Genomic DNA, 57671 nt, shown 5'->3' with positions numbered 1-57671 from the left:
TTATTCTAACAATCATTACACCTATGTTGAAGATGGAGATGAGGACCTTTCTACCTTTAGCGTTTTTCAAGACAAAAGAGGATTTACAGGAGATGAAAACAACCAAGTTAGCGGTATAGAACTCGTAGAACCAAATTATGATATTATACCTATGATTTTAGAAGCAAATAGTATTCCTGGTGCTAGTTTTAATATTATAGCTTCGCCTTGGAGTCCACCTTCTTGGATGAAAACAGGCGAAACTTCTAAAATGACTAACGGTACTTTACAACCTAAATATTATGGGCTTTGGGCAAAATACATATCTAAGTATGTAAGTGCTTATGCAGAGCAAGGCATTAACTTGTGGGGCATTACACCGCAAAATGAGCCTTTGCATGCACATGATGCACGCTGGGACAGCAATGGATTTACTGCCGAACAAGGGCGTGATTTTTTAAGAGATCATCTTGGACCACAACTGGTTAAAGATGGCCATTTAAATCTTAATGATTTAGAGGCCGGATTACGTGTACTTATTTACGACCATAATAAGTCGACCATGAACGATTATGTAGACGTTACATACCAAGACCAAGAGGCCGCTAAATATGCATGGGGAACTGCTTTCCATTGGTACACAAACTCAGAGCTTAAAGACAACAATTGGTATGCTAAAGAGTTAGCAAAATTGCAAAAAAATTGGCCAAATAAAGGGTTAATTCATTCTGAATCAAGTATAGATATTGATGCTAAAGATCCTATTGGACAATATTGGAGAGAAAGTACCGATTACGCTGGTAATTTTGTACCCTTTGATACATATGCATACGATATTATTACAGATTTAAATCATGGTACACAAGGCTATGTAGAATGGTGTATGATACTTAGCGATAAAGGACAACCAAACCCATACGATAACTTTAATAGTGCACCAGTACTTATTAACTCAGTTACAGACAATGTTATTTACACACCCTTATATTATTTATTAAGTCATTTTAGTAAGTTTATAAGACCTAATGCACATAGAATAGGGGTAGAAGGTAACCAAATTGAAGGAGTTACTTATACCGCAGCAAAAAACACAGATGGAACCATGGCTTTAATTGTGTATAACAGCAATGAAAAACCACTTAATATTGCCTTAGAGTTAGAAGGCCAAACATATAATACGCAAATAGCACCTAGAGCTATGCAAACCATTCATTTTAAAAGCAAGTAATAACTAATACTGTAATTTAAGTTATTTAAAATAAAGGTTATTAACATTAACTTGTTAATGTGTTTGTAGGGTTTTACTTGAATTTGTAAAAAAAATCAGCGACCTTCGTTTAACGTCGGATATAAAACATCAAAACGTTTCATATCCGCCTTATTTTTAGCACATTAACAGAAACCTATGGGATTAGCAACCGAAATTGTTAAATTTTTCAGCCCTCACAATCTTCCGAAAAAAAATGAGAGAAACTTGCCAACTTCAATTGGAGATTTTAACAATGCTGTCAAAGGATTGAACATTATGAAGGTTGTTCAATATTGCAAAATATTAGAACGAGAGAAAATACTATTAAAAATTGGAACAAAGGACCAATCTTTAGTTGGACCTTGTTACGTTTCTATTGTAGAATCCCCGAAAAATGAACTGAACGAAAGTTATGACCTTCTTTGCGAGGGATTTTTAGCAATTCGCAATAATTTTGAGAATTCCGTTTTTCCAGTAATTGCACACATTAGTGAATTAGATTTGGATATTGGAACTGCATTTTATTTGAGAACAGTTACAGGTTTTTACATTATTACAGCGTTTCATTGTGTAGATAAAATGATTAATATTCAAATTCCGGTTTCCGAAAATGACTTCATAAAACCAAAACGAGCTTTTAAATCTTCAAATAAGAAAATAGATATTGCTGTATTGGAAATTGACTCTTTGGAAAAAAATCACAAACCATTATTTACAGATGAATGTAAAATACTCGATGAAATTCTTACAATAGGTTATCCGCCAATTCCTGGTTTTGATGCTTTTCAAATTGCAGAACTATCGACTATTAATTCAACAATCAGAGCTTCTAGAGGTAATGTACTTGGCAACAATAATTCATATTTAGACGGACTAGACTATTTATTAATAAATGCAAGAGTTAAGGGAGGAAATAGTGGAAGTCCTATTATTAGTAAATTAGGTTACGCTTGTGGAGTACTTGTAAATATTCCGAGTGACCCAAACGATAAAACAAAACTAGACGATTTAGGTTATGGCCTAGGATTATCGTCAAAAGAGATAGAAGCAATAATTAATGGAATTGGAACAGAGAAAACAACAGAATTGAATATTGATTTAACCGAAAATGGATTTAAAATAAAATAAATAACGTGCTACAACAATGGCTATAAGTAATTGCTAGTTCTTGTCTACTTCTGAAAATCCTCACGGATTTTCAGTTTGGGGTGTACTTGTAAAGTTATTTGCTAATCCACGCAACTAGTCATAGCCGAGGCCGTTAAACGCACATCATTAAAAGCTTAACAACCAATTTCAACAAAAACTATCAAATAAAAGTGTTTTTTAATTTAACGATATGTTTTAAGTACTCCAACTTTAAGAGTTATTACCTAGTGAAATAATTATATTCACTATTTTAAGATAGAAATCTACAAGCAAAGTCTGATCCTTTTTAGTAAACACTCAAATATTTAATTTTATTTAGATTTTAGTTTCTGTTTATTGTAATTTTGCGACAGTAAATCGTCTTATCGCGCTCTAAGTTAATTGGAGGGAGGAAAGTCCGGACACCGTAGTGCAATATAGTGGCTAATAACCACCGGCCGTGAGGTTAGGAAAAGTGCAACAGAAAGTATGTACGGGTAATGCCGTAGTGAAACCAGGTAAACTCTATGTGGTGCAATGTCATGTAAACCAACGTTTGAGGGCGGCACGCTCGATTGTTGGAGGGTAGGCAGCTAAAGTATATTGGTAACAATATACTAAGATAAATGATAAGGGCACATGCTTTTTAAGTGTGTGTACAGAATCCGGCTTATAGATTTACTCAAGCATAAAAAACCCTTCTTTATTAATTTAAAGAAGGGTTTCTGGTTAAAAAAGGGTAGTTACTAGGTAATGGTAGATTACTTTTTTTATTCTTTTGGCATATAGTAAAGATCTGGTCGCATTTCGCCACTAAATTCTTCTGTTTTACTGGTATAGTCCATAACTTTACTAAAAACGGCCCAACGTTCATCAAAAGAACCTAAAACATCTTGATTTGCTTTTGCTTTAGTTGCCGAGTCTACTTCGTCTTTAGCAGAAATTGAAACCAAATAATAGTTTTTCATTTGCCCAAAACCGTTTTTATAAACGCGATAATACTCTTTAGAGTTTTTCTCTTTAAAATATGCTTTAACAGCTTGCATACCTGCTTTTATTTTTTCGGCATTTTTGGGAGAATAATACATGTAGAACCATTTACGATAGTTTTCATCTTCTGGCGCTGTAGTTTTTCCTTCTGGCATGTATGATAGTTCGTTGTCTTGAACAATAATATAGTCTCCATGAGAACTATAACATTGGTCAAAACGATCAAACATACCGCCAAAATCATCACCCATTGCTTTAGCCATATCTGCAAACGGACGCTTGTCCAATTCTGCCATATTTTCAATAGGTGTTAAATAATAATATTGAAATCCGTTAGTCATAGCGACATACCATGTGGCTTGTACATTGTGTTTTTTACTAGCTTCGTTAAACTCTTTAGCAATTTTTTCGTATTCCATAACCTTTGATGGTTTTACATTGTCTTGATGCACTAGATACGCTTGCTGGGCTTGTGTTAAACTAATTGAAAAGCATAGAAATAATACAAATAATAGGGTTGTTTTAATTGTTTTCATAATTAAAGTTATTTGGTTTGTTAATTAAATTTAATCTGTTACTGTTTGTAAACTTTTTTTAGCGGCAATGTCTTGCAAATTAGATATGATTTCTGATGGATCCCAGTAACCATAATCTTCTACAATTTTGCCATCAATAAATCTGCTTGTAGAATGTATATGTACTACTACATTTTCGTTATTGCCTTTTAGTGTGGCTTTCCAATCGCCCCAGAAGTTAACCCAAGTTTTACCGTCGTTATCAGTTACCATCTCATAAACTTGACCTTGGTCTACAAAGCCTCTTTTTGAATAATTGACATCGTTTTGCTGGTGATATTTAATAATATCTTTAGAATCCATTAAATGACTATTGAATCTTGTTTTAGAGGTATCGGCATATTTACTTAAAATAGTTGGCCAATCTTTGTTATTGTATGCTGTTATTATAGATTTTACAGCATCAATTTCTTTAGAATTTTGAGTGTAACGTTGTTCTTGTTTACAGTTACATACAAGAAAAGCAATAAGAGAAAATACTAAGAGTTTTTTCATTTTGGTTATGGTTTAATAAGGTTAATATTAAATTTAAGCCATAAACAAATTCAATAAAAAGCATTGCTTTTTTTGGCGAGAGAGAAGTATGTATAGAGTACGGGACTCTTAGAGAGATACCTAATGTACTGAAAAAAAATGAGTTATAAAAATAAAAAGAGTTTAACTCTTTTCAAAAAAACTAAAAACATTACCGCCATAATTTTTTGAATAGGCGTAGTTTTCGATATTAGAAAGGTTGGTATGTTTTGAATGTTCGACTATTAAAATGCCGCCATCAAGTAACAAATCATTTTGAAAAACAAGTTCTGGTATTTTTGAAAATTGATTGTCATCAAAATTGTAAGGAGGATCTGCAAAAATAATGTTTGCCTTTATTGTGGTTTTTTCTAAAAACTTAAAAACATCACTTTTTATAGTTTGTATTGGCATTTCAAACTTTTCTGCAGTTTGGTTTATAAATTTAACACAACCAAAATTTTGATCTACACAGGTAATTTGCTCTGTACCTCTTGATGCAAATTCATAGCTTATGTTTCCAGTACCTGCAAATAAATCTAAAACAGAAATTTCATCAAAATAGTACAAATTATTAATGATGTTGAATAAAGATTCCTTAGCCATATCTGTAGTAGGGCGGACAGGTAAATTTTTGGGAGCTATAATTTTTCTGCTTTTATATAAACCGGATATAATTCTCATTAAAAGCTTTTTAGTAATGTAAAGTTAGAATATGGCGACTTTGGGCTGTTGGTGTATTTAAATGTATCATGTCTGTCTCCAAAGTTTATATTTCTAATATATTTATAGGCAATATTGTATAATTCATCATTTTTAGAAATTGCTCCTAAAAATATTAAATGCATAGTTTCTGGGTCTAAATTTAATTGCTCTGCAGTAAAAAGAATATAGTAAATAAAGTCTTCTTTTGAATGGTATTCAAATGTATTATAAAGTATTAAATCCTTTTTTTTAAATGCAATAATTTCAAAATGATTCTTACTAACATTAACATACATATTGTTAGTTTCAGTTTCTTTTTGGCTCTGTAATAAAGATTCTATTAAAACTGTAGAGACATGCTTAAAAATAAAGGTTCCATATTTATCATAAATAAAGTTATTTATGTTTGTATAGGGTACATAAACATTTACACTATCATTCTCTAAAATAGTATCGTAGGCTATAAAATCTGTTTTTAAAATCTTAGAATTAAATTTTAAATAATCTGCTAACTGGTTTTCATTAAATAATGCTTTAGGAACTAATGTAGCTAATTCATTATCATGAATAATATTAATATTAGCAAATTTTTTTTTTAAAGCTTCTTCTTTTAAAAATAGCAGTTTTAACTCATCTAAAACTTCAAAAGGGTTTAATTTTTTTTCAAAGTAAATCTCTTTTAAAAACTCAATAGAATTTGAGTTTCTATTTAATATAGAAAAAGAAAGTCCACTCAAACTTATTTGAATGGACAATTCTAGATTAGTTAGTTTATTTAAAGTATTATTCGTTATCGCCATAAGTTTTTGGCCAGTTTCCACCAGTTTTAACTTCGTCCATAGAACCTACTTTTAAAGCTGGTCCATTAACACCATCAACAGATATAACTTGGTTTTCTTGTATTAAAAGATCTTTATTTTGATCATATAAGATAACATTCTTTTTTACTAAAGCTTCAAAAACAGGAATCTTAATGTTGTTTTGTTCTAAAAACCCAGATTTCATTTCAAATTTAGCACCTGGTTCACCTACTGGTACATTCATCATTGTTTTATAACGACTAGAAGTTTTAAACAATGAATCTTTTACAGAAACAGTACCTAAAGTATCAATAATAACAATATCCTTAGTAGTGTCAACACCATATCTTCTTGTTAATTCTACATCAATAATACTTGAATCTCTACGTTGTGTTAAAGTATACTCTGCAGTATCAATAAATTTAATTAAGTTATCAAAGTTTTCAGCAAATTTTCCAGTAACTTGTCTATGAGCTAATTGAGAATCCCTAATATCTTTTAAACTGTTAATAACAGTTGCATAACGCTTGTTTTTTTCTTTATTAAATTGTAACGGTTCATAAATAGAATTGTAGGTTTGGTAACCTAAATACCCAATTAATAACCAAAGTGCTATATTTAATACTGGTTTAAACTTAGAAGGTATAAATTTGTCAACCAGCTTTACCAAGCCAATTGTAGCTAAAATCACTGCTAATGCAATTAGGAAAAATGTCATAGTGTATATTTATTAATAATTTGTTATTGGTATTTAGCAAATCTACAATTTTTTTTTAATCGTTAAAACGAAAGCGCATAAAAATCATTTCTATATTTGAATAATTTTTAATAAGTATCAATTTTAAATGACATCATCGGAATTTTATTCATTAATAAAACAACATTTCCCGTTTCAACCAACGCTAAAACAAGATATTGTTTTACAGCAATTGGCGCAATTTATTTTTGATAAAAATCCAAGTGCTTTATATCTGTTAAAAGGCTATGCAGGTACAGGAAAAACAACTATTGTGGGTACTATAGTTTCAAATTTATGGAAAGCAAAAAAAAGCGCTGTATTAATGGCTCCAACAGGGCGAGCAGCTAAGGTTATATCAAATTATTCAAAAAAAGAAGCATTTACAATTCATAAAAAAATATACTTTCCTAAAAAGGAAAAAAATGGCGGTGTAAAATTTGTTTTGCAACCTAATAAACATAAAAACACTTTATTTATTGTAGATGAGGCTTCTATGATTCCTGATACACCAGGAGACTCTAAACTATTTGAAAACGGTTCTTTACTTGATGATTTAATGCAATATGTTTATTCCGGGCATAAATGTAAATTACTTTTAATTGGAGATACAGCACAGTTACCACCGGTTAAATTAGATTTAAGTCCTGCGCTTGATGAGCGAACTTTGGCATTAAACTACAACAAAGAAGTAACTAAAATGGAACTAGACGAAGTGGTTAGGCAAGAACAAGACTCTGGAATTTTGGCTAATGCAACCGTTTTAAGAGAAGCCTTATCAAATGCCTTTTACGATGCTTTTAAATTTGATTTATCGGGCTATAAAGATATTATTAGACTTGTTGATGGTTATGAAATTATGGACGCTATAAATGATGCTTACAGCGACTTAGGAAAAGAAGAAACCGCCATAATTGTTAGAAGTAATAAGCGCGCAAACTTATATAATCAACAAATTAGAAATAGAATTTTATTTAATGAACATGAGCTAACTGCTGGTGACCTCTTAATGGTTGTAAAGAATAACTATTTTTGGGTAAAACCAACAAGCGATGCTGGGTTTATTGCAAATGGTGATATTATTGAAATTTTAGAAATATTTAGTATACAAGAATTATATGGTTTTAGGTTTGCTGAAGTAAAAATAAGAATGATAGATTATCCTAAAATGCAACCTTTTGAAACCGTTTTACTTTTAGATACTATTGATGCAGAAACACCATCTTTACCTTATGAAGATTCAAATAGGTTGTACCAAGAAGTCATGAAAGATTTTGAAGATGAAACCAGTAAGTATAAAAAATTTTTAAAGGTAAAAAGTAATAAACATTTTAATGCGCTACAAGTAAAATTTTCATATGCTATAACATGTCATAAATCGCAAGGTGGACAATGGCCAACAGTTTTTGTAGAACAACCCTATTTACCAAATGGCATAGATAAAGACTATTTACGTTGGTTATATACAGCTATAACAAGGGCTAAAGAAAAATTGTATCTTATAGGCTTTAAAGACGATTTTTTTGAGGAATAGTTTTTGATATATTTAAAAATATGACATTTGAAACCATAATTAGTATTTGCCTCGGAGTTGGTTTATCTGCATCTGTAGGATTTAGAGTTTTTTTACCTTTATTCGCTTTAAGTTTAGCATCTTATTTTGATGTTTGGCAACTTAATGAATCTTGGCAATGGATAGGTAGTACAGCAGCACTAATAACATTAGGAGCAGCTACTGTAGTAGAAGTTTTTGCGTATTTTATACCCTATATTGATAATTTATTAGATAGTATAGCTGTACCATTAGCTGCGCTAGCAGGAACAGCCATAATGTTATCTACTGTTGCCGATTTAAGTCCTGTAATTACCTGGGCATTAGCTATAATAGCAGGAGGAGGGACTGCAGCTGCTGTAGCCGGAACTTCAAGTACAACCCGATTGGCATCAACAGTAACAACAGGAGGTGTAGCCAATCCTGTAGTTTCTACTTTAGAAACTGGCACTTCCATAATTATGTCTATTACATCCATTTTTCTCCCAATTTTAGCAGTAATTTTAGTTATTATTATATTTTTTATAATATTCAAAATATATAAAAAGTTTAAAACATCAAATACCTAAAACCTATAATTTTTATAGTATTTTTGATTTGATTTATAGCGCCCAAATAAATTTAGAAAGACCATAAATCTACACAATAACTTGTAAATTAAATAGATGAAAATAATTTCAATGATTCCAGCTAGATATGCTGCATCACGTTTTCCTGGAAAACTAATGCAAGATCTTGGTGGTAAAACAGTCATTTTAAGAACCTATGAAGCTACTGTTGCAACAAATCTTTTTGATGATGTTTTTGTAGTTACAGATAGTGATATTATTTACAACGAAATTGTAAATAATGGAGGTAAAGCTATAATGAGTAAAAAAGAGCATGATTGTGGTAGTGATAGAATTGCAGAAGCTGTTGAATCTTTAGATATTGATATTGTTATAAATGTACAAGGAGATGAGCCTTTTACTGACAAAGAATCTTTAATAAAACTTATAGAAGTTTTTAAAAATGATAAAGATAATCAAGTCGATTTGGCATCTTTAATGGTTCATATTACTAATGAAGAAGAAATTAAAAACCCCAATACAGTAAAAGTTATTATAGATCAATTTGATTTTGCTCTATATTTTTCTCGTAGTGTAATACCTTATCCAAGAGACAAAAATGTGAATGTAAAATATTACAAACACAAAGGTGTTTATGCATTTAGAAAACAAGCCATTCTAGATTTTTACAAGTTACCAATGCAAGTTTTAGAAGCATCAGAAAAGCTAGAACAATTAAGATATTTAGAGTATGGCAAACGTATAAAAATGGTTGAAACTGATGTTCAAGGCGTAGAAATTGATACTCCTGAAGATTTAGAACGTGCAATAAAATTATGGAAATAAACTATCAGGACATAAAAGTAATTGGCTTTGATGCAGATGATACATTATGGGTTAATGAAACGTACTTTAGAGAAGCTGAAGCAGAATTTTGCAGGTTATTATCAAAATACGAAACACCAAATAAGATTGACCAAGAGCTTTTTAAAATAGAAATTGATAATCTTCCTCTTTATGGATATGGTGTAAAAGCGTTTACTCTATCTATGGTAGAATCTGCTTTGCAATTATCAAATTATAATATTTCAACAAAAACCATTGATGCTATATTGAACATAGGTAAAAATATGTTAGAAAAGCCTGTTGAATTATTAGATAGTGTTGAAAATGTTTTAAAATCATTATCAAAAAAATACAAATTAATATTAGCTACCAAAGGAGATTTATTAGATCAAGAACGAAAATTAGAAAAATCGGGGTTAACTAATTATTTTCATCATATTGAAGTTTTAAGTGATAAAAAAGAAGCAAATTATTCAAATCTGTTAAATCATTTAGATATTAACCCTTCACAGTTTTTAATGATAGGAAATTCTCTAAAATCTGATGTTTTACCATTAGTAAATATAAAAGCACATGCTATACATGTACCTTTTCACACTACTTGGGCGCATGAAGAAGTTAGTGAAGATGAAAAAAATGGCAAAGCATATAAAACTATAAATAGTTTAATTGATTTATTAAAAATTCTAGAATAATTTGAAACATATAGATTTAAATACTTGGAATAGAACACCGCTTTATGAGCATTTTAAAACGTTTAAAGATCCTTATTTTGCAGTTACTACCCCTTTAAATGTTACCAGAGCATATAAATATTCACAAGAAAATAATATAAGTTTTTTTGCTAAATACTTACATGCATGTATGAAAGCAATTAATAGTGTTGAAAATTTAAAATATAGAATTGTTGATGATGCTGTAGTTGAATTTGATATAATTCACGCATCTTCAACCATAATGAGAGATAACAAAACTTTCGGTTTTTCATTCATAGATTTTAATGAAAATATTGAAGTTTTTATTCAAAATATAGAAGCGGAAAAAAAACGTATTAAAAACTCTACTAATTTATTTCCACCTAAAAATGACTTAAATTGCATTCATTGTTCTGCAATGCCATGGTTAAATTTCACAGGTCATAAAGAACCTGTTTCTGGAAATTTAGAGTCGGTTCCTAAAATTGCTTTTAGTAAAGCAACACAGGTCAATAATGATTTAGTAATGAATGTGTCCATAAATGTTAATCATGGATTAGTCGATGGATACCATGTTGGGTTGTTTATAGAAAATTTTCAACACAATTTAAACGAATAAAATTTAAATAAATGGTATTTTTACCAATTGTAAAAGAAAACATGTTAAATGAGTTATAAGAACTTTCCAATGGTGCCAAGAGTTATTTTTGGCAGAGGTAGTTTTAATCAATTAAATGAGGTTTTGGCTTTAAAACGCCTAAGCATTAATGCGCCTTTTATCTTTTTAATTGATGATGTTTTTAAAGGTAATCCCTGGATAACATCAAGGATATCTTTATCATACGATGATAGAATTATTTTTGTTTCTGCAAAAGAAGAACCAAAAACATCTCAAGTAGATTCACTTGTTGAAGATATTATACTAAAATCTAAAGAGCGCCCTTCAGGAATTATAGGAATAGGAGGTGGAACTCTGTTAGATTTAGCCAAAGCTGTTTCTATTTTAATAACTAATGATGGTGAAGCCGCAGATTATCAAGGTTGGGATTTAGTGAAAAACCCAGCTATTTATCATGTTGGTATCCCTACAATATCGGGAACTGGTGCAGAAGTATCTAGAACTACGGTATTAACAGGTCCTGAAAAAAAATTAGGAATAAATTCTGATTTCACTCCTTTTGATCAAGTAATTTTAGATTCGGAACTTACAAAAGATGTACCTAAAGAACAATGGTTTTATACTGGTATGGATTGTTACATACATTGTATAGAATCTTTAACAGGAACTTACCTTAATACATTTAGTGAAACCTATGGCGATATGGCTTTAGATCTATGTAAAGAGATTTTTCTAGAAAACAATCTAAAAGACATTGAAGCTCAAGAAAAATTAATGATGGCATCTTGGCATGGAGGGATGAGTATTGTTTATTCTCAAGTTGGTGTTGCACACGCTATGAGTTATGGTTTATCATACTTATTAGGCACTAAACATGGCATAGGTAACTGTATAGTTTTTGATCATTTAGAAGAGTTTTATCCTGAAGGTGTTAAACTTTTTAAACAGATGAAAGCTAAACATAATATAAACTTACCTCAAGGTATCTGTGCAAATCTTACTGATACAGAATTTAATATTATGATTGATGTTGCTTTAGGTTTAGAGCCACTTTGGGAAAATGCCCTTGGTAAAAACTGGAAAAAAACTATCACTAAAGAAAAATTAAAGTCTTTATACCAAAAAATGTAATATGCGTTGGCTTGCTAAACTTATATATTTTAAAATTTTAGGTTGGCGAGTTACTGGTAATACAACATTTTCAAAAAACACCATAAAAAAAGCTGTTATTATAGCAGCTCCTCATACCAGTTGGCATGATTTTTATATTGGCGTTTTATTACGAGCTGTTGTAGGTGTAAAGACCAATTTTATTGGTAAAAAAGAATTGTTTGTATTTCCTGTTGGTTGGTTTTTTAAGGCCTTAGGAGGTGCACCAATAAACAGACAATCAAATGAAAATAAAGTAGAAGCTATAGCTAAACTTTTTAATGATTATGATGAGTTTAGAATGACTTTGGCTCCCGAAGGTACTAGAAAAAAAGTAACAAAATGGCGAACCGGATTTTACTATATAGCAAAAAAAGCTAATGTTCCAATCATTATGTTTACACTAGACTTTGAAAATAAACAAAATAATATATCTGAACCATTTTACCCAACAGATGATGTTGATGCCGACTTTAAATATATGTATAACTTCTATAAAGGTGTAAAAGGAAAAATAAATAAATATTCTTAATTGTTATATTTAAAAAGAAAAAATGGCATAGATATTGCATTTTCAAAATAGAGCACATGAAACATAAAGTAAACAATTAATTGTTCCTAAAAAGAAACATGAGCTACCCAAAACAAAAGCTACTCCATAAATTGAAGTAGCTTTTTTGTTTAAATTATAAAACAAACAAATATGTTTATTTAATTTCCTTTATAGCATTATCAATAAGTGTTCTTAAATGCTGTTTATGAGCTCTAGATGATATGTTTCCAGAAGGTGCTGCCATAGTTCTAATTGCTTTTAAGTTATATAGTGCCATAGATTTAGAATTATGAGTATATCTGCTACTCTGTTTTCCTGTTAGCATAGCTATTAACATATTAGTATATTCTAATTGTAAATTTTGTCTAAACGAATTAATAGAATTATAAATATCAGATTTAAAAATAGCATTATTCAAATCTGTCATAAACATAGATAGTTTATACTCATTTCCATATAATTCAGAATCCGTAATACGTTGTAAAGTATTAGGGTGTAAAATATGATTTAAAACATTTTTTTGATACGTTAATACTTGATCATGAATTTTTGGATCTTCTGGGCCTTGAAAAAAGTTAAAACCTCTTCGTTGCATTGCTAAATAATTATATAAATCATTTGGTGCATTAAAGGCATTTGGTGAAAAAACATAAGTTTTTAAAGCATTCATAGCTCTTTTTTGATCTACATAACTAACTGGAGTATAAGGCTGTGTTTCGCCTTCTTGTCCAGCCATTGTTCGGTCTACATAAACCCCTCCAATAAATCTTGAAATGGTGTTTGCAGCAGATGCCTTTTGTCCACTTAACAAATAATAAATACGTCTTAATTCTTGATAAGATTCACCAGTTTTAGTAAACTTAGTTTTTGCATTTTTCATTAAATCATTAGACAATTCTATCCTATCAATAGCCCATGCAATTTGATTATTAGATTGGTCTGAAACATTAACCCTTGGGTCTATTGCTTTTCCAGGTGAGCGCATATCATCCGCATCATTTCCAAAGATATGTTCAGGTTTTGTTGATTCATTTAACAAAGCTTCACGTTCTTGTTCAGAATTAAAAGGGGTGTAACCAAATTGAATAGCCCAAACATCGTATGGCCCAACAGCAACATCACTATATTGCCCTTGTTTACTTCTATCTCTTGTAATGTTTAATGCTGCATAATCCATTACAGATGCTGTTAAACACTTACCTTTAATAAACTCAGGATTTGCTAATTGTTCTGGAGAGAATAATTGACTTGCTTTCATATTATGATTAAGACCCAAAGTATGCCCAACTTCATGCATTATTAAAGCCATCATAGATTCTTTTTTAACACGCTCCATTTCTAAATCTGATGCACCAGTAGCAGAGGCTACAGCATGAGCTAATAACATTTCATCATGCATTTTATGACCTAGTGAGCAGTACATGTTTTCTTCATGTTTTGATGCTTCAAAAGGTTTATCTAAGGATGCTAATTCAAAAACTTTATCATAAAAAACTCTATTAGTAAAATGCACATATTCAAGCATAATATCGGCACCAAAAATTTCTCCAGTTTTTGGGTTTTTCATACTTGGACCGTAACCTCCAAAGGGTGGTTTTGGTGATGATGTCCATCGTAATACATTATATCGAATATCGCCTGCATCCCAATCGGCATCGTCTGGTTGAATTTTTACCTGTAAAGCATTTTTAAAACCCGCTTTCTCAAAAGCGACATTCCATTGTAAAACGGCGTCTTTTATGGTTTCTCGCCATTCAATAGGAGTAGAGTTTTCAATCCACCATGTAATTGGCTTTACGGGTTCAGATATAGCTTTTTCTGGATTTTTCTTTTTTAAATGCCATCTATTAACTAAATCTCGATAAGGTGTTGAACTTGTAGAGGTTTGATCTGTAACTTGATTTGTAAAATAACCAACTCTTGGGTCATCAAATCGTGGTTCATAATCATTGTCTGGCATAGCAATTAAACTATGAAACACCTTAATACTAACATTTCTACCATCAGAAACAGCCTCTGAACCGCCATTTAAAACAGATGGGGACGAGTATACATATTCTGTTTCTAAATTTAAATTTTCAGGGTAGCTTTTAATGTTAATTATTTTAGTTTTGTCTTTATTTAAACTGCCAAGTTTAAAAGCTGTAGGAGATGTTCCAGGCCTATTTGCAGGTTTTATTTGAGTAAATGTTTCTTTTAAAAACAAATTATCTGCTTTTATTAAATAAAGCCCATTGTCTTTATCATGAGCTTCAATTTTTAAGCTCGCCATATTACCATTACTTATATTGGCATCTTTTGATTTAGAAATGGGATTATTTGGGTCGAAATAAAAAGAAGTATTTTGAGTAATAAATTCAATTTTATCAAAAAACTTTTCAACTTTAAAAACTTTTGAACCTCTATAAGATCCTCTGTTTATTCTTCCGGCATCCATAACACCATCAGATATTTGCGAAAAATAAATATATTCTTTGTTAAGTTGATCTTCGGATATTACCATTTGTATGGTACCTGTAATGGTGTCTTGGTAAACAGTAAATAACCCTTCAATTTTTTTACTTGATTTTGTTAAATCATTTAAAGACTTTTCTTTTTTGGGAGGTTTTGCAACAATTTCTTTATCGTCATTTTTTTTCTTTTTCTTTTTTTTGTTTTGAGCTTCAATATTTTGAGGTGTTAAAAAGAAACCCATAGCAAATATTAAACATAGATACTTTAGTACATTTTTTTGTATGATCATAAAACACAATTATTTAGGATTTATCAATCCTTGTTATTTAAATTAGTCGCTTAAAAATATAAAGAATTAGCAAATTAAGTATCTTAATAATAGTTAAAATATTTAAGGTCGATTTAATTCTTTACCTTTAGCAATTATGATAAAAGACACAAAAATTGCCGTATTAATAGATGGAGATAATATTCCATCAAGGTACATCACAGAGATGATGGAAGAAATTACTAAATATGGAACCCCTACAATAAAACGTATTTATGGAGATTGGACAAAGCCACACTTATCTAAGTGGAAAAATGTTCTATTAGAAAATGCTATTACACCCATACAACAATATGGCTATACAACAGGTAAAAATGCAACAGATTCTGCAATGATTATTGATGCGATGGATATTTTATATTCTGAAAAAGTAAATGGTTTTTGTTTAGTTTCGTCTGATAGTGATTTTACAAAATTAGCCACACGTTTGCGAGAAGCTGCAATGGTAGTTTATGGAATGGGAGAGAAGAAAACACCTAATCCGTTTATAGTGGCCTGCGATAAATTTATCTATTTAGAAATTCTTGCTAGTGATGATGATGACGATGATGCAAAAGACAAAAAATCAGGAAAACCTAAAAAAGCAAATTTATACAACATTACACCTAAGGTTATTAAGCTACTTAAAAACTCTGTAGATGATGCAGCCGATGATGATGGCTGGGCTTTTCTAGGCGATGTTGGATCGTTAATTCTTAAAAAACAACCTAATTTTGATTCTAGAAATTTTGGTTTTCAAAAACTTACACCATTATTTAAATCTTTGCCACAGTTTGAAATGGAGCAACGCGATCAAGCTAACAAAGGTCGATTTAAATTAATTTATGTAAAAAATAAAGAATAATCTATAAACATAGATTTTAGGTAACTAGCATAAAAGGCTTGTAAGCCTTTTTATTACTTAGTATTAAGTAATAAGTAAAAAAAAGAGCGTTTAATAACGCTCATTTTTTTTACTATTTTTTCTATTCTGCACTTTCTTCCATGGTATGATATACATTTTGCACATCATCATCTTCTTCAAGCTTTTCTAAAAGTTTTTCTACATCTTGAGCCTCTTCAGCCGTTAGTTGTTTTGTTACTTGAGGTATACGTTCAAATCCAGAAGATAAAATTTCGATTTTTCTAGTTTCTAATTCTGCTTGTATAGCTCCAAAACTTTCAAATGGAGCATAAATTAATATACCATCATCATCTGCAAAAACTTCTTCTGCGCCAAAATCAATAAATTCCAATTCTAGTTCTTCAGGATCTAAACCTTCAGCATTTATTCTAAAATTACAAGTGTGATCGAACATAAAAACTACCGACCCAGAAGTACCTAAACTACCATCACATTTGTTAAAATAACTACGTACGTTAGCAACGGTTCTTGTATTATTATCAGTTGCTGTTTCAACTAAAATGGCAATTCCATGAGGGGCATAACCTTCAAAAATAACTTCTTTATAATCCCCTTGACTTTTATCACTTGCTCTTTTTATAGCACGTTCTACGTTATCTTTAGGCATGTTAACAGATTTCGCATTCTGTATTACTGCTCTTAATCGTGAATTACTATCTGGATCTGGGCCACCTTCTTTAACGGCCATTACAATATCTTTACCTATACGCGTAAAGGCTTTACTCATTGCAGACCAACGTTTCATTTTTCTTGCTTTTCGAAATTCAAAAGCTCTTCCCATATTTATATATTGTGATTACTACAAGAGTAGTAATCTTATTAAATTAAACTAATTATTAATTGCTTGTACAAATTTAAAAATCTACAGACCAAAAACAAACTATTCTTCTGGTTCTACAATATTTTCAATGGCTTGCGCTAATTTAAAATCTTTGTTTGTAACCCCACCAGCATCATGAGTTGATAATGATATAGTTAAAACATTATAAACGTTTTTCCAGTCTGGGTGATGATTTAATGCTTCACACTCAAAAGCTATCCTGCTCATGGCACTAAAACAATCCTTAAAATTTTCAAACTCAAATTCGCCATGTATGGCATTATCAAAATATTCCCAATCAGGGAAACGAAGCAATTTTTTTTCGATGTCTTCATCGGTAAGTTTATTCATAATGCTATTTTTTTTATAAATCTAATCATTTAAATTAATAAAATTAATTATAATTTTAGGTTAGTTAAAATATCTTGAGTGCTTATTTGAAGATGCTTAGGAAGTTTTTTAAACTTTGGCAAAACTGCTAAATATCTATCATCGTTTGTTGTATAAACACGTTTGTAAATAGGAGCATTTTTTAATTCTAAAGACTCTACAATCTCTTTTATAAAATCTTCATGATGAACTAAATCATTACTTCCTAAATGAAAAACACCATACTTGTTTCTGTTAATAAGGTAATGTATTTGCTGTGTTACTTTAGAGTAGGTAGTTACATTCATTATAAGGTTAGGAAAAACCTCAATAGGTTCCTTGCTTTTTATGAATTGAATAATCTCTTGAATTCTAGGAGACTGACTACCAAAAACCATAGGAAGTCTTAATATAACGACTTGTTTTTTAGGTAAGCGTAATAACATGTTTTCAATTTTAATTTTGAAATGCCCGTATACGCTATTGCTATAAGTTTTATCATACTCATAACTTGGGTATTTTATGTAAGCATCAAAAACATTTGCTGAAGAAATAAATATAATTTTTACTTTATTAGTAAAAACATATTCAGTTAAATGCTGATGCACTAATACTTGTTTTGAAAAATCGCCTCTTAATGAAGAAATAATTATGGTTGGTTTTACAAAGTCAAGAATTTCATAAATATCATCTTCTTCGATATTATATTGAAAAAAATGATGATTTTTTTCGAATTGTTTATTTGTTGTACTATAAGTTCCAAAAGTTCTAAAATAGGAGCAGAGTTCCTTATAGATAGATCCACCTAAAAATCCACTTGCACCTAAAATTAATATTCTATGTTTATCTTCTCGCTTCATCATTAATCAAACTTCAAAATTGAAGATTTCTAGAAAATAGATAATTTAGTTTTTGTTGTAAACTGTTCTAATGCCAGCATTCCTAATTTTGAATTACCTTTTACATTGAGTCCTGGTGACCAAGTTGTAATTACAAATTTATCTGGTAATAATGCTACAATACCACCACCAACACCACTTTTTCCGGGTAAACCTACTTCAAAAGCAAATTCTCCTGCTTCATCATAAAACCCACACGTAAGCATTATGGCATTAATACGTTTTACTTGCCTGTCGTTTATATGTAATTTGTTTCTTAAACAACATCCATTATTAGCAAATAAGTAGAAAGCATTTGATAATTGGCTACATGTCATTTCTATTGAACATTGATGGAAGTAAAAATCTAACACCTCTTCAACAGGATTATTTAAATTCTTAAATGACTTTAAAAGGTTAGCTGCAGCATAATTTTTAAAACCCGTTGCTTTTTCAGACTGAGCAACATCCATATTGTAATTAACACTATTATCGTTAACTAAATCTCTTATGTAATTTAAAAAATCGTCTTTAGGGTTTTTTAATTTTGAAACCAATATGTCTGAAATTACAATAGCACCAGAATTAATTAATGGATTTCTAGGAATACCATTTTCAACTTCTAAAAGTGTTAAAAAATTAAAAGGATTACCACTAGGCTCAACATCAACTCGGTCCCAAACAGCTTCGCCAACTAATTCCATAGCCTTTGATAACGCTAAAACTTTAGAGATACTTTGTATAGAAAACAGTTTATTATAATCACCTACACCAAAATTTTTACCTTCGGAAGTTCTTAAGTGAATTCCGAAATTATTTATATCAATATGTGCTAATTCTGGTATATAAGACGCTACTATACCTTTATCTGATGCTTGTATAGCTTCACTATAAATAGTGTTTAAAATGGCTTGATAATCTGGCATATTAGTTTTTATAGAACGGTAATTTAACCACAGTTGCAGGAATAGCGTTTTTTCTAATTTGAATATTAATTTTACTATCTACATCGCTAAAAACTGCTGGTACATAACCTAAACCTATGCCTTTACTTAAAGACGGGCTCATGGTACCAGAAGTAACAATGCCAATTTTATTACCGTTACCATCTACAATATCGTAACCATGACGTGGAATGCCTCGATCATCTAATTTAAAAGCAACAAGTTTACGTTCAGCTCCACGTTCTTTTTCTGCTTTTAGAGCTACAGAATTGGTAAATTCTTTAGTAAATTTTGTTATCCATCCTAAACCAGCCTCAATAGGCGAGGTAGTATCATCAATATCATTGCCGTAAAGGCAATAACCCATTTCTAAACGTAGGGTATCACGAGCTGCAAGACCAATGGGTTTTATTCCAAAATCTGCTCCAGCTTCTAATACCTTATCCCAAATTTGTTTTACTTCAGAATTTTTACAATAAATTTCAAATCCGCCACTTCCAGTATACCCAGTAGCAGATATAATAACATGCTCTATACCAGCAAAATCTCCAATTACAAAATTGTAAAACTTTATTGAGGATAAATCTTTACTAGTTAAACTTTGCATCGCTTCAATAGCTTTTGGTCCTTGAATGGCTAAAAGTGAATAGTCTTCACTTAAATCGCGCATGGTAGCGCCTGCATTGTTTTTAGATTTAATCCAATTCCAATCTTTTTCAATATTACTTGCGTTAACAACCAATAAATAAGTGTTTTCTTTTAGGCGATACACAATTAAATCGTCTACAATACCACCATTATCATTAGGCAAACAACTATATTGTGCTTTGCCAATAGTTAATTTTGAAGCGTCGTTACTTGTTACTTTTTGTATGAGTTCTAAAGCATGTTCTCCTTCAATTAAAAACTCACCCATATGTGATACATCAAACACACCAACGGCATTTCTAACTGTTTCATGCTCTATGTTTACGCCTTCATATTGTACAGGCATATTATACCCTGCAAAGGGCACTATTTTGGCTCCAAGAGCTTTATGGGTCTCTGTTAACGCTGTGTTTTTCATCTAAAAATCTTTAGTTAAAATAAAAACTATAGTAAAACAAATAATTAGAATGCACAATCCAAGCAATAATCCTTTTCGAGCGGGTAATGCTGTAATAAAGCCCTCAATAGTATTGCCAAAAAACTTAATTATTCCAATTAAAATGTTTTCCATATTAATGAAAACAAATGTATTGAAAATTTATAATAACACTTTCGTGGAAGAATTAAAAGGTTTGTTAAAGTTGTAGTAAATATTTAAAAGTATAATATTATATAAATACTCTAGATTACTTGAAAATACTTGTAGTTCCCTCGCAAGTCCAAAGGGTTTCAGTATCATTATAGGCCGTAAATGTATTGCTTCCTGTAAAACTTTCATCAACTTCAGAAAAAATGTAGTTTCCAACAAACTTTCTTTTACTTCCTGAAGGAAGTGTGTAAATTGTTTCTAGAATTAAAATATTTTCAGTTAATTCATAATAAGAACTCGTTAAATAACCTGGATCAGTAAATGAAACTGTATTATCTTTTAAAAACATAAATTGATAAGCGCCACCTTCATCTAAATCAAAGCCATTGGAACATGTTTCTCCGTGTCTTTGAAAATTCCATGAACCTACTAGAATTTTTTCATTTAAACTTAGTATTTCTTCTTTATCATCAGATGCGCAAGAAATTACTAAAATCAACAATAATATATTTAGAAATATATGTTTCATACACTATTTATAAGTTATTCTTTTTCTAAAAAAATTAATTTAGTTTTTTTTCTTCAATTTTAGCAATGCATAAAGTGATACTAAAGTCCAAACTGCTTCTAAAATAATAAAAGGCCAATAGTTTAAAAGTATAGATGCTAAACACGCCATAGAAGCCCCAAAAACATTAAGAAGTATAAAGGACAAATCATTATTACCGACTTTGCCTAATATGTTTAATGCATAGGCAAGAAGTATTTGAAAAACACCTAAAAAACCTATCCAGTCTATTGTTGTCATAAATTTAATTAAGCAAAAAATCTTTTAGATCTTCGTAAGTAGAAATTACTACAGACGCTTTCTCTTTACCCATTACTGATTGAATTTGTTCTGGTAATGGTTGTTTTTCATTGATTACCTCTTCAACAACATCTAAAAATTTAGTTGGGTGTGCTGTTTCTAAAAATACACAATGCGCATTAGGATGATGCTCTAAATGCGATTTACAACCTAAATAACCAACAGCCCCATGAGGATCGGCCACATAATTGTAGCTATTGTAAATTTCTAACATAGCTTGGCGAGTTTCGTTATCTGAGAAACTGTAAGAAGACAGATTCGTTTTTAATTCTTCAAAATTATTTTTATAAATTTCTTGAATTCTAATAAAATTACTTGGCGCCCCTACATCCATAGCGTTACTAATAGTTTGAACTGATGGTTTAGGCTCGTATAACTTAGAAGTTAAGTAACGAGTCACGACATTATTAGCATTGTTGGATGCTATAAAATGCTTAATAGGTAAACCTAATTTCTGTGCCATCATACCTGCACAAACATTACCAAAATTACCACTAGGTACAGAAAACACAATATCATTATGTTGTTTATGTAATTGCTTATAAGCAAACATAAAATAAAACAATTGCGGTAACCAACGTGCAACATTAATAGAGTTTGCAGAAGTTAGCTGCATTTTACTTGTTAGTGTATCATCTAAAAATGCCGTTTTCACCATGGCTTGACAATCATCAAACGTACCATTAACTTCTAAAGCTTTAATGTTTTGACCTAAAGTTGTTAATTGCATTTCTTGTATATCACTCACTTTTCCGCTAGGATAAAGAATAACAACATTTACGCCTTTTACACCTAAAAAGCCATTAGCAACCGCACCGCCAGTATCACCAGAAGTAGCGACTAAAACAGTTACCTCGTTAGTATTATCTTTATTAAAATACCCTAAACAACGCGCCATAAAACGCGCACCAACATCTTTAAATGCCATGGTTGGACCATGAAACAACTCTAAAGTTGAAATTTGGTCGTTTAACTTTACAACAGGAAAATCAAAATAAAGAGTTTCTTCAACAATAGTTTTTAAAACTTCCTCTGGAATTTCTGGAGTCACAAATTGTTTAATTGCTTGAAAAGCAATTTCAGAATAGGATAAATTATCAAAATTATCCCAAAATGATTTTGGTAAAGGAGTAATACTTTCTGGGAAATACAACCCTTTATCTGGAGCTAAGCCTTTTATTACAGCATGTTTAAATGATGTATTAGGAGCTTTATGGTTAAGTGAATAGTAATTCATTTTTAATCAATTATTTTAACACCTTGAGTGTTGATTTTAGACACATGTATATCGAATGTAATTCCTGTTTTAGAATATACATTTTGCATAGCATCTTTTACTTTATTGGCTGTTTCTAATCCTTTATTTAAAGAAAATATTGATGGTCCAGAACCAGAGATACCACAACCTAAAGCACCAGCTTTTAATACTGCTTTTTTAACATCATTAAAATACGGTATTAATTGACTTCTGTATGGCTCTACAATTACATCGTTTAGTGAGTTACTTATTAATTCGTAATTACTTGTATGCAATGCATGTACCAAACTTCCTAAATTCGCCCATTGTTCAATTGCTTTACTTAAGGCTACTACTTTTGGTAGAATTGCTCTAGATTCTGAAGTTTTAATTTCAATTTGTGGATGTATAATGGTAGCATATAAATCGTTTGGTGAAGGTATTTCTAAAATCTGTAAAGGAGAAATACTCTTAACTAAAGTAAAACCACCAAAAAGGGCAGGAGCAAGATTATCGGCATGTTCACATTTACTAGCTAATGCTTCGCCTTTAATGGCAAATTCTGTAAGTTGTGTTTTATTGAATGGTTTCCCTAAAAGTTCATTCATGCCAAAAACACTCCCAACGGCACTTGCAGCACTACTTCCAATGCCACTTCCGGGTTTTATATTTTTATAAATTTCAATTTCAAAACCAAAATCTACATCAATAGCATTATACATTGCTAAGGCAGATACGCCTGCAACATTTAATTCTGCTTCAAAAGGCAAATTAAAATTTTCAATTTTAGTAATATGAATACCTTTTTTATCGGTTTTTCTTATTACCATCTCATCGCCAACACTATCTAAGCAGAAGCCTAAAACATCAAAACCACAAGCTACATTAGCTACCGTTGCTGGAGAAAATATTTTTATTTCGTTCATTGTTAATCGTTTCCAAGTCTAATAATATCTGCAAATAGACCAGAAGCAGTAACTTCTGCACCTGCACCAGCACCTTTAATAATCATAGGTTGTTTAGGGTAGCGTTCAGTATAGAACATTACAATATTATCACTTCCTTCTAAATTATAAAATGGATGACCTACTGGTATTTCCTGTAAACTAACATTTGCTTTACCATTATCAAATTTAGCAACATATTTTAATTGGCAATTGTTCGCTTTAGCAGAAGCATATAAACTTTGATAGTGTGCTTCATCATCAATTAATGTTTGATAAAAATCATCAACACTATCACTTTTTAAACCTGATTCAGATAGAAATGATTTGTTTTCTATGTCTTCTAAATTCATTTCAACGCCACTTTCTCTAGCCAGAATTAAAATTTTACGAGCTACATCAACACCACTTAAATCAATTCTTGGATCTGGTTCTGTATAGCCTTCTGCTCCAGCTTGTTTTACAACATCATAAAATTTTGTGGAATCATTAAAATTGTTAAAAACAAAATTTAAACTTCCAGATAAAACGGCTTGAATTGAATTTACTTTATCACCAGAAGCAATTAAGTTACTTAGTGTATCGATAATAGGTAAACCTGCACCAACATTAGTTTCAAATAAAAATGGAGCATTATACTCTAGTGATAATCTTTTTAATTCTTTATAATTATTAAAATCACTTGAACAAGCTATTTTATTACAAGCTACAATGCCAATACTTTCTTTTAAATATTGTGCATACAAACCTGCTACTGCTGCATTTGCGGTTACATCTACAAAAATACTATTACGTAAATTTAATGCTTTTGTTTTTTCAAAAAAGCCTTGTAATGTTGCTTTTTCACCTTTGGCTAATTGTTCTTTCCAATCTTTTAAATTAATTCCAGATTCATCAAAAATCATGTTTCTAGAATTTGATAAACCAATAACTCTAAGATTGATTTTAAGATTATCTTTTAAAAACTTCTTTTGCTTTTTAATTTGCTCAACCAAACGTTCACCAACATTTCCAACACCAGTTATAAAAACATTAAGCTGTTTTGTTTTAGATTCAAAAAACTGTTCATGAAGGGTATTTAAAGCTTTCTTTACGTCTTTCTCATCTATAACAGCAGTTATGTTCTTTTCTGAAGCACCTTGTGCAATAGCTCTAATATTTATGTTATTTCGTCCTAAACTACTAAACATTTTACCGCTAATACCTTGGTGATTTTTCATATTATCACCAACTAGCGCAATAATAGATAAACCCGTTTCAACAATTATAGGTTCAATTTTTCCTAAAGCAATTTCATTTTCAAATGCGACATCAATGGCCAATTTTGCATTATTGGCTTCTTTATCTTCAATACCTAAACAAATAGAATGCTCTGATGATGCTTGAGTAATCATAATCACATTTATTTTTTCTTGAGATAAGGTTTCAAATAAACGTTTTGAAAATCCAGGAATACCAACCATGCCCGTACCTTCTAAAGTTAACAACGCAATATTACTAATGTTACTTATACCTTTTACTGGTGATGTTGATTTTGTGTCTTCATTTGAAATAATAGTTCCAACAGCATTAGGTTCTAAAGTATTTTTTATATGAATAGGTATTTCTAAATTAAGAACAGGTTGTACCGTTGGTGGGTACAATACCTTAGCACCAAAATGAGACAACTCCATAGCCTCTTGGTACGAAATTTTATCAATGGGGTAGGCTTGTTTTACTAATTTTGGATTAGTTGTAAACATACCGCTTACATCTGTCCAAATTTCTAACTGTTCAACATGTAATGCCGCTGCTACAATAGCTGCAGTAAAATCTGAACCACCTCGACCAAGCGTTGTAATTTCTCCTATTTTAGATTTTGAAATAAAACCAGGTAAAATTGTAATATTTTGTTTAGCAGATTTAAAATAATCTTTAATATTTTGATTGGTTATATTATAATCTACTTCTGCTTTAGTAAAGTTAGAGTTTGTAATAACTAATTCCTGTGAGTTTTTCACATCAGTAGACAAACCTCTATTCTTCATAGTTTCAGCTATAATGAAAGATGATAGTAATTCACCAAAACTTACTAATTTATCTGATGTTTTAGGAGATAATTCATTAATTAAAAAAATACCTTCTAATAAACTTTTTAAACTATTTAATTTTTCTTCAACAAACGCTAAAATTGGTTTGTTGTTTTCTGGGTTTAACTCTTTAATAATGTTAAAGTGTCTTTCTTTAATTCCCTCAAAAGTTTCTAAAAAAGTTTGGTCTTTATTTTGGGCTTGTTTACCTGCTAAAAGTAATTTATCTGTAATACCACCAACTGCAGAAACTACACAAGCAATGGTATCTGTCTTACCATAGCTTTCTAAAATATTTATAACGTTATTTATGTTTTTTGAAGAGCCTACCGAAGTGCCTCCGAATTTTAAAACTTTCATGTTTTAATGCATTGTAAATTAAAAATAGTACTTGAAATATTGTAATTTTTTGAAATTACAAAAATAGTCTGCGGAATATATATAACTAGTAACCCCAAAGGGTTGTAGTATTTGTTGTTGTACCAAAAATAGATATTGTCTCTTTTTTTAAAAAAGACACAAATTGAAGTATATTTTGGTTGAAATGATTCATTATAGTTATATAATACTCTTCAAAAGTATTACATTTAGCCTTATAAAAAAACTAAAATAACTTTTTTACAAAATTCTTATCTTCAATCACTATTCGTTTAAAAAAAACGACTAATTGTTATAAGAAATGAAAAATCTATAATTACAAATATGAAAGTGTTTTCTAAAGAACAGATTTACGAGGGTGATAAACTAACCGCTGAAAGACAAAAAATTACATCAACAGATTTAATGGAGCGCGCTGGTACTCAAATTTTTAACTGGATACATACAAGAATGCAAGGTGCTCAAGTACCTGTACATGTATTTTGTGGTATAGGAAATAATGGTGGTGATGGACTTGTTTTAGCACGCCATCTCATTACACACGGTTATAATGTAAACACTTATATTATTAATTGTAGCGATAAACGGTCTAAAGATTTTTTAATTAATTATGATAGAATTAAAAATGTTACAAAAAAATGGCCTGTACTTTTAAGTTGTTCAGACGATTTTCCTGAGATACACCCAGATGATATTATTGTTGATGCTGTATTTGGTATTGGTTTAAATAGACCTATAGATGAATGGGTTAAGAATTTATTTATGCGTTTTAGAGAAAGTAAAGCGTTTACCTTAGCCATAGATATTCCATCTGGTCTTTATCCTGATAAGGCTGTAGAAGACGAAGATGCTGTAGTTTGGGCTGGATTTACTTTAAGTTTTGCCTCACCAAAATTGGTGTTCTTTTTACCTGAAACTGCAAAATATACTGTGCAATGGGAGGTTTTGGATATTGGTTTAGACCAAGAGTTTTTATTTACTACACAAACTGAGGTAGAATTAATTGGAAAACTAGAAGTATTACCAAATCACATTCCAAGAGAAAAATTTTCGCACAAAGGGCAGTTTGGCCATTCATTAATAATTGGAGGTAGTTATGGTAAAATAGGGGCCGTAACCTTAGCAAGTAGAGCGGCTTTATCAGCTGGTGCTGGTTTAATTACAGCTTATATCCCTAAATGTGGTTATCATGCTTTACAAGCGTCTTTTCCAGAAGCTATGGTTATTACAGATAATGATGAAGAAAAAATAACTTCAATAAAATTTGATATAGAACCTACGGTTGTTGCTTTTGGAATAGGAGCAGGGCTTGATACTAAAACGATAGCTGCTTTTACTGCTTTTTTAAAAACTAACAAATCTCCTTTAGTTATTGATGCCGATGGTATTAATATACTTTCAAAAAAGAAATCGTTATTAAAATTATTACCAGAAGCCACAATTTTAACACCACACCCTAAAGAGTTAGAGCGCTTAATTGGATCTTGGAAAGATGATTTTGATAAATTGAATAAAATAAAAGCTTTTTCAAAAAAACACAAAGTAATTATATTAGTTAAAGGCGCAAATAGTATTACTGTTTATGAAGATAAACTTTATGTTAATACAACAGGCAATCCAGGATTATCTACTGCAGGCAGCGGAGATGTTTTAACAGGAATAATTACTGGTTTAATTTCTCAAGGTTATAATCCTCTAGTAGCAACTATTATTGGAGTTTATTTACATGGGAAATCTGCAGATATAGCAGTTGAAGATTTTGGTTATCAGAGTTTAATTTCTAGTCATGTTATAGATTATTTAGGCGAAGCTTATTTAGATTTATTTAAACAACCAGAACAACCACAGTCACAACAACAGGAAGAAGAACCTCAACAACAATAAAATAAAAAAAAAGCCGCAAATTGCGGCTTTTTTATTTTTCCTGTTTTATTTTACAAATTGTGTTTATCAAATAGTTCAATTAATTTTTCACTTGAAGGTCTTGGAGCATTCGAGTCTACAATATTACCTTTTGTATCAATCAAAATGAATTTTGGAATACCTTGTATTTGATATTCTTGAACAAATGCAGAATTCCAATCGTTATCTGCAAATAATTGAATACCGCCAAGCTGCTTTTCGTTTACCATTGATTTCCATTTTTCATAATCATTTTTCTTATCAATAGAAATGCTAACAAACTCTATATTCTTGTCATGATATTTCTTTTCAACCTCTTGTAAGTGCGGTATTTGTTGTATACATGGTCCGCACCAAGTTGCCCAAACATCAATATAAACATATTTTCCCTTTAGATCATCTAAAGACATTTTACCTCCTGAATGATTTTCATAATTAACAAACTTTGGAGATGGTTTCCCTTCTTTTAACGATGTTAATTTTTCATACTTCTCTGAAACTAATTTATTGTTTTTCTCATTTGTTGAATTTTCGGTAAAAGCTTTGAAAAAAGCATCAATATCATTTGAATACGACATGTTAAAGTTTACAAAATCAAAAAGTAATGTATTCTTAATCGTTTCGCTTTCTATAGCACTAACTGTTTTGATAAAAGCCAAATCATAAGCAATGGATTCTTTTTCACTCAATTCTCTTGCTTTGGCGCTGTAATGGTCTATAACAATTTCTTTATAATTACTCGAAAACTCAAAGTCTTCAATATTATTAACATCTACTTCTGTTACTTCTTTTAAAAACCCTTCAGATACTTTAAATTCTTGATTTTTAGTAAAATACTGATGTCCTCGTTCATAGGTGTTTAATTTACTTAAATACCCATAATTTATATTTCTTAACTCTTTTGCAATAAAATCTGATGGTAACTCTTTTGTGCTATTTAACAACTCTTCTTGCGATTTTTTAAAGTCTAAAACACTTGCTTTGTATTTATCTTCAGTTAGTACAAAAAACTCTGCACTTTTTTTAGATAATTCCATCTCAACCTTTCTTTTAGAAATTAAATAATTATTAATTTCAGAGCCCACTCCAGTTATAGAAATAGTTTTATCAAAATTGGTAGCATCATAAGTTATATTTAAATTATATCCAGGTTCAATTTTTAGAAATACTGGATTAACACCATCAAAAAGCACATAAGATTTAATATCTGTGTTTAATGTATCAATAAAAGTTCCATCTTCGGTAACTTCAAGTTTTTCTTTAATAGTTCTGTCTTCACTATTTATAGTTAAATCTCCAGCTTGTTTATTAATAATTTTTCCAGTAATAATAGCATAATCTTGCTTTATTTCATTTTTACATCCAAATAAAGCAATAGCAAAAGCTATACAAAGTAATTTTTTCATTATTTAATTTTTAATTAAGTTTCAAAAATAGAAAATAGTTATGCTCCCGTAGTTATTTTGATGAATAATTAACATTATTTGGAAGAATAGCTTTAATAATATTAATTATAATTTAAGAGTAAGTTTTTCATATTCTACAATCTCTGGAATAATATTTAAGGCAAACAGTTCTTTTTGAACATTCATAACTGTTTTTTTATCAATTAACTCTTGAGACCACTCTGTTATACTTAACCATTCTTGTACATCTTCTAATTGCTGCTCATATCGATTGGCTATAGATTTATCAATACTAGGGATGTCTTTAAAATCTGAGGTTGTGTTATTAATAATATTCAAAATGGTTTTTAATTCCTCTTTATTATTATCTATAAACTCATTTCTTACCGCAATAACAAAACATGGCCATGGTGATGGGCAATTATCTATTCGTCTAAACACACCATCATCAACAAGTGGTTTAGTGGTGAATTTTTCCCATAAAAAATAATCTGCTTTGCCTTCTGTTAAACCTTTAACGGCACCATTAAGATTTTTAATTACTTCAAAATCTAAGTCTTTTTCTAAATCCCAATTGTTATTTTCAGCATTAATATAAGCCATTAAATGTGACCCTGATCCATAACGACTAATGGCAGCTTTTGTGCCTTTTAAGTCTTCTACTTTTTTATAATCTGAATTGTGAGCTACATGAACACCCCATATAAGTGGTGTTTGTACAAATGTTTGTACTATTTTACTTGGGTTTCCATCTATAATATCTTTAATAATACCTTCGGTTAAAATAACAGCAATATCAATATCTCCATTTCTGAGTGCTTTACACATTGCACCTGTACCGCCATAATAATCATGCCAGCGTAAATTGATATCTTCATCTTTGTATTCGCTGTTTTTTAGTGTTAAGTACCATGCTAAATTAAAATGTTCTGGTACACCACCAATATTTACTTTCTTCATTAAATCAATTGGTTTATTCTACAATTTTATCTAGTGTGTAAGCAATTAAGTTCTTTATTACATTACCTGGGTTTTTACTAAACGTGCCTACAGCTCTGTTTGCAATTATGGCATTTATTGACATGGCTTCGTGTCCTAATAGTTTTGCTAATCCAAATATAGCTGAAGTTTCCATCTCAAAATTAGCAATGCAAATATCTTTAAATTTAAAAACGTCCATTTTAGAATTTAATTCTGAATCTTGAATTGCTAACCTTAAAACTCTGCCTTGGGGACCATAAAACCCCCCAGCTGTTGCGGTTAAACCCTTATGAGTAATATTGCTTTCTAATTTATTTAGTAATTTACTACTGCCTTTAATAACTATAGGTCTTGATTTATTAGTATGCCAATGGGTTTGCTTAATAAAGGCTTCTTCTATTTCTGGATTACTAACTGTGCTTATTTTATAAGAATGAAGCATGCCATTTAAATCTAGTCCATGCGTACTTAAAACAAAACTATCAACAGGAATGCTTTTTTGTAACGACCCTGAAGTACCTATTCTAATAATATCAAGACTTGTAAGCTCATCTTTTACTTTCCTTGTCTTAAAATCTATATTAACAAGCGCATCTAATTCATTTAAAACAATATCTATATTATCTGGACCAATACCTGTAGAAATAACAGTTATTCGTTGCCCTTTATATTTACCTGTTTGTGTTTTAAATTCTCGTTTTTGAGTTTCAAATTCAATAGAATCAAAATGTGAAGTTACTTTACTTACTCGATCTTGGTCTCCAACAAAAATGACTGTTTTTGCAATATTTTCTGGTTTCAAATTCAAATGATAAATACTACCATCTGGATTTAATATAAGTTCCGATTCTTTAATTGACATTTGTAACTTTTTTAACTAGTTTATTTAATTGTTTGTTAAAATAAAAATCATGTTTTTTCACTCCACCAAAAGTCATGTTATTGTCTAATTGATTTGAAAAATTATACTGTCCAAGTAAAGCTTCGTGACCAGATCTGTTTAGAGTTAATGAATCTTCAGCTTCAGTATAAAACATATTTAGCATATCTATAATTCGCTCTAATTGCATATCACCAAAGCCATAATAGCCCTGATAATTGAGAGCGTACCCTAATAAATGATGTTTCGATTTTATTGTATTATCTCTTATAATTTCTAGAATGTTTCTTTCTAAAATATTTAATCCAGAAATAGAATCTGGAAAACGTTCAAGATGTGCTTTTAAACAATTACTTAAATATTTAAATGAAGAACTTTGTACAATAAATGGTTTTAATAAATTATGATCTTTACCACAATAAATACCCCAAACTGTTGTAGCTAAATCTACATCCGTTTCATTTAATAATACTTTATCTCTGTAATGATTTAAAAGTTGCTCAGAATTTAATTCTGGTAAACCTTTTAAAGTTTTACTACCAGACACTCTTCCGCTACAAACTAAATAGAGTGGAAGGTCTATTTTTTTTTGTTGAAGCAAACTAATAACTGCAATCATATTAATATGACAAAACAAATCATACTCAAACCATAGTACAATTTCAGAGTAACGTTCTGGGTTACTTAACTGTTTATTTAAAACATAGTCGATTTGCTCTAAATCTAAATCAACATTATAGAAATCATTAAAAAAAGCACGTCTTAATTCAATATGCTCATCGGTATGAATAGTTTCTTTAGTTGGCCCTTCGCATAGCATTTCTTGCCAAGTAATTTTTTCTCCAACAATTTCTAATTCGTTTAAATATTTACTTAGGTTTCCGCCATTTGTAATATGGAGTGTCTTTTCGCTCATAAATTTATCCGCCTACACGTTTTACATTAAACCCTTTTTCTTTTAGCATTTGCATGATTTTATCTCTATAATCTCCTTGAATTATAATTTTATCATCTTTAAAACTACCACCAACACTAAGTTTAGTTTTTATTTCTTTAGCTAGTATTTTAAAATCTTCGGTAGCTCCTGTATAGCCTTCAAGAATAGTTATTGGTTTACCTTTACGCTTTTCATACTTACAAAGTATGGGGTCTTCTTGCATCCAAATACCTGAATTGTTTTTTGTTTCAGAAGTTGTTTCTTCTTCAACATGATCTGGAAATAAATTTTTAAGTTGGTCTTGTAAATCCATTAGTTTAGTTTACAGTTTTGTATTCGTTTTAATGTTTTACCAAAAAAACTGAATTAAAACTATTTCTTTTTAAGTCCTAATTCTATTAAACGCTCATTTAAAAATTCGCCTGCTGTTATATCATCAAATTGTTTTGGATTGTTTTCATCTATACAACCGTCTAAAACATCTAACTTCATATCACTAATAGGATGCATAAAAAATGGAATAGAATAACGAGATGTTCCCCAAAGTTCTTTAGGTGGATTTATAACGCGATGTATTGTAGATTTTAGTTTGTTGTTGGTGTGTCTAGATAACATATCTCCAACGTTAATCATTAATTCATCAGGTTCAGCAATGGCATCTATCCATTCACCTTTATGGTTTTGCACTTGCAAACCTCTTCCTTGAGCACCCATTAAAAGTGTAATTAAATTAATATCACCATGAGCAGCTGCTCTTACAGCTTCGTCTGGCTCTTGAGTAATTGGAGGGTAGTGAATTGGCCTTAAAATAGAGTTTCCGTTATGAATATAATTATCAAAATAACTTTCATCTAAATTTAAATGTAAGGCTAAAGCTCTTAAAACATATTTTGCTGTTTTTTCTAGCATTCTATAGGTTTTTTTACCAATTTCATTAAAGGCTGGAAGCTCATCTACAGTTACATTTTCTGGGTATTCAGCTTTAAGTTTAGCATTATCTTCAACATATTGACCAAAATGCCAGAACTCCTTTAAATCACCTTCTTTTTTGCCTTTTGCACTTTCTTTCCCAAAAGACACATAACCACGTTGTCCGCCAATTCCAGGAATTTCATATTTCTGTTTTGTTTCTGTTGGTAAACTAAAAAAATTTTTAACTTCTTTATATAAATTATCAACTAAAGTATCATCTAAAAAATGACCTTTAAGTGCCACAAAACCAATCTCTTCGTAAGCCTTCCCTATGGCATCTACAAAATTTTGTTTTCTAACGGGATCATTTGAAAGAAAGTCTTTTAAATTAACACTTGGTATAGTATTCATAAGGTGTGTTTTAAAAATGTGTATAACACAAATGTACAAAAACATTCAAAGTATTGGATACTGAGTTATATGTAATTTTTTTAATAAATAAATAGTATTTATAGTATATTTGATAGTGAAATAAGTATTTTTTTATGAAAGTATCAAAATCTTCATCTAACATAATTTACAATACTGGGAAATTAGACGATAAAACACTTCTATCTTTATACCTAAACATGTTAAAACCTAGGTTAATAGAAGAAAAGATGCTTATTTTATTACGTCAAGGTAAAATTAGTAAATGGTTTTCGGGTATTGGTCAAGAAGCTATTTCTGTTGGTGTAACCATGGCAATGCAAAAAGATGAATACCTATTACCAATGCATAGAAATTTAGGTGTTTTTACTACTAGAAAAATCCCATTATATAGATTATTTTCCCAATGGCAAGGCAAAGCATCTGGTTTTACAAAAGGTAGAGACAGATCATTTCATTTTGGAACGCAACAATACAAAATTGTAGGTATGATTTCGCATTTAGGCCCTCAATTAGGTGTTGCCGATGGCATTGCTTTAGCTTCAAAATTAAAAAACAAAAATCAAGTTACTGCTGTTTTTACCGGTGAAGGTGCCACAAGTGAGGGCGATTTTCATGAAGCTTTAAATGTAGCTTCTGTATGGCAATTACCCGTTTTATTTTGTGTTGAGAATAATGGCTATGGCTTATCTACTCCAACAAAAGAGCAATATAACTGTAAAGATATTGCAGATAGAGGCATAGGCTATGGTATGGAATCTCATATTATAGATGGTAATAATGTTGTTGAAGTTTACACAAAAGTTAACCAACTAGCAGAAGATATTCGAAAACATCCAAGACCCATTTTATTAGAGTTTAAAACTTTTAGGATGCGAGGCCATGAAGAGGCTAGTGGAACAAAATATGTACCTCAATACCTTATGGATACTTGGGCAGCTAAAGATCCCATATTAAATTTTCAAGCCTTTTTAAAAGATAATAATATTTTAAATGAAACAGATGAAGTTCGTTTTAAAGAAACTATTGTACAAGAAATTAACGAACATTTAGAAGTCGCTTTCGCAGAAAAAGATATTGTACCCGATAAAAGTAAAGAATTACATGATGTTTTTAAAACTTTTGAATATCAAGAGATTAAACACAATGAAAACGTTAAAGAAGTTCGATTTATTGATGCCATTTCTGATAGCTTAAAACAAAGCATGTTACACCATAACGATTTAGTTATTATGGGACAAGATATTGCAGAGTATGGTGGTGCATTTAAAGTGACTGATGGTTTTTTAGAACAATTTGGAAATGACAGAATTAGAAACACTCCAATTTGTGAATCTGCAATAGTTGAAACCGCTATGGGCTTATCTATTGCTGGGATAAAAAGTATTGTTGAAATGCAATTTGCAGATTTTGTAAGCTCTGGTTTTAATCCTATTGTAAATTATTTAGCAAAATCTAATTACCGTTGGAATCAAAATGCCGATTTGGTTATAAGAATGCCTTGCGGTGGAGGTATAGCTGCAGGTCCATTTCATTCGCAAACTAACGAAGCTTGGTTTACTAAAACACCTGGTTTAAAAGTAGTATATCCGGCGTTTCCATATGATGCTAAAGGATTACTAAATACAGCCATTAACGATCCAAATCCTGTGTTATTTTTTGAGCATAAAGGCTTATACCGAAGTATTCGTCAAGAGGTACCTGTAGATTATTATACTTTGCCTTTTGGTAAAGCATCTCTATTAAGGTTAGGAAATGACATAACTATTATTTCATATGGTGCTGCTGTACATTGGGCTTTAGAAACCTTGGATAATAACCCTGAAATTTCAGCAGATGTGATAGACCTAAGAACGCTTCAACCTTTAGATGTAGAGACAATTTATCATTCTGTAAAGAAAACAGGAAAAGCTATCATACTCCAAGAAGACTCACTTTTTGGTGGCATTGCTAGCGATATTTCCGCAGGGATAATGGAACATTGCTTTAAATATTTAGATGCGCCTGTAAAACGTGTGGCAAGCATGGAAACACCTATTCCTTTTGCAAGCCAATTAGAACAACAATATCTTCCAAAACATAGATTTGAATGTGAACTAAAAGCGCTATTAGCTTTTTAGTTTTACAGCTTGTTTTCTTTGTAATTACATTAATAAATACAATTTTTTACCAACTGATTTTTATCATTTAGCACTTTCATTAGTTTAGTTAATTTTATTAGGATTTAAAATTAGTTACTATGAAACGAATTATACTAATATCACTTCTTTTGGTTTATAATGTATTATTAATCAACGCACAAAACCCAGATGCTTTTATAATTACTGTGGAAACAACTACTGATGGTGAAAGGATTACACTACCCGTTCAACCAGATGCTCCAAATTACACCATAGATTGGGGTGATGGTAGTGCCACAAATACTTATACAGCAACAGATACACCTTCACATGATTACGTTACCGCTGGAGACCATAGTATAAGTTTCACGGGGACTTTTCCGTATTTAAAATTTATAGGTAGTAATAAATTAAAAGCAGTGCAACAATGGGGCACACAAAAATGGACCAGTATGTCTTCAATGTTTGAAGGTTGTGGTTCTCTAAATAACTTTCCAACGAAAGCACCAGATCTTTCATTATGTACTAATATGTCTAGGATGTTTAGGCAGGCTACATTTTTTAACCAAGATATAAGTGCCTGGGATGTGAGTAGTGTGACTGATATGGAATCTATGTTTGCATATGATCAATCCTTTAACCAAGATATAGGTGCTTGGGATGTGAGTAGTGTGACTAATATGGGTGGTATGTTTTTTAAAGCTGAATCTTTTAACCAAGATATAAGTGCCTGGGATGTGAGTAGTGTGACTAAAATGGGTTCTATGTTTACATATGCTCAATCCTTTAACCAAGATATAAGTAGTTGGGATGTGAGTAGTGTGATTTTTATGGGTTCTATGTTTAGAAGTGCTAAATCTTTTAACCAAGATATTGGTGCTTGGAATGTGAGTAGTGTGACTGTTATGGGGTCTATGTTTACCGGTGCTCAATCCTTTAACCAAGATATAAGTAGTTGGGATGTGAGTAATGTGAATAGTTTTTTTAATATGTTTAATGGTGCTAAATCCTTTAACCAAGATATTGGTGCTTGGGATGTGAGCAGTGTGACTGAAATGCGAAGAATGTTTTATGGTGTTACTCTCTCTACTGCCAACTATGATGCGATACTTTTAGGCTGGGCCTCTCAAAACCCTAAAAAGTTGACTAGCTTCGATGGAGGTAATTCTAAGTATTGTAATAGTGAAGATGCTCGTAATACTTTACGAAATGTTTATAATTGGACTATTACAGACGGGGGGTTTGATTGTTCTGGTCTAGATGTAGAATCTTTTAATGACTTTGCCTTTTCCATTTACCCTAACCCAGTATCAAGTGATTTAACTATTAAAGTTAATGCTAATTTTATAAATAACTCGTATACAATTTGTGATGTTTTAGGGCAAGTTATTTTAAAAGGAAGCCTTAATAACATATACACAACTGTTAATGTTGAGACTTTAGTAAACGGTATCTACTTTTTAAATATTGCAAATAGTGAAACACAACAGTTTTTAAAATATTAAATTTTTTAAAACCAATAAATTAAAATTACAATCACTATATATGTTGTTGCTGTACATTGGACTTTAGAAACCTTGGATAATAATCCTGAAATTTCAGCAGATGTGATAGACCTAAGAACGCTTCAACCTTTAGATGTTGAGGCAATTTATAACTCCATAAAGAAAACAGGAAAAGCTATCATACTTCAAAAAGACTCACTTTATGGTGGCATTGCTAGCGATATTTCCTTAGGGATAATGGAACATTGCTTTAAATATTTAGATGCGCCTGTAAAACATGTAGCAAGTATGGAAACACCTATTCCTTTTGCAAGCCAATTAGAACAACAATATCTTCCAAAACATAGATTTGAAAGTGAATTGAAAGCGCTTTTAGCATATTAATAGTATAATACATAAAGTAATTGAGCTAATAAGGTTGCCGCCAAAGTAGCTCAATCATTTAAATAATTTACTTTGTTTCAGCTTCCGAAAGTATAAACGGATAAGCTTCTTTAACTTGTTTCATTTCGATTTTTGATAACTTATCTGAAGACTTTCCAATCACATTCAAACTATACGTTTGTCGTAATTCATAATACGCTTTGGTTAATTCATTTTGAACAGCCACAAACCTTTTGTAAGTGGTTTGTTTTCCGTTTTGTAATGATACAATGGCCTCTTTAGGGCTATCAGATGATTTTACATCTTTTAAACCGCTACAATAGGCACAACTACCATCGCCATTATTATCCAAAAAGGTTTTAGTTATGTCTTTAAGACTCTCTAATGGAATGATCTTATTTTCAACCATAACTTCATCATTATTGCTAATTATAATTCGCAAAATGTTACGTTCATTAATATCGCTAGAACAATCCATTTCTGGCGGACACTCTCTAGGGAGTAATCTATTGATGCCTTCATCAGAAGAAATTGTGGCGGTAACTAAAAAAAAGATAAGTAATAAAAATGCGATGTCTGCCATAGACCCCGCATTTACTTCAGGTACTAATTTTGAGTTTCTCATAATTATAGATTTAAATGTTAATGTGTTGATTAATGCACAAAAACAATACCATAATTATAAGATTTTTAAGCTAATGCACATAACGTTTCGAGCCTTTCCAGACTCCATGTTGTGAAGTTCGAAAATCTATGATGCGTTTACTATTCAATAAATTTTCTTCTGTTATGTTATTTATATGCCTTGATATTTTTAAGATTGATTTCATTTTGATTGATTTAAATTGATTGATGAAAGTTTTTGTTAAATAAAGACGTTACTTAATTTATAACGTCTTTATTTTATTAATAGCTTAAAAAAAATAATGCTTTACTAATTTATATTTGAAATAAATTTTATAGGTACATAATAGAATTTGTTAGCGTTTTTTTTGTCTATTTTAAGTTCTTTTAAGTATAACCGCTTATTTATAAATTCTGAAATATAATAATCATTTGAATTGTTGGTTAAAATGACAATTTTATTATTTTCATTTAATTTAAATTTCAATTTAACGCCTACATCTTTATAAATAACTAATTCTGAACCTTTTAATAAATTCTCAATTTGTTCTGAAACTGATTTAAATTCATTTTTTGGATTTTCTGTGATTGCTGAAACATGGCTACTAAACACTAAAATAGTAGCCAATAATATGGTTTTGATTGTTTTCATTTTGATTGATTGATTGATTGATTGATTGATTGATGAAAGTTTTGGTTTTAAAAGACGGATTACTATCTATGTCGTCTTTTGCGGTTCCAAGTGTTACTTTTAGTTCCTATTAAAGTTCCTGTAATTTGATTGTTGTTTAATGTTCTCATGATTTTTGATTTTGATTGATTAATGATTTAATTATGGTACAAATGTATTTTAAGATATTGATGTCTAGTAATCTATATGTCTGAATTGTTGATTTCTAATACTGAGTTGTTAATTATCTATGACGTCTTTTACTATTCCAAGTGTTACTTTTAGTTCCTATTAAAGTTCCTGTAATTTGATTGTTGTTTAATGTTCTCATGATTTTTTGATTTTAATTGATGATTAATATTGTTTTGTTTGGTTATATTAAGATAGACGACTATAATTATATTTTGTTACAGTACTATGCATAACAAAGTAATAAATTAACAAATTTTAACTATTTAGGTAAGGAGGGAAGTAGTAATTATTACTAATTATAAGTTTTAGGAACGGTTATTGTTAAAGCATTATTAAATAATATAATAATTTAGGGTTGTATTTATTAGAAACAAATATATTTGAAAAATAATATGACCTCTATTCAAATAAAAAAATGTAAAATTTTGATGAAACAGTATGTTTTATTTCTTTTTTTAATTGGTTTAACGCTATCTACACAAGCACAAATAGATAGTAAAAAGAAGTCTATTTCTATTCCTGCTATTGAAAACGAAAAAGATTCTGCAGATGTTATTCCTTCAAAACCTATAGAAAACGAAACCAACATTGGTTTAAATAGGCCCAAAATAGCTCCAAAACTAGAATTACCAAAAAAAGAGTTTTCCATGTTTCCAGAAGAAGAATTTGGGAATCCTGGAGAATTGTATACAAAGCAACTTGATAAAAACTTAGAAAATTTAAAACTTAACGAAAAAGAATTAGCTTTAAGAAATGGAAGTAAAGTCGATCAATACTTTGGTGATATAAAAGTTAATGCAAAGTTTGTTAATATTGTTTATAGAGACCATGGGTACGTTGATGGCGATGTTATACAGGTACGCGTTAATGATGACATAATACATGCAAGAGTTTTTTTAATGGGTGGTTTTACGGGCTTTAAACTTGATTTACAAAAAGGTTTTAACAAAATAGATTTTATTGCATTAAACCAAGGTGAATCTGGACCAAATACTGCAGAGTTTAAAGTTGTAGACGACAAAGGTATAGTCGTTTCGCACAACCAATGGAATCTTGCTACAGGTGTAAAGGCTACTATTATTGTTGTTAAAGAGTAGTTTTTATTTAATTATTTCATCTATCAATTGCAATTCATCTTCAGAAAAATCCAAGCAATCCAAAGCTTTTACATTTTCTTTTAATTGATTAGAAGAACTTGCACCAACTAATACAGAAGCTACCTGTGGCTGTCTTAATATCCAAGCAATTGCCATTTGAGATAATTTTTGTTCACGATTGCTTGCTATAGCATTTAACTTTTTAATTTTTTCAATATTATCAGAAACTATTTCAGCATTTAAGAAAACCGAATCATTACCAGCTCTAGAGTTTTTAGGAATACCATTTAAGTATTTATCCGTCAACATACCTTGAGCTAAAGGAGAAAAAGCAATACAACCAACACCATTATCTTTTAAAGTTTCTAAAAGGCCATCTTCAACCCAACGATCAAACATAGAGTATCTAGCTTGATTCAAAATAAAAGGCACATTTAATTCTTTTAGTAATTCAGCAGCCTTTTGAGTATCCTCAGGGCCGTAATTAGAAATACCAGCATACAATGCCTTGCCTTGTCTAACTATATCAGCCAAGGCACCCATTGTTTCTTCTAAAGGTGTATCTGGGTCTGGTCTATGATGGTAAAAAACATCAACATAATCTAACCCCATACGTTTTAAACTTTGGTCTAAACTAGAAATTAAATACTTTCTAGAACCAAAATCTCCGTAAGGCCCAGACCACATACCATAACCAGCTTTTGTAGCAATAAACAACTCGTCTCTATATGGTTTAAAATCTTGTTTTAAAATAGTCCCAAAATTTTCTTCAGCAGAACCAGGAGGTGGACCATAATTATTAGCTAAATCAATATGAGTTATTCCTAAATCAAATGCTGTTCTTAAAATATCTCTACCATTATTAATGTCATCAACAAAACCAAAATTATGCCATAACCCCAAAGAAATTGCAGGTAAAAGGATACCACTTTTTCCTGTACGTTTATAAGTCATAGAATCATATCTAACATTGTTTGCTATATAGGTATTCGCTTCAGATTTTGTGTTTGTATTCATAGAATAATAGATTAAGAGTAACAAATGTATAAATTCATTTAATTTAAATTTTATAAAATCTTATTAAAAAATATATTATAAGCAATATTTAATAGCGCTTAAAAGAATTGTTTTTCAGTAGTTTAGATTAGTAATAAATAAAAAACATTGGCTAATATTTATGTAATTTATTTTGACTGTTAATATTACTTGAATAATTTCATGGCAATCATGATTGAGAAACCCTTTAAAGATGTTATTTTTGCACGTTGCAAAATTTAAAATATGTCGAGCACAAAAGCAGAATTAGAATTAGAAGAAAGAGCAGAAGGAAAAAGTCTGTATAGCTACCAAAAAGGAGCAATAGATAAAATTTTTACAGCTTTTGAGGAATCTCCAGAAGATTATCATTTACTATATCAATTACCAACAGGTGGTGGTAAAACAGTTATTTTTTCTGAAATAGTAAGACAATATTTAAAACATCACAAAAAGAAAGTGTTAGTGATGACTCACCGTATTGAATTATGTAAGCAAACCTCTAACATGCTAACAGAATTTGGTGTGTACAATAAAGTGGTAGATAGTAAGGCAGATTTAAGTGATCAAGCAGACTTTAGTTGTTTTGTTGCTATGGTTGAAACTTTAAATAATAGATTAAATGATGATAAACTAGATATTTCTGATATTGGTTTAGTGATCATTGATGAGGCCCATTATAACTCTTTTACCAAATTATTTAAGTTTTTTAGTAAATCGTTTATTTTAGGAGTTACTGCAACCCCATTAAGCTCAAGCATTGAGTTACCAATGACCGATAATTATGATGAATTAATTGTTGGTGAAAGTATCGAATCACTTATCGAAAATGGGTTTTTAGCGCGTGCAGAAATGTTTACTTACAATGTTGGATTAACTTCTTTAGTAGTTGGTGCCAATGGTGATTATACTGTTAAATCATCAGAAGACCTGTATACAGATAACGACATGTTATCCAAGCTATTACAAGCTTATGAAGAACGTGCAAAAGGTAAAAAAACATTAATTTTCAACAACGGTATTACCACATCTTTACATGTGTATGACACCTTTAGAAGAGCTGGATATCCTGTTGCCCATTTAGATAATACAAATACAAAAAAGGAGCGTGCCATGATTTTAAAATGGTTCAAAAAAACACCTGACGCTATATTAACTTCGGTTAGTATTTTAACAACAGGATTTGATGAACCAACTGTTGAAAGTATTATTTTAAACAGAGCAACAAAATCGTTAACACTTTATTACCAAATGATTGGTCGTGGATCGCGTATTTTGAAAGACAAGAAGTCGTTTTCTGTTATCGATTTAGGAAACAATTTTCACAGATTTGGTCCTTGGGGCGATGGTTTAGATTGGCAACGTATATTTAAATCGCCTACATATTATCTAGATTCTATTTTAACAGATGATGAATTAGAAAGTAACTTTAGATATGAAATGCCAGATGCCTTACGTGCTGAATTTGCAAAATCTGAAGATGTACATTTCGATATTCAAAAAACCTATGTTGATTCTATAAGAAACGGCGAATCATCAAAAGTAGTTTTAGAGCGTTCTATAGAACAACACGGTAAAATTTGTATTGAAAACAGCGAAGATGTTTATGATGCGCTTGCATTAGCAAAACAACTTGGCGACGATATAGATTTTAGGATACAACGTTACACTAAATGTATTAGTAAAAGTACTTATAACTTTGTTGATTGGTTAAAAGGTGATTACAGAAAAAAATTAAATTCTTATTTACGTCAAAATTTCGACGAAGTTTTTGAGCAAATTCATGGATATCCACCTGAGGATTAATACGTTTATTTTACATTAATAGTATTTCGTTTAACTTTATTAATAATATCATCTAACTCCGAATAAAATTCATAAACTGGATTATATTCGCAATATGTTTTTATATTTTATGAAGTAATCATGAAATTTTCAAAAACTTAAAATAAATGGCCGAAATTTTAACAACTATATTTTTCATTTTTGCAGTAATTGACCCCATTGGATCAATTCCTGTTTATCTTGAAGCAACCAGAGAATTTGATTTAATACATAAAAAGAAAATTGCCGTAAGAGCATCAATAATAGCATTTTTAATACTATTGTTTTTCATTGTAATTGGACAATTGATATTAGAGGGTATGTCGATTTCACTTGATGCTTTTCAAATTTCGGGAGGCGTTATCCTTTTCTTATTTGCTTTAACAATGATTTTTGGTGATGGCAAACCAGAACAAGAGAAAAAACAAATTACCGATTATAAGCATGTTACAATTTTTCCAATTGCAATACCCTCTATAGCATCTCCTGGAGCAATTTTAGCTGTTGTATTAATGACTAACAATCATATATACACCATACAACAACAAGCTATAACTACAGGTATCGTATTAATTGTTATAGGTATTACTTGCTTAATTCTATTAACAGCAAATCATTTACAAAAAAGAATAGGGGATTATGGTATTACAGTATTAAGTAAAATTATGGGGCTAATTCTAGCTTCTTATGCTGTACAAAGTATTTTAAGTGGTATTAGTAGTTACTTTACTAATGTTTAAATATATTCTTGATTAATTTTTGAAAAACAAAATAGTACTCTTAACGCTTTTAAAGAAAACAAGTAATAACCTAACTTTATTCTTTATGTAATTTTCTAACCCTAGTACTATTAATTTGTTGATTATTATAACATCATGAAAATAAGGCGTATCTTTACGTTCTATTAATTTATAAAACCCAGTAGGAGTATTTAAAACTATGGCAAAATCGCAAGTAACATTTAACAAAATTGAAAAAGAAAAAAAACGCTTAAAGAAAAGACAAGATAAGCAAAAAAAGAAAGAAGCACGTAAGGCTGAAGCTAAAGAAAACCCACAAGGAATTCAGTTTGCTTATGTAGACTTTAATGGTAATTTAACAGATACACCGCCAGACCCAGCAATGCGCGAAAAGGTTGAGGCAGAGTCTATTGAGCTTGGCATCCCTAAGAAAGAAGATAGAGAAGAAGAGGAGCCAGCAAACAAAGAAGGAAAAGTATCTTTCTTTGACCATTCTAAAGGTTTTGGTTTTATTATTGATAGTATAAATCAAGAAAAATATTTTGTGCATGTTAGTGGTTTACTTGAAGATATTGAGGAAAACGATAAAGTAACTTACGAGTTAGAACGTGGACAAAAAGGCATGAATGCTGTAAGGGTTAAGAAAATTTAAATAATATTCTAGATTAACATCTAGAGTTTCATTATACAAAAGGCTAAATATGAGTGTGTCGCGTAAAACCGTTCTTATCATTTTAGCCTTTTTTGCTGTTTATATTATTTGGGGTGCTACCTACATGCTTAATAAAATAGCTGTTTCTCAATTAGCGCCATTTTTCCTAGCTTCTTTAAGGTTTATTGTAGCTAGTATAATCATTTTTATTATTGCAAAATCGTTAGGTATTAGTCTTTACATATCTAAAAAACAATTAATAAATGTTAGTATTGCTGGGTTGCTATTCTTAACTCTAGGTAATGGCTTAGCAGTTGTAGCTTTGCAATATATAGATAGTGGTTTTGCAGCTTTAGAGATTTCTTCACAACCCTTAGTTGTACTTATTATGATGCGTATTTTACTTGGTAAAAAGATAAAAACGATGTCGTTTATTGGTGTAGTATTAGGTTTTATTGGTATTTATTTGTTAGTAAGTCAAAAAGAAATTATTAATAAAGATGGACAAATATTAGGAATGATATTAATATTTGTTTGTATGCTTTGCTGGGCTTATGCAAGTATTTTTGTTGGCAAAGCAGATTTACCTTCCAATCACTTTGTAAATACTGGCTATCAAATGCTTACTGGTGGTATAATGCTAAGCATAGTTAGTTTATGTCTAAATGAACCTTGGTTGTTACCAAACGTTTGGCAAGCAGATGTTAAATGGTCTATGTTAGGACTTATAATTTTTGGAAGTATTGTTGCTTTTACAGCGTTTAATTATCTATTAAAAGAAGTTTCTCCCGAAAAAGTTGCAACTTCAACTTATGTTAATCCTATAATTGCAATAATTTTAGGTTGGTGGATTTTAGATGAGCAGATTACATTGCAATCTATAATTGCAGCAGTAATTTTATTAACGGGCGTGTATTTTATAAATACTAAACGCCATTTTAAATTTAGAAGTATTGGACGTTAAACAAGCCATAAAATTCATGATTATAAGCACATTAGCTTTTGCTTGTATGAATGCTATAGTTAAACACTTAACAGATATAGGAGCCTTTCAAATAGTGTTTTTTAGATCTGTAAGCTCCCTTTTTTTTACATTTGGCTTTTTAATAAAAAACAACATACCCATATTAGGTAACAACAGAAAACTATTGATTTTAAGAGGTTTAGTTGGGGTTACATCCATGAGTTTGTTTTTTATGTCTACTAAATATTTACCAATTGGCACAGCTGTTTCATTACGCTATATGGCACCTATTTTTGCGGCAGTATTTGCTATTTTCTTTTTAAAAGAAAAGATAAAACCTTTTCAATGGCTATTCTTTACTATGGCATTTGTGGGTGTTTTAATTTTAAAAGGCTTTGATACTAACTTAGATGGTTACGGCCTTATTTTGATTTTTATATCGGCTATATTTAGCGGACTTGTATACATCGTTATTAGTAAAATAGGTAAAGGTGATCATCCTGTTGTTGTAGTTAATTATTTTATGGTTATTTCTACTGTTTTAGGTGGTGTATTATCTATTAATAACTGGGTAAACCCGGAAGGCATTGAATGGATTATGCTTTTAGGCTTAGGCTTATTTGGGTATTTTGGGCAAGTTTACATGACTAAAGCCTTCCAAATTGCCGCAACAAACCAAGTAGCGCCTTTAAAATATTTAGAAGTTATTTTTACTTTATTATTAGGTGTTTTACTTTTTAGTGAAATATATACTCTTTATAGTCTTTTAGGTATTGCTTTAATAATATTTGGATTGGTATTAAATGCATTATATAAAGGTAAAAAATAAGAGATTCAAAATTATAAATGATATTATAATTTGTAATTTCGCCGCTATCTATTTTGAAAATCATATATAAATGTCATTCAAAAAACGAATAAATAAATATAGAAGAAATATAATGCGAAGTATTACCAAAAATATTGGTAGTACTTACTCTGAACCGCAAAAAGGAGACATAAATATTTCTGATATTAAAAAGGTTTTAATTATAAGACCAAATCATCGTTTAGGAAATCAATTACTACTAACGCCACTTGTACAAGAGGTTATAAATACATTTCAAGATTGTGAAATTGATTTATTTGTAAAAGGAGGTGTGGCTCATCCCGTTTTTGAAAATTATAAGCAAATAAATAAGATTATTAAACTTCCTAAAAAACCTTTTAATAATCTGTTTCAATATGCTAAAAGCTGGGTCTCTATAAAACAAAAAACGTATGATCTGGTTATTAATGGAGATAAAAATTCTTCTTCTGGGCGTTTATTAACCCAAATGGCTAAAGCAAAAATTAAAGTATTTGGCGATGTGAATGAAACAATTCAGAAAAATTTTAAAGACCATGAGCATATTTCAAAATATCCTGTATATAACTTAAGACATTATTTATCTAAATTAGGCTTTTCTTCTCAAGATAAAGACATGCCTGTTCTTGATATTAAACTTAATGATAGTGAAATTAATAAGGGCAAAACAGTATTAAACAATATTACCAAAAACGATAAAAAAACAATTTGTATATATACAAATGCTACAGGTAATAAATGTTATTCTGAAGAATGGTGGGAAACATTTTATAGTAGATTAAAATTAGAATATTCAAATTATAATATAATTGAAATGCTTCCTATAGAAAACATTTCAAAAATAAACTTTAAAGCACCTCACTTTTATAGTAAAGACCTTAGAGAAATGGCTGCTATAATTCACAACACTAGCATTTTTATTGCAGCAGATAATGGTGTAATGCATTTAGCAAGTGCTTCTTTAACACCTTGTGTTGGATTCTTTTCGGTTACGAATCCTAATATATATGCACCTTATGGGAACGGAAGTGTAGCATTACATACAAACAAAACTACTATTGATGATTGGATAAAAGCTATAGATGGTATTCTAAAATAATAGTTTCTATTCAAACAAAATATCATGTCTAATCAAAATAAATTTTCTATAATAAGACCAGAAAAGTTCCCATTCTTTTATGGATATATGGTCCTATTTGTTGGAAGCATTGGCATATTAGCAAGTATTCCAGGGCAAACTGTAGGAGTTTCTGTTTTTACAGATCCTGTAAAAGATGCTCTTGGGCTAAGTAGAAATCAATTTAGTAACGCATACATGTTTGGCACTTTATTAAGTGCTTTTTTTGTATCCAGAGCTGGGGTTTTATTTGATAAGTATGGCGCAAGGTATGTTGCTTTTTTTGCGGCACTATTTTTAGGTTTATCGTTATTATTGTTTTCAATGTCTGCTAAAATAAGCACCTATTTAAAATTTCTATTAGATGTTGATTCATGGCTTATACCTTTTGTATTAATTACTATTTTATTCTTTTTTATAAGGTTTTGTGGTCAAGGAGTTTTAACCATGGCATCGAGAAACATGATTATGATTTGGTTTGATAAAAACAGAGGCAAAGTAAATTCTATAAGCAGTATTGCTGTATCATTAGGATTTTCAAGTTCTCCTATATTTATTAATAAACTTATAGATAATCATGGCTGGGAAATAAGTTGGCAAATTCTAGCAATTTGTTTAATTATATTTAGTATTTGTATTTTACAATTATATAGAAATAGACCAGAAGATTTTAATTTAAAACCAGATGGATTTACAAAAAAAATAACATCTGTAAAGGTTGAAAACTCTGAAACTAATTTTACGCTAAGTGAAGCAAAACAAACCAGAGCGTTCTGGATGTTAGGCTTAGTTTTAGCATTTAATAGCTTTTTTGTAACAGGCTTTACTTTTCATGTAGTTTCAATATTTGCTAGTCAAGATTACACAAAATCGCAAGCCATTTCTATTTTTCTACCTATTTCTATAATCGCTATTGCAGTATCTACTTTATGTAATATTTTAAGTGACTATATACATCACAAAATTTATTTATATGTAATGCTGGCTAGTGGTGTATTGGCTTCATTTGGATTATTGTTTTTATCTCAAACTATTGGTGTTTATTTACTTATTATTGGTTTTGGTGTTCTTAGTGGCCTATATGCTGTTATTAATGCTGTAACATGGCCACGATATTATGGAAGAAAATATTTAGGATCTATTACTGGAAAAGTAATGAGCTTTTTAGTGCTTGCAAGTGCTATAGCACCTAGTCTATTTAGTTATTGTTTTACATCTTTTGGCTCTTATTCTTATATTGGTTATGTAACTTTAGGTTTTCTGCTGTTCTTAATAATAGCCTCCATAAAAGTAAAAAATCCCCAAAATCAATAATATAAATATTACAGATTATTATATTTTAGTAAGATTTGATTTGATACTTAGTATTATTATAAATTAGTACCATAGGCTTTTTAGTATTGAATTTATTTCTGAAAAACCAATTAAAGAACACTTTACTTAAAATGCTAATATTCAATTTTTAACACGCTTTTAAGTTAGTATTATCCTAAAATTTTATAATTTAGAGATAATCCTATTTTTAAAAATCATGAAAGCAAATTGGTTGATTATTTGTGTATTTCTTGTTGTATGTTTATCCTGTAAATCATCAAAATCTAAGTTTACAGAAACACAAATCAATGCACTTGAAACCCTAATAACTAGTAGAAATTATACAATTAAATCAGATTGGGCAAAACCACAAGTTACAAATGCCATGCAACAAGTTTTAAACTCAGGTGTTTTACAGCCTGGTAATACTGCAGGAGCTATAAGTTTAATTGGTAATGATAATTATCTAACAGTATCTAATGATAGCGTAACTTCTTATTTACCATATTATGGAGAACGCCAAATGGGTACCATTTATGGTGATAATGGAGGTATTGAATTAAATGGAATCCTTGAAAACTACCAAGTATCAAAAGGTAAGCATCAAAGTTATTTAGTTAAATTTAATGCTAGTAGTAAAACTGAGCGTTTTAATGTAATCATTCAGTTATTCCCAAATCTAAAAAGTGAGATGAGTATTTTAAGTTCATCTAGATTTCCTATTTCTTATACTGGAATAATTAAATCTTCAAATGAATAAAACGATAGTAACTTTAAATAACATGCGTTTCATCTATTCATCGTAAAATATTACTATCAAATCGATTATTTTGCTTAAAAACCAATGTAGTGTATTAGTTTTGAGGATATTAAAATTATCCCCAAATGAAAAACCTAATATCACTTTTAAGTATTGTTTGTCTATTTACAGGTTTAAACTTACTTCAAGCACAAGAAGTTAACAACATTCCAGAAAATTTCAAAAAACGAAGTCCTATTTACGATTATTCTGAAAAGCAACTCAATAATGTAGATACCATCCCAGATTTTGAAGCTAAATCTCAAAAACTAAAAATTACAGGAACTATTTTTGAAAGTGATGGTGTAACGCCTGCTAAAAATGTAATGCTATTTATCCATCAAACAGACGAGAATGGTAATTTTGAATTAAAAAGACAAAATAAAAAACGTTACGTACATCACAGAGGCTGGATAAAGACAGATGCTGATGGTAAATATACCTTTTACACATTTGTTCCTGGAAAATATATGTACAACAATGAACTTAAACAAATATTACCAATTGTTAAAGAACCTAATAAACCAGAATATAAAATTGAAACATTTCTTTTTGATGACGATCCAAAATTAATTGGTAAGTGTCGTGCAAAAGTTGAAAAAACAAACCCTAATAGAATTCTTAAATTAGATAAAAAAGAAGGATTGTTTATAGCTAAAAGAGATATTATTCTTGGTAAAGAAGAAACTGAGGTTTACTAATTGATAGTAATATAGGATTATTCCTCAGTAAAAACGACATTTAAAGTACCATTAACAAGTCGGTTTTCATTATCAATACCACTAAATACGCCAGTTTGCTCGTTGCTATTATCTTTTAAATAGTATGTTTTAAAATAAATATTCACTCTTTCAAGAGCAATTATACCAGAAAAACTAAACCTGAAATTAATTACAGATCCTTTATTTACAAGTTCTATTCGGTCTTTTTCAATGTAAACATTTTCTGTTAAAGTAATAATTTGATAATTTGTTGCTAAGATTTTAAATTTTAAATTTTCCTTAAAACCATCATCAAAATTAAAAGTAACATTATAAGTACCAGGTAATTTACCATATAAGGACGCATAAGGACTATTGCTTGATAGTTCTAAAGCATTTCTTGGTACAACACTCTTATTAACTATGCGTTTGTTTCTAATTTCCATGGCAATGTATGGAGGAATAAAAGGAGTTTTAGACTTTTCTTCCATTATCTGTTTGCTTTCACATTTTTCTAAAATGGCTCTACCAGCAACGGTATTTGTAAATATATCAAAAGTGCAATAGGTGCCTATTAAATAGTTAATATTTGAAGGTGATTTATGGCCAATGTAATAAATCTCACTTGCGCCATCTATATATCTGTCTCCAGAAAGTGTATTGGTTTTAATAGTAATAGTATCGCCTTGACGTTTAATACTACCACTACTATAATGCTCTCTAAATGTACCATCCTCAAGAGGGTACATAAAAATGTGCTGTATTTTTTTCCAATTATTCGATATAATGGTTTGTCCTTTCAATATAAGGTCATCTTCTCCAAAATAATAATTTAAGTAGTAATAGGTAATATCTTCATTATCTCTATAAATTAAATCATGTTGCTTTTCATGTTCAATTTCAGATAATTTATGTTCTTCTAAAAAATCTTTAAAATCTTGATAACCCAAATAAAGCAATATAATAGTTTTATAATATTGGTTTAGTTTTATTAACGGTTTGCCTTTTTCTATTTCTCTGGATTTATCGTATAAATATTTACCATTAATAAACTCAGAGCCTATGTCTTCAAAATCGGTTTTTAAACTTGGTTTATCTTCATTAAAATCACCATAACCATATAATTGAAATGTTTTAGGAAGTTTAGCAAGTTTGTGTTTATTAATAAATGTTTCATGTACTTTTTCTAGTACTATTTTAAAATATTCTGAAGTTAATACCAAAGAGTTAGAGTGTGTTTTCATAAATTCCTAATTATTATTTAAAATTATTAAAAATATTTATAATATTTAAAATTAATAATAATTAATATTTGATACACTAATTTAGATTAACTAATTAATTTAATCATACCATGAAAAAAAGGATTTTAATTACATTACTTTTTGTTACAACTTTAGGGTTTTCGCAAACATATGTAACAGGAAAAGTATCAGACATTAATGGAGAACCACTTCCAGGAGCTAATGTTATTGAAAAAGGAACATTAGCTGGTGTAGTTTCAGATTATAATGGAAATTATGAAATTACCGTAACTTCTAATGATGCAACTATAATTGTATCGTTTATTGGCTTTGAATCACAAGAAATTAATGTTAATGGGAGAAGTAGAATTGATATTGAAATGAATGAATCTGCCGAATCCCTTGGTGAGGTAACCATTCAAGGTTTTTCTGGAGTTGTTGGAAGATCAAGAAAACGTACTGAAACTATTCAAACAACAGCAGAATCGGTTACTGCTTTAAACGCAGAAGGCATTGAGAGTGCTGGTGTAAGCGATATTAGTTCTTTTTCTAGTTTGGTGCCAAATTTAAAATTTAATTCGGCTCAAGCTGTTGGTTTAAATTTCATAACAGTTAGAGGTATTCCTCAGGTTCGTGGAGGCGATGCACCATTAGCATTTGTTATAGATGGTGTTACTATACCAGACCCTAGTTTATTAAGTCAAGAATTATATGATTTAGCATTGGTAGAAGTTGTTAAAGGTCCACAAGGTGCTTTATATGGTAAAAATGCAATTGGTGGTGCCGTTAATATTTATACAAAGGAGCCAACTAATAAATCTGCCAATAAAATTAAATTTGGTATTGGGAATGGTGGTAATTTACAAGCTCAATTAATATCTTCTGGAGCCATTTCAAAAGATAAAGTATTCTACAGGTTCTCTACACAATACAAAACTTTTGATGGACTTCTAACTAACGATTTTTTAAATCAAAAAGTAGATTTCTCTGAAGATTTTAATATTAGGGGACAAATAAAAGCAAACCTTACTAATAATTTTACAATTGCAGCAACCTACCAACATTTTAAAATAGATGGTGGCGCTACTTATTATTCTGTTAACCCAATAGGTTTTGATGGTGAATTTCCTGGTGGTGTTTTAGATCCAAATCCTAAAGATGGTAACAATGTTATTGTAGCTGATGTATTAGGAAAATCGGATATGATTAACAATTACGGAAACTTTAAAATGGACTATAATTTAGGATCCGTAAAATTGCAAAGTATTACATCTATTAATAAAGTTGAGCGCTCTACAATTGGTGATTTAGATTTTATAGACCTAGATTTATTTACCCAAGGTGAAGAAATAACTACCAAAACATTTAATCAAGAATTTAGAATTAATAACAATATTACTGATGCAAAATTTGATTGGAGTTTAGGTGGTTTTTATCAAAAAGTAGAAAAAGATATCTATCAAAACGGAACCGATGGGGAAGATGCTGAATTTGGTCCTGCAGAATATGATGTTGCAGATTATGTAAATGAAATAAAAACTATCGCTTTGTTTGGTTTTGCAGACTATAAACTAACAGAGAAGTTAACAGCTTCAGCTGGTTTTAGATACGATATTGATAAATTTAGTCAAGTTGATGATTTATTTATCACTACTTCTGAAAGAGAAAACAACGAATTTCAACCAAAAGTATCTTTATCTTACCAGGCATCTAAAAGCGCATTATTTTATGCAAACTATGGTAAAGGGTATCGTAATGGTGGTTACAATGCTGATGCTACCGATTTATTTAACAGGGAATTTGATGACGAGACTTCAGATAACTTTGAGGTAGGTTTCAAAACAACATCATGGAATGATCGCTTAATTTTTAATGGTTCTGTATTCACTTCTAAACTAAAGAATCAACAACAATATATTCTGGACTTAAATACATTTATTGCTGGAGTTTATAATTATGATGAAACTAAAATATTTGGTTTTGAGATAGAATCTCGTGCAAGACTAACAAACTTTTTAGACATCTTCGCAAATTTTGGAACTGCTGATGCAGAAATAGTTGATGGTGGCACAACTGGTGGAACTAATGGAGCAACAACAGATAACACAAATTATGATGGTAAAAAAGTACCATTCGTGCCTGTAAGCACATTTGGAGTAGGGCTAGAGTCTTCATTTAAAATAACAGATGCATTAAAATTTAATGGTTTTTTAAATCTAGATACCACAGGAAAAACATACTGGCATGAAAGCAACCAAGATATACATACTACAGATGCTTATTCTTTACTCGATGCACGTATTGGTCTTACCTACAAAAATTGGAAACTTGAATTATGGGGAAGAAATTTAACTGATAAACAATATTATCAAGAATTTTCTCCAGGAGAATATGTTGGAAGCCCAGATGATGTAGCTTGGAGAGGACAACCATTAAGCATAGGAACATCAATTACAGTTAATTTTTAATAATAAATTAAGTAATTAATAGCTAGAATTATTTTATTATTTATTTAAGGGAATGCTAAATTCATTCCCTTTTTTTTACAAAAAACATTATCAATGAAAGATATAAGAACGCGATTTTCTAAATTTTTAATGGAAAAAATGTTCCAAATAAAACCTGGAGAAACGGTTGCTATAACTGCAGATTTAGGAACAAATCGAGATACCATAGATGCTTTAGCAACTGCTACACATGAAGCAGGAGGGCTACCTTTGGTAATGTATATACCAAAAGCTGAAAATGATAGTCAAGCAGGAATGAAAGATTGGCCATCTAAAGCTTTAACGGCAGCATTATGCCATGTAGATGTTTGGATTGAAGCAAATTCGGTAGTTTTACTATATTCTGATATTTGGGAAACGGCCTTAAAGCAAAACAAAAAAATACGTTACTTAATTATTGCAGATAGTTCTATACAATCATTAGATAGAGTGTTTACAGGATTTGATATTCAGTTACTTAAAAAACTATTGACTAAAGTAACTGAAATGGCTATGGCTGCTAAAAAAGTGCGCATAACGAGTAATAATGGCACAGATGTATCATATGATATTGATTTAAATTATGCTTTTGATTATGATGATGGCGATTATTCACAACCAAAATTTGGTACAGCACCAGGATTTGTAAATATTGTACCAAAACTTAATAGTATGAATGGCCATATTGTTTTTGATCATTTGCAAAACACAGATAATAATAACCCTTTGGAATTTATTATGAAAAACGGTGTTATTTCTGATGTAATAGGAGGTGAGTCTGCTGAAAAATTCAAGAATTACTTAGCGTCTTTTGATGATGAAAACATCTATAAAATTTCTCATAACATGTTAGGTTTAAACCCTAAAGTACGAAATTTAACTTTTGAATTGGTTGAAGATGAACGTATTTGGGGAGGTGTTGATTTTGGTTTCGGACATACAAGCGCAATGGATATGCCGCCTCATGGACAAGAATCTAAATCGCACTTTGATGGTGTCGTTATTAATACTAGTATTTATTTTGACGACATACAAATTACAGATAATGGTGAAGTTTGTCATGAAGATTTAAGACCTTTAGCAGAATCTTTATTAAATAATATTTATGCCTGAAGAAGGAAATCAATACACTACTACTAAAGTTAAACCAAAAGATTTTACATCCGGATGGTTAATAGCATTAGTAATTGCAGGAACCGGATTAACTTTGCCTATATTATTTTTAGGCTCGGAGGTTGCTTTAAGTGTTGGTTTTAAAAAAGCATTATGGGCTTTTGGTATTTCAACATTAGTGTTAACATTAATGTGTATGGCAACAACAATAATTGGTAATCGTTCTAGATTATCAACATATATGATTATGCATTTTAGCTTTGGCAGAAATGGAGCTAAAATCATGAATTTTATATTTGGCATTACTTTATTAGGCTGGTTTTCGGTGGCATTAGAGTTATTAGCAATTGCAGTAAAAGACACCGCTTTTAACACACTTGCCATAAATTTACCAGAATGGCCAATAATTATTGTTGTTGGCGCTTTAATAGTAATTACAACCATATATGGTATTAAAAGTTTAGAACGACTAGCCAATTTTGCTGTGCCCGTTTTAACTGTTTTTTTAAGCTATGTCGTTTATAAAGCCTTAGTAGGAACGTCTTTTCAAGAGATTATAGATTTTGTTCCAAAAGAACCAACTATGACACTTTTTGAAGCAACCTCTATTTTAGTGGGTTCTTCTATATTGTTCCCAGTATTAATGGCAGATTTTTCAAGGTTTATTTATAACGACAAACAAAGTTTAATAGCTGTTTTAGGTATTACAATAGGCTTTCCCATTGCATTATTATTTAGTGCCATTCCATCTATACAAACAGGCGAAGTAGATATTATTAAAGTGATGGAAAACCTAGATTTAGTAGTGCCCGCATTTATACTTTTATTTGTATCGACTTGGATTGGCAATGCATCAAATTTGTATTCAACAACCCTAACATTTTCAACTATAAAAACAGGTTGGACCTTTAAGAAAACGGCTATTGTTTCTGGTGTATTTGGTGTCTTTGCAGCTCTTCTAGGGTTCTCAAACTATTTATTTGATTTCTTGAATTTTCTAGGCATATTAGCACCTTCTATTTCATCTATATATATCATAAATTTCTTTTGGGTAAAAAAGCAAGATTATAATTTAGATGATATTATTGATTGGGAATATGAGGCGTTAATTGCATGGGCAATTAGTTCTATAATTACTGTTTTTACATATTTAGAAGTATTTCAACTTACACATGCTTATTTTATTGATTCTTTACTTTTAGGAGGTATTATATATTTAATTCTTAAAAGAAAAACCATACTTAAAAATTAATTATCATCCTCAACATTTTCATATTCTTAATTTATTTTAATTGTTCCCTTAATTAATACTATTACAATTTTAGTTAAACTAAAAGCATTGGTTTTTAATTTTATTAATCACTTTTTTTAATTACTGTTAACATTTACATTTTAATTATAAATTGTAGTATAAAATATTAATTTAAATTAAAACTATACTTTTTATAGTATTTTGTTTAATATTTTAAATTATTGTTTTTCAATCAATTACATATTATAAAAATTATTTAATGATACTATCCTTTTTGACCGTTATTGCATAAAACAAGAACTATATTTACTTTTGTCACTATACTTTTGATAGTAAAATAATTATAAAAAATAAAAATTAAAAATGAATACACCTAACATCGCAAAAGAAGACATTTTAAATGCGTTTAATTATAGACACGCCACTAAAGAATTTGATGCCACTAAAACAGTTTCAGATGAAGATATTAATTTCATTTTAAAAACTGCCAACTTATCACCAAGCTCTTTTGGTTTCGAGCCATGGCATTTTGTTGTTGTACAAAATAAAGAGCTACGTGAACTTTTAAAACCAGTAGCTTGGGGCGCTCCTTTAAAATTAGATACGGCAAGCCATTTTATATTAGGCTTAAGTATGAAAGCGCCTATGGTAAAACACGATGCAGATTATATCATGCACATGATGAAAAATGTAAAACAATTACCTGAGGATGTCATTGAAATGTATTCAAAGTTTTATAGAGAATTTCAAGAACGCGATTTTAACTTAGATACAGATAAAAAATTATTAGACTGGTCTTCAAAACAAACTTACATAGCTTTAGGTAATATGATGACTGCTGCTGCTTTAACAGGAATTGATTCTTGCCCAATTGAAGGGTTCCACCAGGAAAAAGCTGAAGCCTTATTAAAGGAGAAATTTGGTATTGATACAGAGAAATATGGTTTGTCATTCATGGTAGCATTTGGCTATAGAAAAGCAGATCCAGAGTTTCCTAAATCTAGAAGAGCTTTTGAAGATATAGTAACCTGGAAGTAATATAAATTAAGTAGATAACACACTATTTGTAATTAACAAATAAGTAAATCCCTTATAGATTAATAGCTTTTAAGAAGTCACAATTATTTGTGGCTTCTTTAATTTTTAATAAATCTATACAGGTCTTATACAAGTAAAAAGATTAACTTATAAAAACATAAAGGTTATATATTTTACCCCATAAATTATAATAAAATAATTAAAAATTACTTTGGTGATAACGAAGTAATTCAATTTCTTTCCGGTTTCAAATTTTAACTCGTAATGGATAACCTAATTACATTCTCTATAGCAGTATTTACGGCCTTTTTTGCTATAACGAACCCTATATCAAACATGACCGTTTTTGTGTCTTTAACCCAAGGTGCCGATGTAAAAACTAAAAGGGATATAAATAAAAGATCAAATCTTATAGCATTTACCATAGTTGCCATTTTTG

The 57671-nt window shown here is 30.1% G+C and carries 55 protein-coding genes, 1 other RNA gene and 1 pseudogene (2 of these 57 cut by a window edge); 30 read left to right on the top strand and 27 right to left on the bottom strand.

Features of this window, described 5'->3' with window-relative positions; all coding sequences use genetic code 11:
• The 3 genes from Q0842_RS10615 to rnpB all read left to right on the top strand — a co-directional run.
• Positions 1-1207, top strand: partial view of a glycoside hydrolase family 30 protein gene (locus Q0842_RS10615; RefSeq protein WP_298497828.1) — the 3' portion only. 404 nt of this gene lie to the left of the window's left edge; the window shows 1207 of its 1611 coding nt (coding positions 405-1611); its start codon lies off the left edge, out of view; its stop codon occupies positions 1205-1207.
• Positions 1208-1453: 246 nt separating this feature from the next.
• A complete protein-coding gene (locus Q0842_RS10610) occupies positions 1454-2356 on the top strand; it encodes a serine protease (RefSeq protein WP_298497826.1) in 903 nt (300 codons plus the stop codon).
• A gap of 370 nt (positions 2357-2726) precedes the next feature.
• Positions 2727-3045: RNase P RNA component class A (gene rnpB / locus Q0842_RS10605), an RNA gene on the top strand.
• A gap of 81 nt (positions 3046-3126) precedes the next feature.
• Here the strand turns inward: rnpB and Q0842_RS10600 are convergent.
• The 5 genes from Q0842_RS10600 to Q0842_RS10580 form a co-directional block, all read right to left on the bottom strand.
• On the bottom strand, positions 3127-3882 hold the full coding sequence (locus Q0842_RS10600) for a hypothetical protein (RefSeq protein WP_298497824.1): 756 nt from the start codon (positions 3880-3882) through the stop codon (positions 3127-3129).
• A 30-nt stretch (positions 3883-3912) separates the two neighbouring features.
• Complete coding sequence (locus Q0842_RS10595) at positions 3913-4416, bottom strand: nuclear transport factor 2 family protein (protein ID WP_298497822.1); 504 nt, start codon at positions 4414-4416, stop codon at positions 3913-3915.
• A 162-nt stretch (positions 4417-4578) separates the two neighbouring features.
• Positions 4579-5118 carry a 16S rRNA (guanine(966)-N(2))-methyltransferase RsmD gene (gene rsmD / locus Q0842_RS10590; protein ID WP_298497819.1) on the bottom strand — a complete coding sequence of 180 codons (540 nt, stop codon included), beginning with the start codon at positions 5116-5118 and terminating at the stop codon, positions 4579-4581.
• On the bottom strand, positions 5118-5939 hold the full coding sequence (locus tag Q0842_RS10585) for a DUF3822 family protein (RefSeq protein WP_298497817.1): 822 nt from the start codon (positions 5937-5939) through the stop codon (positions 5118-5120). The genes rsmD and Q0842_RS10585 overlap by 1 nt, the downstream gene beginning before the upstream one ends.
• The gene (locus Q0842_RS10580; RefSeq protein WP_298497815.1) at positions 5923-6657 is read right to left on the bottom strand and encodes a hypothetical protein; all 735 of its coding nucleotides are present in this window, start codon (positions 6655-6657) and stop codon (positions 5923-5925) included. The genes Q0842_RS10585 and Q0842_RS10580 overlap by 17 nt, the downstream gene beginning before the upstream one ends.
• A gap of 127 nt (positions 6658-6784) precedes the next feature.
• Here Q0842_RS10580 and Q0842_RS10575 point away from each other — a divergent pair, with 127 nt between their 5' ends.
• The 7 genes from Q0842_RS10575 (at position 6785) to Q0842_RS10545 (ending at position 12616) form a co-directional block, all read left to right on the top strand.
• A complete protein-coding gene (locus Q0842_RS10575; protein WP_298497813.1) occupies positions 6785-8209 on the top strand; it encodes an ATP-binding domain-containing protein in 1425 nt (474 codons plus the stop codon).
• Between the two features lie 20 nt (positions 8210-8229).
• Positions 8230-8796, top strand: coding sequence for a DUF4126 domain-containing protein (locus tag Q0842_RS10570; protein WP_298497811.1), 567 nt, complete (start codon positions 8230-8232; stop codon positions 8794-8796).
• 96 nt (positions 8797-8892) lie between these two features.
• Positions 8893-9621 carry a 3-deoxy-manno-octulosonate cytidylyltransferase gene (gene kdsB / locus Q0842_RS10565; RefSeq protein WP_298497810.1) on the top strand — a complete coding sequence of 243 codons (729 nt, stop codon included), beginning with the start codon at positions 8893-8895 and terminating at the stop codon, positions 9619-9621.
• Positions 9612-10316, top strand: coding sequence for an HAD family hydrolase (locus Q0842_RS10560; RefSeq protein WP_298497807.1), 705 nt, complete (start codon positions 9612-9614; stop codon positions 10314-10316). The genes kdsB and Q0842_RS10560 overlap by 10 nt, the downstream gene beginning before the upstream one ends.
• A gap of 1 nt (position 10317) precedes the next feature.
• Positions 10318-10935 carry a CatA-like O-acetyltransferase gene (locus Q0842_RS10555; RefSeq protein WP_298497805.1) on the top strand — a complete coding sequence of 206 codons (618 nt, stop codon included), beginning with the start codon at positions 10318-10320 and terminating at the stop codon, positions 10933-10935.
• 48 nt (positions 10936-10983) lie between these two features.
• A complete protein-coding gene (locus Q0842_RS10550) occupies positions 10984-12066 on the top strand; it encodes an iron-containing alcohol dehydrogenase family protein (RefSeq protein ID WP_298497803.1) in 1083 nt (360 codons plus the stop codon).
• Between the two features lies 1 nt (position 12067).
• Positions 12068-12616: a 1-acyl-sn-glycerol-3-phosphate acyltransferase gene (locus tag Q0842_RS10545; protein ID WP_298497801.1), complete on the top strand. Its 549-nt coding sequence runs from the start codon at positions 12068-12070 to the stop codon at positions 12614-12616.
• A gap of 175 nt (positions 12617-12791) precedes the next feature.
• Here Q0842_RS10545 and Q0842_RS10540 read toward each other — a convergent pair whose 3' ends face one another.
• Positions 12792-15332: a zinc-dependent metalloprotease gene (locus Q0842_RS10540; RefSeq protein ID WP_298497799.1), complete on the bottom strand. Its 2541-nt coding sequence runs from the start codon at positions 15330-15332 to the stop codon at positions 12792-12794.
• Positions 15333-15516: 184 nt separating this feature from the next.
• Here Q0842_RS10540 and Q0842_RS10535 point away from each other — a divergent pair, with 184 nt between their 5' ends.
• A complete protein-coding gene (locus Q0842_RS10535; RefSeq protein ID WP_298497797.1) occupies positions 15517-16263 on the top strand; it encodes an NYN domain-containing protein in 747 nt (248 codons plus the stop codon).
• 121 nt (positions 16264-16384) lie between these two features.
• On the opposite strand, the gene Q0842_RS10530 is transcribed toward Q0842_RS10535, so the two are convergent.
• The 10 genes from Q0842_RS10530 to thrA form a co-directional block, all read right to left on the bottom strand.
• Positions 16385-17104 carry a YebC/PmpR family DNA-binding transcriptional regulator gene (locus Q0842_RS10530; RefSeq protein ID WP_298497795.1) on the bottom strand — a complete coding sequence of 240 codons (720 nt, stop codon included), beginning with the start codon at positions 17102-17104 and terminating at the stop codon, positions 16385-16387.
• Positions 17105-17203: 99 nt separating this feature from the next.
• Positions 17204-17494 (bottom strand): 4a-hydroxytetrahydrobiopterin dehydratase, encoded by a 291-nt coding sequence (locus Q0842_RS10525; RefSeq protein WP_298497793.1) that lies wholly within the window; start codon positions 17492-17494, stop codon positions 17204-17206.
• Positions 17495-17541: 47 nt separating this feature from the next.
• On the bottom strand, positions 17542-18375 hold the full coding sequence (locus Q0842_RS10520; RefSeq protein ID WP_298497791.1) for a sugar nucleotide-binding protein: 834 nt from the start codon (positions 18373-18375) through the stop codon (positions 17542-17544).
• A gap of 26 nt (positions 18376-18401) precedes the next feature.
• Positions 18402-19316 (bottom strand): glutaminase, encoded by a 915-nt coding sequence (locus Q0842_RS10515; protein WP_298497789.1) that lies wholly within the window; start codon positions 19314-19316, stop codon positions 18402-18404.
• 1 nt (position 19317) lies between these two features.
• The gene (gcvT, locus tag Q0842_RS10510) at positions 19318-20400 is read right to left on the bottom strand and encodes a glycine cleavage system aminomethyltransferase GcvT (RefSeq protein WP_298497787.1); all 1083 of its coding nucleotides are present in this window, start codon (positions 20398-20400) and stop codon (positions 19318-19320) included.
• Between the two features lie 268 nt (positions 20401-20668).
• Complete coding sequence (locus tag Q0842_RS10505; protein ID WP_298497785.1) at positions 20669-21100, bottom strand: hypothetical protein; 432 nt, start codon at positions 21098-21100, stop codon at positions 20669-20671.
• Positions 21101-21139: 39 nt separating this feature from the next.
• A complete protein-coding gene (locus tag Q0842_RS10500; protein WP_298497783.1) occupies positions 21140-21379 on the bottom strand; it encodes a hypothetical protein in 240 nt (79 codons plus the stop codon).
• Between the two features lie 4 nt (positions 21380-21383).
• Positions 21384-22676, bottom strand: a complete 1293-nt coding sequence (gene thrC, locus Q0842_RS10495) for a threonine synthase (RefSeq protein ID WP_298497780.1) — start codon at positions 22674-22676, stop codon at positions 21384-21386.
• A 2-nt stretch (positions 22677-22678) separates the two neighbouring features.
• Positions 22679-23602 (bottom strand): homoserine kinase, encoded by a 924-nt coding sequence (locus tag Q0842_RS10490; RefSeq protein ID WP_298497778.1) that lies wholly within the window; start codon positions 23600-23602, stop codon positions 22679-22681.
• A 2-nt stretch (positions 23603-23604) separates the two neighbouring features.
• Positions 23605-26049: a bifunctional aspartate kinase/homoserine dehydrogenase I gene (thrA, locus tag Q0842_RS10485; RefSeq protein WP_298497776.1), complete on the bottom strand. Its 2445-nt coding sequence runs from the start codon at positions 26047-26049 to the stop codon at positions 23605-23607.
• Positions 26050-26391: 342 nt separating this feature from the next.
• Between thrA and Q0842_RS10480 the strand changes: the two genes are divergently transcribed.
• Positions 26392-27951 (top strand): NAD(P)H-hydrate dehydratase, encoded by a 1560-nt coding sequence (locus tag Q0842_RS10480; RefSeq protein ID WP_298497774.1) that lies wholly within the window; start codon positions 26392-26394, stop codon positions 27949-27951.
• Positions 27952-28001: 50 nt separating this feature from the next.
• Here Q0842_RS10480 and Q0842_RS10475 read toward each other — a convergent pair whose 3' ends face one another.
• The 6 genes from Q0842_RS10475 to Q0842_RS10450 form a co-directional block, all read right to left on the bottom strand.
• Positions 28002-29375: a TlpA disulfide reductase family protein gene (locus Q0842_RS10475; RefSeq protein ID WP_298497772.1), complete on the bottom strand. Its 1374-nt coding sequence runs from the start codon at positions 29373-29375 to the stop codon at positions 28002-28004.
• Positions 29376-29480: 105 nt separating this feature from the next.
• Positions 29481-30335 (bottom strand): substrate-binding domain-containing protein, encoded by an 855-nt coding sequence (locus Q0842_RS10470; RefSeq protein ID WP_298497770.1) that lies wholly within the window; start codon positions 30333-30335, stop codon positions 29481-29483.
• Between the two features lie 13 nt (positions 30336-30348).
• The gene (locus Q0842_RS10465) at positions 30349-31218 is read right to left on the bottom strand and encodes a nucleoside phosphorylase (RefSeq protein ID WP_298497768.1); all 870 of its coding nucleotides are present in this window, start codon (positions 31216-31218) and stop codon (positions 30349-30351) included.
• Positions 31208-32152 (bottom strand): DUF1835 domain-containing protein, encoded by a 945-nt coding sequence (locus Q0842_RS10460; protein WP_298497766.1) that lies wholly within the window; start codon positions 32150-32152, stop codon positions 31208-31210. The genes Q0842_RS10465 and Q0842_RS10460 overlap by 11 nt, the downstream gene beginning before the upstream one ends.
• A 4-nt stretch (positions 32153-32156) precedes the next feature.
• Positions 32157-32486 carry a translation initiation factor gene (locus tag Q0842_RS10455; RefSeq protein ID WP_298497764.1) on the bottom strand — a complete coding sequence of 110 codons (330 nt, stop codon included), beginning with the start codon at positions 32484-32486 and terminating at the stop codon, positions 32157-32159.
• Positions 32487-32545: 59 nt separating this feature from the next.
• Positions 32546-33496, bottom strand: a complete 951-nt coding sequence (locus Q0842_RS10450) for a 2-oxoglutarate and iron-dependent oxygenase domain-containing protein (protein WP_298497762.1) — start codon at positions 33494-33496, stop codon at positions 32546-32548.
• Positions 33497-33630: 134 nt separating this feature from the next.
• On the opposite strand from Q0842_RS10450, the gene Q0842_RS10445 reads away from it, so the two are divergent.
• The 3 genes and pseudogenes from Q0842_RS10445 to Q0842_RS10435 all read left to right on the top strand — a co-directional run.
• On the top strand, positions 33631-35634 hold the full coding sequence (locus Q0842_RS10445; RefSeq protein ID WP_298497760.1) for a dehydrogenase E1 component subunit alpha/beta: 2004 nt from the start codon (positions 33631-33633) through the stop codon (positions 35632-35634).
• A 119-nt stretch (positions 35635-35753) separates the two neighbouring features.
• Positions 35754-37139: a BspA family leucine-rich repeat surface protein gene (locus Q0842_RS10440; protein WP_298497758.1), complete on the top strand. Its 1386-nt coding sequence runs from the start codon at positions 35754-35756 to the stop codon at positions 37137-37139.
• Between the two features lie 51 nt (positions 37140-37190).
• Positions 37191-37523: pseudogene (locus Q0842_RS10435) on the top strand (transketolase C-terminal domain-containing protein); the annotation flags it as partial.
• A 67-nt stretch (positions 37524-37590) separates the two neighbouring features.
• On the opposite strand, the gene Q0842_RS10430 reads toward Q0842_RS10435, so the two are convergent.
• The 3 genes from Q0842_RS10430 to Q0842_RS10420 form a co-directional block, all read right to left on the bottom strand.
• Positions 37591-38148, bottom strand: coding sequence for a biopolymer transporter ExbD (locus Q0842_RS10430; RefSeq protein WP_298497756.1), 558 nt, complete (start codon positions 38146-38148; stop codon positions 37591-37593).
• Between the two features lie 70 nt (positions 38149-38218).
• Positions 38219-38353, bottom strand: coding sequence for a hypothetical protein (locus Q0842_RS10425; protein ID WP_298497754.1), 135 nt, complete (start codon positions 38351-38353; stop codon positions 38219-38221).
• 104 nt (positions 38354-38457) lie between these two features.
• Entirely contained in the window at positions 38458-38799 is a 342-nt protein-coding gene (locus Q0842_RS10420) for a hypothetical protein (protein WP_298497752.1), read from the bottom strand.
• A 638-nt stretch (positions 38800-39437) separates the two neighbouring features.
• Here Q0842_RS10420 and Q0842_RS10415 point away from each other — a divergent pair.
• The gene (locus Q0842_RS10415) at positions 39438-40106 is read left to right on the top strand and encodes a hypothetical protein (RefSeq protein ID WP_298497750.1); all 669 of its coding nucleotides are present in this window, start codon (positions 39438-39440) and stop codon (positions 40104-40106) included.
• Between the two features lie 3 nt (positions 40107-40109).
• Here Q0842_RS10415 and mgrA read toward each other — a convergent pair whose 3' ends face one another.
• On the bottom strand, positions 40110-41123 hold the full coding sequence (gene mgrA / locus Q0842_RS10410) for an L-glyceraldehyde 3-phosphate reductase (protein WP_298497748.1): 1014 nt from the start codon (positions 41121-41123) through the stop codon (positions 40110-40112).
• Positions 41124-41387: 264 nt separating this feature from the next.
• Here mgrA and Q0842_RS10405 point away from each other — a divergent pair, with 264 nt between their 5' ends.
• The 9 genes from Q0842_RS10405 to Q0842_RS10365 all read left to right on the top strand — a co-directional run bounded on the left by Q0842_RS10405 (position 41388) and on the right by Q0842_RS10365 (position 50099).
• Positions 41388-42947, top strand: a complete 1560-nt coding sequence (locus Q0842_RS10405) for a DEAD/DEAH box helicase family protein (protein WP_298497746.1) — start codon at positions 41388-41390, stop codon at positions 42945-42947.
• Between the two features lie 146 nt (positions 42948-43093).
• On the top strand, positions 43094-43705 hold the full coding sequence (locus tag Q0842_RS10400) for a MarC family protein (protein WP_298497744.1): 612 nt from the start codon (positions 43094-43096) through the stop codon (positions 43703-43705).
• Between the two features lie 199 nt (positions 43706-43904).
• Complete coding sequence (locus Q0842_RS10395) at positions 43905-44357, top strand: cold-shock protein (RefSeq protein WP_298497742.1); 453 nt, start codon at positions 43905-43907, stop codon at positions 44355-44357.
• Positions 44358-44406: 49 nt separating this feature from the next.
• Positions 44407-45321 (top strand): EamA family transporter, encoded by a 915-nt coding sequence (locus Q0842_RS10390; RefSeq protein ID WP_298497740.1) that lies wholly within the window; start codon positions 44407-44409, stop codon positions 45319-45321.
• 16 nt (positions 45322-45337) lie between these two features.
• Positions 45338-46150, top strand: a complete 813-nt coding sequence (locus Q0842_RS10385; protein WP_298497844.1) for a DMT family transporter — start codon at positions 45338-45340, stop codon at positions 46148-46150.
• Between the two features lie 70 nt (positions 46151-46220).
• On the top strand, positions 46221-47267 hold the full coding sequence (locus Q0842_RS10380; protein ID WP_298497738.1) for a glycosyltransferase family 9 protein: 1047 nt from the start codon (positions 46221-46223) through the stop codon (positions 47265-47267).
• A gap of 24 nt (positions 47268-47291) precedes the next feature.
• Positions 47292-48599, top strand: a complete 1308-nt coding sequence (locus Q0842_RS10375; protein WP_298497736.1) for a nitrate/nitrite transporter — start codon at positions 47292-47294, stop codon at positions 48597-48599.
• A 217-nt stretch (positions 48600-48816) separates the two neighbouring features.
• The gene (locus Q0842_RS10370) at positions 48817-49359 is read left to right on the top strand and encodes a DUF4251 domain-containing protein (protein ID WP_298497734.1); all 543 of its coding nucleotides are present in this window, start codon (positions 48817-48819) and stop codon (positions 49357-49359) included.
• Between the two features lie 125 nt (positions 49360-49484).
• The gene (locus tag Q0842_RS10365; RefSeq protein WP_298497732.1) at positions 49485-50099 is read left to right on the top strand and encodes a hypothetical protein; all 615 of its coding nucleotides are present in this window, start codon (positions 49485-49487) and stop codon (positions 50097-50099) included.
• A 17-nt stretch (positions 50100-50116) separates the two neighbouring features.
• On the opposite strand, the gene Q0842_RS10360 is transcribed toward Q0842_RS10365, so the two are convergent.
• On the bottom strand, positions 50117-51343 hold the full coding sequence (locus tag Q0842_RS10360) for a hypothetical protein (protein WP_298497730.1): 1227 nt from the start codon (positions 51341-51343) through the stop codon (positions 50117-50119).
• 110 nt (positions 51344-51453) lie between these two features.
• On the opposite strand from Q0842_RS10360, the gene Q0842_RS10355 reads away from it, so the two are divergent.
• The 5 genes from Q0842_RS10355 to Q0842_RS10335 all read left to right on the top strand — a co-directional run.
• Entirely contained in the window at positions 51454-53811 is a 2358-nt protein-coding gene (locus Q0842_RS10355) for a TonB-dependent receptor (RefSeq protein ID WP_298497728.1), read from the top strand.
• 93 nt (positions 53812-53904) lie between these two features.
• Complete coding sequence (locus tag Q0842_RS10350) at positions 53905-54942, top strand: hypothetical protein (protein ID WP_298497726.1); 1038 nt, start codon at positions 53905-53907, stop codon at positions 54940-54942.
• A complete protein-coding gene (locus tag Q0842_RS10345) occupies positions 54935-56194 on the top strand; it encodes a cytosine permease (protein WP_298497724.1) in 1260 nt (419 codons plus the stop codon). The genes Q0842_RS10350 and Q0842_RS10345 overlap by 8 nt, the downstream gene beginning before the upstream one ends.
• 363 nt (positions 56195-56557) lie before the next feature.
• On the top strand, positions 56558-57232 hold the full coding sequence (locus tag Q0842_RS10340; RefSeq protein ID WP_298497722.1) for an NAD(P)H-dependent oxidoreductase: 675 nt from the start codon (positions 56558-56560) through the stop codon (positions 57230-57232).
• A 264-nt stretch (positions 57233-57496) separates the two neighbouring features.
• Positions 57497-57671 carry the 5' portion of a MarC family protein gene (locus Q0842_RS10335; protein ID WP_298497720.1) on the top strand. The gene runs 452 nt beyond the window's last position, so 175 of the gene's 627 nt are visible here — the first part of the coding sequence; its start codon is at positions 57497-57499; its stop codon lies off the right edge, out of view.

This window comes from uncultured Algibacter sp. (assembly GCF_947495675.1).
Lineage (GTDB): Bacteria > Bacteroidota > Bacteroidia > Flavobacteriales > Flavobacteriaceae > Algibacter_B.
This window is presented reverse-complemented; position numbering and strand designations above follow the sequence as displayed.

What these genes read in the sequence shown, in the direction of transcription:
- Q0842_RS10600 (WP_298497824.1), bottom strand. Translation starts at nt 3,882, where the DNA reads ATGAAAACAATTAAAACAACCCTATTATTTGTATTATTTCTATGCTTT.
- Q0842_RS10595 (WP_298497822.1), bottom strand. Translation starts at nt 4,416, where the DNA reads ATGAAAAAACTCTTAGTATTTTCTCTTATTGCTTTTCTTGTATGTAAC.
- rsmD (WP_298497819.1), bottom strand. Translation starts at nt 5,118, where the DNA reads ATGAGAATTATATCCGGTTTATATAAAAGCAGAAAAATTATAGCTCCC.
- Q0842_RS10585 (WP_298497817.1), bottom strand. Translation starts at nt 5,939, where the DNA reads ATGGCGATAACGAATAATACTTTAAATAAACTAACTAATCTAGAATTG.
- Q0842_RS10580 (WP_298497815.1), bottom strand. Translation starts at nt 6,657, where the DNA reads ATGACATTTTTCCTAATTGCATTAGCAGTGATTTTAGCTACAATTGGC.
- Q0842_RS10575 (WP_298497813.1), top strand. Translation starts at nt 6,785, where the DNA reads ATGACATCATCGGAATTTTATTCATTAATAAAACAACATTTCCCGTTT.
- Q0842_RS10570 (WP_298497811.1), top strand. Translation starts at nt 8,230, where the DNA reads ATGACATTTGAAACCATAATTAGTATTTGCCTCGGAGTTGGTTTATCT.
- kdsB (WP_298497810.1), top strand. Translation starts at nt 8,893, where the DNA reads ATGAAAATAATTTCAATGATTCCAGCTAGATATGCTGCATCACGTTTT.
- Q0842_RS10560 (WP_298497807.1), top strand. Translation starts at nt 9,612, where the DNA reads ATGGAAATAAACTATCAGGACATAAAAGTAATTGGCTTTGATGCAGAT.
- Q0842_RS10550 (WP_298497803.1), top strand. Translation starts at nt 10,984, where the DNA reads ATGAGTTATAAGAACTTTCCAATGGTGCCAAGAGTTATTTTTGGCAGA.
- Q0842_RS10545 (WP_298497801.1), top strand. Translation starts at nt 12,068, where the DNA reads ATGCGTTGGCTTGCTAAACTTATATATTTTAAAATTTTAGGTTGGCGA.
- Q0842_RS10540 (WP_298497799.1), bottom strand. Translation starts at nt 15,332, where the DNA reads ATGGGTTTCTTTTTAACACCTCAAAATATTGAAGCTCAAAACAAAAAA.
- Q0842_RS10535 (WP_298497797.1), top strand. Translation starts at nt 15,517, where the DNA reads ATGATAAAAGACACAAAAATTGCCGTATTAATAGATGGAGATAATATT.
- Q0842_RS10530 (WP_298497795.1), bottom strand. Translation starts at nt 17,104, where the DNA reads ATGGGAAGAGCTTTTGAATTTCGAAAAGCAAGAAAAATGAAACGTTGG.
- Q0842_RS10525 (WP_298497793.1), bottom strand. Translation starts at nt 17,494, where the DNA reads ATGAATAAACTTACCGATGAAGACATCGAAAAAAAATTGCTTCGTTTC.
- Q0842_RS10520 (WP_298497791.1), bottom strand. Translation starts at nt 18,375, where the DNA reads ATGATGAAGCGAGAAGATAAACATAGAATATTAATTTTAGGTGCAAGT.
- Q0842_RS10515 (WP_298497789.1), bottom strand. Translation starts at nt 19,316, where the DNA reads ATGCCAGATTATCAAGCCATTTTAAACACTATTTATAGTGAAGCTATA.
- gcvT (WP_298497787.1), bottom strand. Translation starts at nt 20,400, where the DNA reads ATGAAAAACACAGCGTTAACAGAGACCCATAAAGCTCTTGGAGCCAAA.
- Q0842_RS10505 (WP_298497785.1), bottom strand. Translation starts at nt 21,100, where the DNA reads ATGAAACATATATTTCTAAATATATTATTGTTGATTTTAGTAATTTCT.
- Q0842_RS10500 (WP_298497783.1), bottom strand. Translation starts at nt 21,379, where the DNA reads ATGACAACAATAGACTGGATAGGTTTTTTAGGTGTTTTTCAAATACTT.
- thrC (WP_298497780.1), bottom strand. Translation starts at nt 22,676, where the DNA reads ATGAATTACTATTCACTTAACCATAAAGCTCCTAATACATCATTTAAA.
- Q0842_RS10490 (WP_298497778.1), bottom strand. Translation starts at nt 23,602, where the DNA reads ATGAACGAAATAAAAATATTTTCTCCAGCAACGGTAGCTAATGTAGCT.
- thrA (WP_298497776.1), bottom strand. Translation starts at nt 26,049, where the DNA reads ATGAAAGTTTTAAAATTCGGAGGCACTTCGGTAGGCTCTTCAAAAAAC.
- Q0842_RS10480 (WP_298497774.1), top strand. Translation starts at nt 26,392, where the DNA reads ATGAAAGTGTTTTCTAAAGAACAGATTTACGAGGGTGATAAACTAACC.
- Q0842_RS10475 (WP_298497772.1), bottom strand. Translation starts at nt 29,375, where the DNA reads ATGAAAAAATTACTTTGTATAGCTTTTGCTATTGCTTTATTTGGATGT.
- Q0842_RS10470 (WP_298497770.1), bottom strand. Translation starts at nt 30,335, where the DNA reads ATGAAGAAAGTAAATATTGGTGGTGTACCAGAACATTTTAATTTAGCA.
- Q0842_RS10465 (WP_298497768.1), bottom strand. Translation starts at nt 31,218, where the DNA reads ATGTCAATTAAAGAATCGGAACTTATATTAAATCCAGATGGTAGTATT.
- Q0842_RS10460 (WP_298497766.1), bottom strand. Translation starts at nt 32,152, where the DNA reads ATGAGCGAAAAGACACTCCATATTACAAATGGCGGAAACCTAAGTAAA.
- Q0842_RS10455 (WP_298497764.1), bottom strand. Translation starts at nt 32,486, where the DNA reads ATGGATTTACAAGACCAACTTAAAAATTTATTTCCAGATCATGTTGAA.
- Q0842_RS10450 (WP_298497762.1), bottom strand. Translation starts at nt 33,496, where the DNA reads ATGAATACTATACCAAGTGTTAATTTAAAAGACTTTCTTTCAAATGAT.
- Q0842_RS10445 (WP_298497760.1), top strand. Translation starts at nt 33,631, where the DNA reads ATGAAAGTATCAAAATCTTCATCTAACATAATTTACAATACTGGGAAA.
- Q0842_RS10440 (WP_298497758.1), top strand. Translation starts at nt 35,754, where the DNA reads ATGAAACGAATTATACTAATATCACTTCTTTTGGTTTATAATGTATTA.
- Q0842_RS10430 (WP_298497756.1), bottom strand. Translation starts at nt 38,148, where the DNA reads ATGAGAAACTCAAAATTAGTACCTGAAGTAAATGCGGGGTCTATGGCA.
- Q0842_RS10425 (WP_298497754.1), bottom strand. Translation starts at nt 38,353, where the DNA reads ATGAAATCAATCTTAAAAATATCAAGGCATATAAATAACATAACAGAA.
- Q0842_RS10420 (WP_298497752.1), bottom strand. Translation starts at nt 38,799, where the DNA reads ATGAAAACAATCAAAACCATATTATTGGCTACTATTTTAGTGTTTAGT.
- Q0842_RS10415 (WP_298497750.1), top strand. Translation starts at nt 39,438, where the DNA reads ATGAAACAGTATGTTTTATTTCTTTTTTTAATTGGTTTAACGCTATCT.
- mgrA (WP_298497748.1), bottom strand. Translation starts at nt 41,123, where the DNA reads ATGAATACAAACACAAAATCTGAAGCGAATACCTATATAGCAAACAAT.
- Q0842_RS10405 (WP_298497746.1), top strand. Translation starts at nt 41,388, where the DNA reads ATGTCGAGCACAAAAGCAGAATTAGAATTAGAAGAAAGAGCAGAAGGA.
- Q0842_RS10400 (WP_298497744.1), top strand. Translation starts at nt 43,094, where the DNA reads ATGGCCGAAATTTTAACAACTATATTTTTCATTTTTGCAGTAATTGAC.
- Q0842_RS10395 (WP_298497742.1), top strand. Translation starts at nt 43,905, where the DNA reads ATGGCAAAATCGCAAGTAACATTTAACAAAATTGAAAAAGAAAAAAAA.
- Q0842_RS10390 (WP_298497740.1), top strand. Translation starts at nt 44,407, where the DNA reads ATGAGTGTGTCGCGTAAAACCGTTCTTATCATTTTAGCCTTTTTTGCT.
- Q0842_RS10385 (WP_298497844.1), top strand. Translation starts at nt 45,338, where the DNA reads ATGATTATAAGCACATTAGCTTTTGCTTGTATGAATGCTATAGTTAAA.
- Q0842_RS10380 (WP_298497738.1), top strand. Translation starts at nt 46,221, where the DNA reads ATGTCATTCAAAAAACGAATAAATAAATATAGAAGAAATATAATGCGA.
- Q0842_RS10375 (WP_298497736.1), top strand. Translation starts at nt 47,292, where the DNA reads ATGTCTAATCAAAATAAATTTTCTATAATAAGACCAGAAAAGTTCCCA.
- Q0842_RS10370 (WP_298497734.1), top strand. Translation starts at nt 48,817, where the DNA reads ATGAAAGCAAATTGGTTGATTATTTGTGTATTTCTTGTTGTATGTTTA.
- Q0842_RS10365 (WP_298497732.1), top strand. Translation starts at nt 49,485, where the DNA reads ATGAAAAACCTAATATCACTTTTAAGTATTGTTTGTCTATTTACAGGT.
- Q0842_RS10360 (WP_298497730.1), bottom strand. Translation starts at nt 51,343, where the DNA reads ATGAAAACACACTCTAACTCTTTGGTATTAACTTCAGAATATTTTAAA.
- Q0842_RS10355 (WP_298497728.1), top strand. Translation starts at nt 51,454, where the DNA reads ATGAAAAAAAGGATTTTAATTACATTACTTTTTGTTACAACTTTAGGG.
- Q0842_RS10350 (WP_298497726.1), top strand. Translation starts at nt 53,905, where the DNA reads ATGAAAGATATAAGAACGCGATTTTCTAAATTTTTAATGGAAAAAATG.
- Q0842_RS10345 (WP_298497724.1), top strand. Translation starts at nt 54,935, where the DNA reads ATGCCTGAAGAAGGAAATCAATACACTACTACTAAAGTTAAACCAAAA.
- Q0842_RS10340 (WP_298497722.1), top strand. Translation starts at nt 56,558, where the DNA reads ATGAATACACCTAACATCGCAAAAGAAGACATTTTAAATGCGTTTAAT.